A 56613-nucleotide genomic window follows, 5' to 3' on the forward strand; every position below is an offset into this window, starting at 1 on the left:
CCTTGGCCGCCTGCAGACCGGCCCAGGCCGAAGTGTTGAACGACTTGTCGTCGATGCCACCGACGTCGGTCACCATGCAAGCGGTGTACTTCTCGGCCGCGGTGCCGCCTTCGTTGCTCTCGTCCGGAGCCTCGCCACACGCGGCGGCGCCCAGCGCGAGCCCACCCACCGCGAATACCGAAACGATCCGCATCCCACGCACAGAGCGCAAGACGGTCTCCCTTCCCATTGCACACCGCCACCGCGGTGGCAGTCCCAAGCCGGCCTGCGCGTTTGCCGCCGGCGTCCCACGTTACGGACGGGAGCGTACGCCCGCGCCTGTCCACCGGCCGACAATCGTGCCTGACTGTTGAACGCCCGTTACCCTTACGTAACTTCGGGGTGTGCGACATCACTTGTTAACCCGCCCGATGCCCGACGTCGAATCACGAAGCGCCCCGTTTCCACCATTCCGGGCGCTCGCGACGAGCCGGGCGGCGGCGAGCCGCTACGGGCAGCCGGCGAAGGGCGTCAGCGCCAGAAGACCGCGACCGCGGCGTTGGCCAGGGTCAGCACGATGATCCCCATGAAGTGACCACGGTTGACCGACTCCCGCTTGCGGGAGAAGAACACCATCACGAAGATCATTAGACCGATCACGAGTTTGGTGGCGAGCTTGGCCGGCGCCGGTTCGTCGCCGTCGCGCAGCGGCGCGGAGAGCCCGATCCCGGTCAGCACCTGGATGCCGGCGCCCCAGAGCATCAGGGCATTGATCCGCAACCGCCCGGTGACGTACTGGGTGACCGCGCCACCCAGCAGCAGTGCGAACCCGATCAGATGCGCGTAGAGGAGTATCAGCCGCAGAGGTTCCACGGCCGACATCCTGCCCCATCGGCGGCGCGCCGTCGCCCCCGGCCGGGCCGCCACCGCCGGGCCACGGCGACCGACGCTGCTGCCGCCGTGGCCCGGCGAGCGGGGTCAACCGCGGCTGGCGACTACCTCGGCGTTCCCGGCGTCGCTCGCCGTACCGCCGGCCGCCGGCCCGGATCCGGGGCCGGGCAGCCGGGCCCGCCCGACGCTCACCAGGAGCAGACCGGCGACGGCGTAGCCGACGAGGATCAGCAGCGACGTCGCGGATCCGGCGCCGTCGAAGAACGCGGTCGAGCGGAGCAGGGTGCCGCCGGCACCGACCGGTAGCCACTGGCCGACCGTCCCCCACGGCTGGGGCAGCAGTTCCGGTGCCGCGGTGACCGCGGACAGCGGGTTGCCGACCAGGAAGACCAGTACCGCGCCGAGGGCCAGGCCCGCTCGGCCCAGCGCCGCCCCGAGCCCGGTCAGGGTGGCCGCGATGGCCAGTCCGATCAGCCCGATGGCGATCCCGACCGCCACGGGGTCGCCGGGGAGCACGCCGAGCCAGCCCTGCAGCACCGCCGGCCCGGCGAGTCCGGCCAGCAGGCCGAAGCTGACCAGGCCGGCCAGCCGGGCGATCCGGTTGGGGACCAGGAGCGCCAGCAGCACCCCGGCCGCCATGCTGGTCAGCGCCAGCGGCAGGAATCCGCCCGCGAAGCCGCCGCCCCGGGGGTCGTCCGGGTCGGCGGGGACGACGTCGACGACCCGAGGAGGCTGGCCGCCGGCGAGCTGCCCGGCGGACTGGGTGAGCAGCGCCGCCACCGCCGGGCCGGCCCCGCTGGCGATGTGCAGCTCCGGTCCGTCCGGGCCGATCACGAACGCGGCGTACGCGTCGCGGTCGCGTAGCGCCTGGTCGGCCGCCGTACCGTCCGGCAACCGGAGCACCTCGAAGGCGCCGGGTGCGGAGGCGGTCAGTTGTCGGACCAGCGGGTCGGTGGCCGGGGTCGGCCCGGCGACGACGACGGGCAGGTCACGCGGCTCCAGGTTCGCCGCCGGACCGGCGAACAGCGGTACGAGGAGCGATTGCAGCAGCACCACCCCGAGGGCGACCAGTACGGCGACGGCGTACGGCGGGCGGGGGCGCCCGGAGCGGGGTGGCCCCGGTGGGACGGACGGTCGACTCATCTTCCCGACTCCCTCTATAAAACGAATACTCGTTCTCTTAGCCCAGATTCCTCTCCGTCGTTGTCTGCGTCAAGAACGAGCGTTCGTTTTACAATGTGCGGCGTGCCACGTGTCTCCGACGAACACCTCGCCGCCCGACGGCAGCAGATCCTCGACGCCGCCCGCCGCTGCTTCCTGCGCAACGGGTTCCACGCCACATCGATGCAGGACGTGATCGGCGAGGCCGGCCTGTCGGTGGGCGCGGTCTACCGCTACTTCAGAAGCAAGCACGAGCTGGTCACCTCGATCGCCGAATCGGTCCTCGACGGCGCGGACGACCTCTTCGCGGCCATCGACGCCGCGGAGCCCCCGCCGCCGCTGGTCGACGCGGTGGAGCAGGCCCTTGGATTCGTCGAGACCCAGATCGGCCAGGACGGTGTCTTCCCGCTCGCCGTACAGGTCTGGGCCGAGTCGCTCCGCGATCCCGAGCTGGCCGACTTCGTCGCGCGGATGTACGGCGGGTTCCGGTCCCGGCTCGTCACCCTTGCCCGGCGGGCCCAACAGGCCGGTGAGCTGCCCCCGGACGCCGATCCCGAGGCGGTAGGCGCCGTCCTCCTCGGCCTGGTCCAGGGCTTCGCCCTGCAACGACTCCTCGCCGCGGGACCGGACCGCAAGACCTACCTGAGCGGCTTACGGGCGATGCTCGACGCCCGGAGCCGCACCGCCGGCTGACACCGAAGCGACACCCGGAGCGGCGGGAGTCCTGAGTCGAGCCGTCGGCGTGTTGGTCGACGACCCGGGGCGATCTTGTCGTCGCACCGAGCTACCCGCTCTGACCTCGACCGGCCCGCCACGCGCCGAAGCTTCCACGGCTCCGTTCGGGCGGGCTACCATCGGCCAACCCCGTGGCTGACACACCGGTCCCGGGCGCAAAGCCCCGGCTACGCCGCGACCGGCCGGCGGCGGACGGGAGTCACGCAGTGGTGTTGGCCAGGAACGGAAAATCGGGCGACCGTTGGCCCGCCATCGCGCTCGTCGCGCTCGTGGAGTCGGCGGCGGTGGTGCTGGCCATCGGCATCGCCCTCGTGGTGGGCCCGACGGACGAGAAACCGACCGCCCGGCCCGGCCCCGGTCCCACGGGAAGTACGACGACACCCAGCACCGCGCCCAGCCCGGCCGGGCCGACCGTGCCGGTCATCCGCCCCGGCCGACCCGGCGAATCGGCCGACGTGGTCCAGCCGAACCAGCTCACTCCCCAGTCCGGGCCCCGGCACAACGCCGCCGACGTCCTGTTCGTGCGGATGATGGTCCCGCACCACGAGCAGGCCCTGCAGATGGCGGCTCTGGTGCCGAACCGGGCCGGCGGCACCGGGGTCATCTCGGTCGCCGACCGGATCAGGGCCAGTCAGCAGCCCGAGGTCGAGGTGCTGCGGAGCTGGCTGCGGGACCGGAATCTCAGCCCCGACGTGGAGTCCGGCCACGAGCACCACACGATGCACGGCATGCAGAGCCCGGCGGCGATCGCCGCGCTGACCGCGGCGACCGGGACGGCGTTCGACCGGATGTTCATCGAGATGATGAGCGCACACCACCAGGGCGCCATCCAGATGGCCCAGGCCGTGCTCACCGCCGGAGTGGACCCGCAGATCCGGGAGCTGGCCCGGAACATCGCCTTCGAACAGGCCGTCGAGATCAACCGGATGCGCGAGGTGCTCGGCCCCCAGGCACCCTGACCGGAGGCGGTCCCGGCGGACCGACGCACCCGACCAGCGCCGACGGGCCGAATGGACCCGACCGACCGGATACTCAGGACACCCGCCACACCTGGAAGGTGGGACCGTCCCCGGGCAGGGTCAGCCCACCGCCCGGATCCGGGCGGAGGTCGGGCGCCCCGCCGTACAGGTTGACGGCCTCGACACCGCCCGCCTCGGGCGCCGGCCCGACCAGGCGCAGCGGTCCGACGGACGCACGGCGGGCGAGCACCAGCAGCGCGCCGGACGGCCCCTCGCGCAGGAAGACCAGGCTGTCCGCGTCGGCGTACGCCCAGCGCAGGCCGCCGTGCCGCAGCGCCGGCTCGCTCCGGCGCAGTGCGATCAGGGCCCGGTACCGGTCGAACGTGCTCCGGTCCCAGGTCTCCGGCCGCCGCCAGGGCATCGGGGTACGCGAGTCCTCGCCGTTGCGTCCGGTCAGTCCGAGCTCGTCACCGGCGAAGATCATCGGCGTACCCGGCAGGGTGCAGAGCAGCCCGACCGCGACCTCCTGCCGGGCGGCGTCGCCGACCACCGTCCGGATCCGGGCCGAGTCGTGCGACCCGAGCAGCAGCCACGACGCGGTCAGCGCCCGCCAGGAGACCAGCGAGCCGAACGCCCGCATCGTGGCCAGCACCTCCGGCCCGTCCCGCCTCGGCACCCCGTCCGGTACGCCGAGGAAGTCCGGCAGTTCCACCTCGGCACAGCGCAGCCAGTTCCAGACCGGACGGAGGAAGCCGGCGTAGTTCATCGTGCCCTGCCAGCCGTCGGCGTCCAGGTCACCGGTGAAGTCGTGCCCGTGCTCGCCGACGACCAACCCGTCCGGCCGGGCGTCGGTCACCGCCCGGCGCAGCGCCGCCGCCACCTCAACGGTGTACGCGTCCCGCCCGCGTCGACCGGTCATGTTGGCCACGTCCACCCGCCAGCCGTCCAGTCCGTACGGCGGGCGCAGCCAGCGGACCAGCACCGAGTCCGGACCGGTGTGGAACCGTCGCCGCAACTCGGCGCTGCCCCAGTTCAGCTTCGGCAGCGACTTCACGCCGAGCCACGATTCGTAGTCCCCGCCGTCGTCGAAGTAGTACATCTCCCGCTCCGGGGAGCCGACGTCGGAGATCGCGTCGACGAACCACTGGTGGCTGTCGCCGGTGTGGTTGCTGGTGATGTCGCCGAGCAGCCGCCATCCCCGGCCGTGTACGGCGTCGGCGAGCCGGGCCAGCGCGGCGTCGCCGCCGAGCAGCGGATCGACCCGGTCGAAGCCGGCGGCGTCGTACCGGTGGTTGGAGCGGGCCGGGAAGATCGGGGTCAGGTAGACGGTGTTCACCCCGAGCCGGTCCAGGTGGTCCAGCCGCTCGGTGATCCCGTCCAGGTCGCCGCCGTAGAACTGGTACGGCGTCTCGGGGCCACGGCCGATCACCGGCGTCCGGTCCCAGTCGCACGGGATGGCCCAGTCCGGCAGGTCCCGCCCGGCGGCTCCGGCCGAGCGGGCGAACCGGTCCGGGAAGATCTGGTAGACCACCGCGTCCCGGGCCCACTCCGGCGGCGGGTCGTACGCCACCAGCTTGAAGTCGGTGTTGTCCGGTACGTCGTAGGAGAAGACGCCCCGCGCGTTGAGCCACCGCTGCCCGCCGCCGGTCGGCCCGTCCTCGACCAGGAAGCGGTAGTTCGTCACCGGGTTGCGTACCTCGACCTCGGCCCGCCACCACCGGACGCCGCCGGCCTCCCGGTCGAGGACGGCCGTGCCGTACCGGGGTTCGCCGTCGGCGACCGACCGGATCCGGACGGTCCGGACGGACGCCGAGGTACGGACGAACACCGGACACGTCTCGCCCAGCCCGGGAGCCTGGTGGGGGACGTACCGGGCCGAGCCGTCGTGGTGCGGCAGGCCGAGCATGCTCATCCCTTCACCGAACCGGCCGTCAACCCGCTCACGATGTACCGCTGGAGGAACTGGAAGACCAGCACCGTCGGGATCGCGGTGAGCAGCGAGCCGGCGCAGAAGACCCCGAAGTTGACGTTCCGGGACTCCCCGCCGAGCAGCCCGTAGAGCCCGACCGGCAGGGTCTTGGCGTTGGTGTCGGTCAGGAACACGTTGGCCAGGAGGAACTCGTTGATGGTGGCGATGAAGACGAGCAGTCCGGTGACCGCGATGATCGGGACGACCAGGGGCAGGATGATCCGGAAGAACGCCTGGGCGTGTGACGCGCCGTCCATCGTGGCCGACTCGTCGAGTTCCTTCGGCACGGTGTCGAAGAAGCCCTTCATCAGCCAGGTGTTCACCCCGAGCGCACCACCGAGGTAGAGCACGATCAGGCCCCAGGCGGTGTTGAACCCGATCGCCGGCCAGTACTCGGTGATCGTGGTGAACATCAGGTAGATCGTCACGATCGCCAGGAACTGCGGGAACATCTGGATCATCAGCAGGGACAGCAGGCCCACCCGGCGGCCCCGGAACCGCATCCGGCTGAACGCGTACGCGGCCAGCATCGAGATGAACACCGCCGCCCCGGACGCCAGGCCGGCGATGAGCAGCGAGTTGCCGTACCACCGGGCGAAGGCGTGCTTTCCGAACAGGTCGAGGAAGTTCTGCGTGGTGAACCCGGTCGGCAGCAGCTCGCTGGAGGAGAGCGTGCCGAGCGGGTTCAGCGCCGCCGAGACCACGAAGACGATCGGGAAGAGGGAGAAGACGACGGCGCCGACCCCGACCAGATGCCGCCAACCGACATTCTTTACCCAGGTCATGCCGTCACCTCGCGGCGCTCGCTCATGAGTACACCTCTTCCTGGGCGCGGGTGCGGCGGAAGGTGATCGCCGAGATGATCGCGACGATGGTGAAGATGACCACGGAGATGGCGGCGGCGAAGCCGTACTGGGCACCCTGGGCGTCGAAGGCCAGCCGGAACATGTACGTGATCAGCAGGTCCGTTCCGCCGGCACTCGAGTTGTCGGCCGGGAACGGCGCTCCCTCGGTCGTCAGGTAGACGGCGGTGAAGTTGTTGAAGTTGAACGCGAACGACGAGATCAGCAGCGGGGAGAGCGCGACCAGCAGCAGCGGTAGGGTGACGCGGCGGAACCGCTGCCACGGCCCGGCCCCGTCCATCGCGGCGGCCTCGCCCACCTCCTTCGGAATCGCCTGCAACGCTCCGGTGGCGACCAGGAACATGTACGGGTAGCCGAGCCACAGTTGGACCAGGATCACCGCGAGCCGGGCCGACCAGGTGCCGCCGAACCAGTCGACGTCCAGGTCGAGCATCCGGTTGAGCAGTCCGAAGTCGGTGTTGAAGATGTCCCGCCAGATCAGCAGCATCGCGAACGACGGCATCGCGTACGGCAGGATGAGCAGGACCTGGTAGATCCGGCGGCCCCGCAGTCCGGGCGAGTGCAGTGCCAGCGCACAGAGCAGCCCGAGCGCGAACGTGCCGAGGGCCGAGGCGGCCGCGAAGGCGAGGTTCCAGACCAGGATGCCGGCGAACGGGCCGGCGATGGTCGGGTCGGTGACTATCCGGGTGAAGTTGGCGAGCCCGACGTTGACCCGCCACCCCTGGGCGAGCCGCTCCCCCGCCTCGTTCACGAAGGCGCCCTCGGCGTCGTCGGCCCGCCACACCTTGCCGGTGGCGGCTTCCCGTACGCAGTCGCAGCCGGCGTCGTACAACTGCCCGGCCTGGCCCTCGTACGCGCCGGAGATGCCCTGGGCCCGGATCGCGCCGCGATCGGTGGGCACCGTGAACGCGGTGATCTCGGCGCCCCGGGCGGCGGACTGGCCGATGTTGAGCAGGGTGTAGCCCTCGGCGGCGGTGATCCGCCCACCGGCGACGGTCGCCCCGGACAGTGGCCGCAGCCCGTCCGGGTCGCCGACGAAGGTGGCACCGGCGGGGTCGACGAGCAGGAACAGCAGCGGGTCGGTGGCGGGTACGCCCTCGGTCGCGACCGAGAGCGCGTACTCGGTCGAGCCCGGCACCCGGGTCACCGACGACGTCTGGATCGCGACGATGGCCTCGTCCTTGCTGCCCCGGTGCCCGTCGCCGAAGTTGGTGACCGCGGTGCCGACGGTGTAGAGCACCGGCACCACCTGGAAGGCGATCAGCAGCAGGGTGCCGGGGAGCAGGTACTTCAGCGGCACCCGGCGGCGCGACAGGTAGACGTGACAGACCACCGCGACCACGCCGATCTCGATGGCGAGGCCGACCCACATCCGATGCTCGATCAGCGGGATCGCCGCCCACACGGCCAGCGCGATGGTGACCGCGAGCGCCGTTGTCTTTCCGATTTGCCCACCCAGCCCGACCGAACGCGGTGGCCGGGGAGTCTCCTGGGAGACTTCCCGGCCAGCACGATCCTCCGGGAGGGTGGCCGTCTTCTCGGCCACGACCAGACCCTCCGCCGGACTACTTGATTTTGTCTTTGATGGACTTGCCGGCCGCGGTGACCGTGGACGGTACGGCGGCTCCTCCGACGATCGCGGCGGAGGCCTTGCCGAACGGATCCCACACGTTGGCCATTTCCGGGATGGCGGGCATGATCGCGCCGCCCCTGCCGGCGTCCATGATCTTCGCGACGTCCGGGTCGGTCGCCTTGACCTGGTCGAACGCGGCGGTCAGCGCCGGTGGGCGGGGCTCGGCGTCGTAGAGCACCTTGGCCAGTTCCGGCTTGGTCACGTAGTTGGCCACGAACTCCTGGGCGATCGCCTTGTTCTTGCCCTTGGACGCCACGTAGAACGCCTGGACCCCGACGAACGGCTGGGCCGGCTTACCACCCGCGAAGCCGGGGATCGGCTCGATCTCGTAGGAGATGCCCGCCTTCTTCACGTCGCCGATCGACCATGGTCCACTGATCATGAACGGCGCCTTCTTGCCGGTGAACAGCGACAGCGCGTTCTCGTGGCCGATCGAGCGCTTCAGCGCGCCGTCGCCCTTCTCACCGAGCTTCCGGATCTTCTCGAAGGCGGCGATCGACGCGGGGTTGCCCACCCCGACGTCCTTCGGGTCGTAGCCGCCGTCCGGCTTGGTGCCGAACAGGTAGCCGCCGCCCGAGGTGTACAGCGGGTACATGTGGTACGCGTCGCCGACCTGCCCGACCGGCATCGAGAGGATCTCGGTGGCCTTGCCGGACTGCTTGAGCTGCTTGCCGGTGGCGACCAGTTCCTCCAGCGTTGCCGGGGTCTTCGGCGCGAGCTCGGTGTTCCGGAACAGCGCGAGGTTCTCGACCGCGTACGGCACGCCCTGGATCTGGCCGTTGAACGTGACGCCCCGGATGGCGATCTCGGCGAACGCGCCGCGCTGCGCCTCGGTCAACTGGATCGGGTCGATCGTGCCGTTCTGGACCAGGTTGCCGATCCAGTCGTGCGCGCCGATCATGATGTCCGGCGGGTTGCCCGCCTGCGAGGCCGTGACGAACTTCGGCATCAGGTCCTCGGAGACCGCCTGGACCTCGATGGTGACGCCGAGTTCCTGACCGAACTTGGCGACGAGTGGCTTGAGGGCGGCCGTACGCTTGTCGTCGGCCCAGATCATCAGGCTGCCGCCGGCTCCGGCGGTGGCGCTCGGCTCGGCACTGGGCGAATCGCTGCCGCAGCCGGCGCCAGCGAGCGCCAGTCCCATCGCGGCGACCACACCCGCGGTACGGATGCGCATCGGAACTCCTGTCGTCATGGTCGGCCCCGGGGCGGGCTACCCGACCGGCGGGAAAGTGCTACGTCTGTCAACCGGCGCCGGGGGTGCCGCGCCGCCGCTGTCGCTGTCGCTGTCGTGGTTCGCTGTCCTGCGTGCTCGGTGCCGGAGTGTTCGGCGCCGTGTGTCTGCTCGTGTCGTGTCTGCTCGTGTCGGGTCTGCGCGCTGTCGCGGTGTTACCGGTGTCACGTGTTGCCGGGACGTTAGCAAGACGTTGCAGCCAATGGAAGACCTTGCAGCAGGCTACGCAAGAACTTGCTGAATAAGTTAAAGTGCGGCGCATGCGTGCACGACTAGCCGACATCGCCCAACAGGCCGAAGTAAGCGAGGCCACGGTGTCGCGGGTGCTCAACGACCGCCCCGGCGTGGCCCCGGAGACCCGACAGGCCGTGCTGACCGCGCTCGACGTGCTCGGTTACGAGCGGCCCGCCCGACTCCGCAAGCGCAGCGCCGGCCTGGTCGGACTGGTGGTGCCGGAGCTGGAGAACCCGATCTTCCCGGCGTTCGCGCAGGTGATCGAGTCGGGCTTGGCGCAGGCCGGCTACACCTCGGTGCTGTGCACCCAGACTCCGGGCGGGGTCACCGAGGACGAGTACGTCGAGATGCTGCTCGACCGGCAGGTCTCCGGAATCGTCTTCGTCTCCGGCCTGCACGCCGACACCTCCGCCGACTCGGCGCGCTATCGCACCCTGCTCGCCCGTCCACTGCCCATCGTGCTGGTGAACGGCTACGTGCCGGGCATACCCGCCCCCTTCGTCTCCTGCGACGACCGGGAGGCCGGCGAACTGGCGGTGGCCCATCTGGTCGCGCTCGGGCACCGCCGGATCGGCCTGATCACCGGGCCGGGCCGGTTCGTCCCCGTGCAGCGGAAGGTGGCCGGCTACAAGGCCGCGATGAAACGGCTCGTCGGACTTCCCGACGCGGAACTCGACGAGCTGGCCGAGCTGTCGCTGTTCGGGGTGGAGGGTGGCGAGGTCGCCGCCGCCCGACTGCTCGACCGCGGCGTGACCGGCCTGGTCTGCGGCTCGGACCTGATGGCGCTGGGGGCGATCCGGGCGGCCCGGCAACGGGGACTCTCCGTACCCGTGGACCTCTCCGTGGTCGGCTACGACGACTCGCCGCTGATGGCGTTCACCGACCCGCCGCTGACCACGATGCGGCAGCCGGTGCTGGCCATGGCGGTCGCCGCCGTACGCTCGCTGGTCGACGAGATCCACGGGCACGCCGCGCCGCACTCCGAGTACATCTTCCGGCCCGAACTGGTGGTCCGGGGATCCACCGCGGTCGTACCCGGGGCGGCCGACCGGTCCGGGGCCGATCCCCGGTCCTCGTCGGAGCTGGCGCTACCGGTCTGAGCCGCGCCGGCGCGGGCGGGGCCCGGCACCGGGCCGCGCAACGGCGACCGGAAGTTCTTGCGCAAGAATTGCTTGACTCTTGCAGCCTGCCCCCGGCATCCTGCTCTGAGCCCCAGGCCGACCACCCACCCCCTGCCGGCAGCCCGGGAACGCCACTCACGCCCGCGCCCCGATGCCCCTCGCGCCCGCGCCCCGACAAGAACGGAACGCCCCCTCATGACCGTGCACCCCGAACCGCCCCGGCCCGCCGAGGACTGGTGGCAGTCCGCGGTCGTCTACCAGGTCTACGTCCGCAGTTTCGCCGACGCCGACGGTGACGGCATCGGCGACCTGGCCGGCGTCCGAAGTCGACTGCCGTACCTGCGTGACCTCGGCGTGGACGCGCTCTGGCTGACCCCGTTCTACCGGTCCCCGATGATCGACGGTGGCTACGACGTCGCCGACTACCGCGACGTCGACCCGATCTTCGGGACCCTCGCCGACTTCGACGCGATGATCGCCGACGCGCATGCCCTGGACCTGCGGATCATCGTCGACATCGTGCCGAACCACACGTCCAGCGCGCATCCCTGGTTCGTGGCGGCGCTGGCCAGCCCGCCGGGGTCGGCACAACGGGACCGCTACCTGTTCCAGGACGGCCGGGGCCCGGCCGGCGACCTGCCGCCGAACGACTGGGAGTCGATCTTCGGCGGTCCGGCCTGGAGCCGGGTACCCGACGGCCAGTGGTACCTGCATCTGTTCGATCCGACCCAACCCGACCTGAACTGGCGGCACCCCGAGGTCCGGGCCGAGTTCGAGGACATCCTGCGGTTCTGGCTCGATCGCGGTGTCGACGGTTTCCGGATCGACGTGGCACACGGGATGATCAAGGAAGCGGGGCTGCCGGACGTCGGGCGTACCTCGGCCGACGGCCAACGCCAGGTCGAGCTGCTCGGCCGGGGACGGCTGCCCTACTTCGACCAGGACGAGGTGCACGACATCTACCGCGCCTGGCGGCCGATCCTGGACAGCTATCCCGGTGGCCGGATGGCGGTCGCCGAGGCCTGGGCCGAGACCCCGGCACGGCTGGCCCGCTACATCGGGCCGGACGAGCTGCACCAGGCGTTCAACTTCGACTTCCTGGACGCGACCTGGTCGGCCGACTCGTTCCGGAAGGTCGTCGACACCGCGTTGGCCGAGTCGACGATCGTGGGCGCGCCGACCACCTGGGTGCTGTCCAACCACGACAAGCAACGGCACGTCACCCGGTACGGCGACGGCGCACTCGGGCTGCGCCGGGCCCGGGCCGCCGCCCTGCTGATGCTCGCGCTGCCCGGCTGCGTCTACCTCTACCAGGGCGAGGAACTGGGCCTGCCGGAGGTGCTCGACCTCCCCGACGAACTGCGGCAGGACCCTGCCTTCCTGCGTACCGGACAGAGCCGGGACGGCTGCCGGGTGCCGCTGCCGTGGGATGGCGACGTGCCCCCGTACGGCTTCGGTCCGGCCGGCGGCGCACCGTCCTGGCTGCCGGCCCCACCGACCTGGCGGGCCCGCTCGGTGGCCAGCCAGACCGGCGTACCGGGCTCGACCCTGGAGCTCTACCGCTCGGCGCTGCGGCTGCGCCGCGCGCACACCGCGCTGCCGGCGGACCGGTCCGGTTCCGCCGACGCGACCGGGATGACCTGGCTGGACAGCGAGCCGGGCGTGCTCGCCTTCGCCCGGACCGAACCGGCCGGTGGGCACCGGCTGACCTGCGTGGCCAACCTCAGCGGGGCCCCGATCGGGGTACGCGGGTACGGGACTCCGGTCCTCGGCAGCGAGCCGTTGACCGAGCAGGACGGCGAGGTGACGCTGCCGAACGACACGGCAGGGTGGTTCATCCGGCCGGTAACCGGGTAATCCAGAACCGACCTGGTCGTCCGTCGCGCTCCGCGCCGACGGGCGACTGGGGCCGACTACCCCTTTGTGGTGGAGGGGATGGTGGTGCCGGTGCCCCGGAAGTTCGCTTCCGGGGCACCGGCGTGCGTCGGGTCGCCGACCCGCCGCCGGCGGTGGTGGGCTCGGTCCGGCCGGCCCACCACCGCCCCGCTACGCCACGAGTGCCGGCTCGTCGACGGCCCACAGCCATGACCCGTCCGGCTGGCGACGGGCGACCTCGACGCTCACCTCACCGGTGGTCTGGGTGCTCGCGGTCAGTGCCAGGTCGTCGCCCACCAGCGCCGGACGCTGCCTGCCGAGGGCGAACACGGGAGCGGCCGCGACGAGCTGCTCGTACACCTTGCGGATCTCCGCGTGTCCGGTCGCGAGGTTGCCCGGCGGGAACGCCAGTACGGCGTTCGGCTCGTACAACGCCACCAACCCGTCGACGTCGCCCGCGTTGGCGCGCTCGATCCAGTACCTGCCCAGGTCATTCGGCTCGCTGGCCACCATCCTGGTCATGCCGAGTACCCAGCCGCAGGGGTCGGACGAGAACGGTCGACCGCCATGGCGCTTTGGTGGGCAGGCGGTCGGGCGCCGGTGTCTGGTGTTGTGATCATGCCGAAAGCCTGTCAGGAAATCACGACATCCTGTGTCGTGTATTCCTGCGATAGTTTCCGGATGCGAGCTGACCGGTTGGTCGCGCTGGTGCTGCTGCTGCGCCAGCGCGGGCGGCTGTCCGCGGCCACTCTGGCCCGCGAGCTCGAGGTATCCACCCGTACCGTGTTGCGGGACATCGAGGCGCTGTCCGCGGCCGGCGTCCCGGTCTACGCCGAACGCGGCCGGCGCGGCGGTTTCGCGTTGTTGCCCGGTTTCCAGACCGAGCTCATCGGCCTGAACCACGACGAGGCACTTGCCTTGCTGATCGTCGGGTCCCGCCGCGCCGAGCAGGCATTCGGCCTCGGCTCGGCGCTCGCTTCGGCCATGCGCAAGGTGGTCGACGCGCTGCCCGAGAGCCACCGGGAGATCGCGACCGGCGCGGCCCGGCGACTGCTCATCGACCCCGAGACCGACCTGCTGTCACACCGACTGGTCACCGAGGAGGTTCGCGACAGCGTGGTGACCGAGGTCCGGCGCGCGGTGCTCGCCGGACACAAGCTGCGCATCCACTACGCGGCCATGGACCAGGCACCACAGTGGCGCACGGTGGACCCGATCGGGATGGTCACCGTGCGCGACCGGGGCTACCTGCTGGCCACGAGGTCCGGCGCGGACCGCACCTACCGGCTGTCCCGGGTGTTGGCCGCCGAGGAACTTCCCGAACCGGCACAGCGACCACACCAGGTCGATCTGGACCGGGCCTGGCGGGAACGCTGCGCGCGGTTGCTGGCCGGCGGCGACCCGGTCACCGTCCTGGTGCGGGTGAAAGCGGCGCGGCGGGAGGACCTGGTGCGCACCGCGCTCGCCGTCCGTGCCGAGGAACCCGACACGGACGACTGGCTACGGCTGGAGGTGACCTTCAGCGAGGCAGAGCATGCCGAATGGGCGCTGTGGCAGCTCGCCACCAACGCCGAGGCCCTGGCCCCACAGTGGCTGCGCACCGCCCTGCGAGACCGTGCCGCCGCAATGGCCAGCCGCTACGAAGCGTCGTCCGAGAGTGCCGCCTGACCGGGTCAGGACCTAACGGGCGGGCCGGGTGAGCATCGCGGCGATCCGGGCCAGCCCGGCCCGGACCTCGGCCGGGTCCGGCGGCTGCCGTGGCTGCGCCGCCGCGCGACTGCTCTCCCCGATCAATTCCTCGTCGCCGAGGTCCTCGTAGTCGCCGTAGACGGTGGCCTCGTCCAACTCGACCGCCTCGTCCTCGGCCGCGATCTGCGCAGCGGCGATCTCGGCCCGGATCTCGTCGGCGGACACCCGGGGCAGCAGGGGCTCCACCACGGCCATCAGTTCCTCGTCGGCCACCACCGACTCGGCCAGCGCCAGCGCGTGCGGTCGCTCGTACGGCCCGCAGACCACCGGCTCCCACTCCTCGTCGTCGTCGAGCGGGCCGAAGGTGATGATCCACGGCAGGGCGAGGATCGGCGAGTCGTCCGGAAGCTCCAACGTCACTAGTGCGCCCACGCGACCCATCATCGCGGTGATCGACGCGCCATTAGTGGCTTTTGCCCGAATCGCAGCGCTCATCACTTCTACCTCGGCCGGTCACTCTCAGTTCCGTGCTCATCCCGTGCCGGCGGCTCCGGCCGCGCCGGATCAGCATCCGCATCCCCGGGGGCGGCCGGCTCGGAGCCCGCATCCCCGGAGGCGGCCGGTTCGGAATCCGGAGCCTTCGCGGCGGTCGGATCGGGGACCGGGGCTCCACCAGCGGCGAGATCCCGGATCCGTCCGTGCCGGCCCGTCGCCGCGATCGCCGCGCCGAGGAGGAGGAGCTGGTTCAACAGGTAGAGATAGATCAGCAGGCCGACCGCCCCGGCCACCACGGTGTACGCCGGATTACGCTCCCACCGCACCACGTAGTAGCGGCCCACCGAGTTGATCAGAGTGATGCCCACCGCCACGAACAGGACCGGCGGCAGCCAGCGCCGGAAGCTCATCCGCAGGCGGGGCACGGCGAGCAGCAGCGCCGATCCCAGCAGCACGTTGATCAGGAACGCCAGCACCCAGCTACAGATCGACAGCGCGACCGAACGGGCTCCCAGCAGCCAACTCAGCAACGACTCCAACGCGTCCACGGCGCCGACCGATAACCCGAGCAGCAGGAAGATCCCGAGCAGGATCGCCAGGTCGACCAGTTGGCGGAGCACGATGTAGCCCGGATGCTGGTCCAGCCGGTGGATCAACCGTTGGGACGAGCGGATCGACTCGACCCAACCGATCCCGGTGATCGCCAGCAGGATCAGCCCGATGATGCCGGGGCGGCTGCTGCTCTGCCGGATCTGTTCCGGATCGACGAACGGCAGGTTCCGCTGGAGAAACCCGACGATCACCCGGCCGCTCTCGGCGCTGTCCCCGAGCAGCGCGCCCAGGATCGCGTACGCCACCAGGCCGAGGGCGAAGACCGCGAGGAAGCCGTAGTACGCGATCGCGGCGGCCAGTCGCCCGCCGAGCACATCGGTGTACCGTCCGACCGCCCGGGCGAGGTGATCGAACCAGGGCGATCGCCGACGATGCGCGGTCAGCCGGCGGTCGATCCGGGACAACACCCGCTCCAAGGCGTTCACGCCGCCATCCTTGCCCATCGCCACCCCACTCGGGGTCCGGTCAACCCGGCGCGTCGGTTCTGCGGTCAACCCCCGAGTACGAAGTCCCGTCGGGGCTGCCAGCGCATGTCACCGTTGTGCGAGAACAGGGTGAACTTCTCCACCTTGAACAGCGCGGAGAAGTCGGCCAGGTCCGCGTAGACCCGGTCCAGCGCCTCGGGCGCGACGTCCTGGGCCACCGTGACGTGCGGGTGGTACGGAAAGCGGCGCTCCCGGCGCAGTTCGGGCGCCTCGCCGATCGCCGAGGCGAGCAGCTCACACTCGCTGATTCCCGCCGCGACCACCACGAAGACCACCTCGGTGAGCGGCCGGAAGGTGCCGGTACCCCGCAGGTGCAGCAGATACGGCCGGTGCGCGGCGGCCACCTCGGCCAGGTGCCGCTCCACCGCCGGCAGGCTCGCCAGCGAGATGTCGGTCGGCCCGAGCAGCGTCAGATGCGCCGGGACGTACGCGGCCTGCGGGTCACCCGCCTCCGCCCGTCGACGGGTGAGGATCTCGCACCACGGCTCCGGGACGTCCACGGCGATCCCGACCCGGGTCACCGGGGGCTCGGGGTCCTGCGATCCGTCCGTGACAACCACACTCCGCTCCACTTCACCCTCGCACCGGCGCCCCGGACCGACGCGCACATCCCTGGTGACCAGCGGGCTCTCCCGACCGTCACCGCCCTTACCAGAACTAACCGTTCCTCGCCCCCGGCAGGAACCCGACCCGGTCGTACGCCTCGCGCAGGGTGGCCGAGGCGACCGTGCGGGCCTTCTCCGCGCCGAGCGCCAGCAGCTTGTCGAGCTGCGCCGGGTCGTCCAGGAATGCCTGGGTCCGCTGCTGGATCGGCCGGACGAACTCCGTCACCACCTCGGCCAGGTCCTTCTTCAGGTCGCCGTAACCCTTACCCGCGTACGCGTCGACCAGGTCCTCGATGGTCCGGCCGGTGATCGCGGCGTAGATGGTCAGCAGGTTGGCGATCCCCGGCTTCTGCTCCGGATCGAAGATGATCTCCCGGCCGGTGTCGGTGACCGCAGACCTGATCTTCTTGGCCGACCGGGCCGGATCGTCCAGCAGCATGATGATCCCGGCCGGCGACGAGGCCGACTTGGACATCTTCGCCGTGGGGTCCTGCAAGTCGGTGATCTTCGCGGTGTCCCGGACGATGTACGGGGCCGGCACGGTGAAGGTCCGGCCGAACCGGGTGTTGAAGCGCTGCGCCAGGTCCCGGGTCAGCTCCAGGTGCTGGCGCTGGTCCTCGCCGACCGGTACCGCGTCGGCCTGGTAGAGCAGGATGTCGGCGGCCTGCAGGATCGGGTACGTGAAGAGGCCGACGCTGGACCGGTCGGCACCCTGCTTCACGGACTTGTCCTTGAACTGGGTCATCCGGCTCGCCTCGCCGAACCCGGTGATGCAGCTCAGCACCCAGGCGAGCTGCGCGTGCTCCGGCACCTGCGACTGGACGAACAGGGTGCACCGCTCCGGGTCCAGTCCGACGGCGAACAACTGCGCCGCGGCGACCCGGGTCTGGTGCCGCAACGCGACCGGATCATGCCCGGCGGTGATCGCGTGCAGGTCGACGACGCTGTAGAAGGTGTCGTGCGTCTCCTGCATCGCCACCCAGTTACGCACCGCTCCCAGGTAGTTGCCCACGTGGAAGGAGTCGGCGGTCGGCTGGATGCCGGAGAGCACCCGGGGCCGGGCAGGAACGTCGGACATGCCGGCAATTCTGACAGCATCCCTGGGAGCGTGTCCCGACGCCCCTGTGCCAAATCCCGCACCGGCCGCGACCCGGCGGAACCGAGAGGTCGGGTGGTGACTCGTACCCTGAAACCGGAGTCGGTCGGCTTCGCCGCACCCGCGCGCACCGGACGGCCTGGCCGGAGGGGACAGCACTTGGTACGGAATCGGGGCGGACGCGGGACGAGCCGTGGTCGGGCGGCGGTGGACGAGGCGATGGGCGAGCTGTACCACGCCTGTTACCGACGACTGGTCGCGCAGGTCTACGCGTTCACCACGGACCTGACCGAGGCGCAGGACGTGGTGCAGGAGGCGTTCGCCCGGGCGATCGCCCGGCCGCAGGGGCTCGCCGACGTGGACAACCCGGAGGCGTGGCTGCGGACGGTCGCGGTGAACGTGGTCCGGCGGCGATGGCGGCGACGCCAACTGCTGGACACCATCCTGCTGCGGGACCGTCCGGTCGCCCGGCTGGTCGAGCCCGCTCCCGGGCCCGAGCGGACCGATCTGCGGGAGGCACTGGCCGGGCTGCCGGTCGGCTATCGGGAGGTCATCGTGCTGCACTACTTCGCCGACCTGCCGGTCGAGGAGATCGCCGGGCTGCTCGGCGTACCGACCGGCACGGTGAAGTCCCGGCTGTCCCGGGGCCGAGCCGCACTCGCCGCCGAACTCGGCGACTACCAGGGCGGCAGCGCCCCGGCGCCCGCCACCAGAACGGGCACGGCGGTCCGGGCCGCCCAGGCCAGCGGTTCGACCGGGGTGAAGCATGCGTGATCGGGAGAGCTCCGGTGCCGGTCTCGACGTACGGCTGGCACACGGCCGGACGGACCTGCTGGACAGCATCGACCAGCCGCCCCTGTCCCGGATCCGGGACCGGGCGGCGGTGCGACGCCGACGTCGACGCGCGGCCGGCGGCGGCGGCGCGGGCCTGCTCTGCGTGGCGGTCGCGGCGACCCTGCTGCTCCAGCCCTGGACGGGCGACGGCACGGATCCGCTGCCACCGCCGGTGGCCGACGCGCCTCCGGGTGGCCCCGTCTACACCGCGGCCGGGATCACCATCAACGGGCTCACCGAGTCGGCGGTCACCCAGGTTCCCGGGACGATCGGCGACGTCGAGTTCGTCGACCCGGACCACGGCTACCTGGTGGCGAGCTGCCCGGCCAGCGCCCCCTGCCCGGCCAGCCTGGCCCGGACCGAGGACGGCGGCCTGACCTGGCGGCACAGCGAACTGCCCTGGGCCAATGCCGGAGCGGACGGCGCGGACCTGACCGGCTTTCCCGACGGCCAGCTGATGATCACCTCCGGGGCGGATACGTACGTCTCGACGGACCAGGGACGGAACTGGCAGCCCATCGGGGCGGGCAGCGGTGCCGGACGCGTACCGGCGACGGCCGACGACCTGCTCCGGGCCGGGCCGGGCGGCGGCCGGTGCGGGCGCGCCGTTGAGGTCTGGCGGCCGGCGCTGCCCCGGGCCGGCGTCGCCGCGACCGATCCCGACCTCGACGTCTGCTGGGTGGCTCCGGCCGCCACCGCCGACGGTGCCTGGTGGGTCGGCGGCACCCGGGACGGCAACGCCGCGGTGGCGGTGACCCGGGACCGGGGTACGCACTGGCGGACGGTCGAACTGCCTGGTACGGGTGTACCGGCCGGGCCGGTGGAGGTGACCAGCCTCGGCAGTCAGGCGTACGCGACAGTGCTCGACGCCGACCGGAGGGTGCTGGCGCTGTTCCACTCCGGGGACGGCGGGCAGAGCTTCACCCGAACCCGGTCCGGTGGCCCGGCGGCACCGCAGGGGGTGAGCGGTGCACCGGTGCCGCTGCTCGACGGGCGACTGCTGGTGGCCGGCACCGACCGGCACTTCTACGTCAGCGCCGACCAGGGGGCGACCTTCAGCCGGGCCGAGGGCAGCCTCCCGGTCGTCGGCCGGCTGGCCCGGACGGTCGCGGGATACGTCGCCTACGACCTGTTCGGCTCGGGCTGGGCGGCATACTCCGCGGACGGCGCCACCTGGCGCAAACTCCAGATCAACTGACCGGGGCGGCCGGTCCGCCCTCCGGCTCCCCCGCCATCCTGGCGACCGGCACGCTCGTGCGCTGCTCCGGCAGCCGGCCCACCGAGATGCCGACCCGGGCCACCCGCCGGCCCTGTACCGCCAGCACCCGCAGCAGCCATCCACCCTGGGGAAACGGGTCGTCCGGTCCACCACCGGCCCGGAGCGTCCCGGAACCGGTCGGCTCCTCCGCACCGGGCACCGCGACCTCGTCACCCCGGACCGGCAACCGGCCCAGGGCCGCCATCACGAACCCGCCGACCGTCTCGTACGGGCCGGGCGGCAGCGCGAAGCCGGCCCGTTCGGCGAAGTCGGCCAGGTTGAGCCGCCCGTCCACCTCGATCGGGCCACCGGTCAGCACCGGGTCGGGGTCGGTGTCGTACTCGTCGTGGATCTCGCCGACCAGTTCCTCGATCAGATCTTCGAGGGTGACGATCCCGGCCGTGCCGCCGTACTCGTCGACCACGACGGCGAGGTGGTGGCGTTCGCGGCGCATCTCGGTGAGGGCCGCGAGCACCCGCTTGCTGCCGGGCACCTTCTTCACGTCGCGGGTGAGTTCGCCGATCGTGGTGCAGGCGTCGCCGTCCGGTCGGAGCAGTACGTCGCGCAGGTGCACGAAGCCGACCACGTCGTCGTGGGTGCCGTCGACCACCGGGTACCGGGTGTGGGTCTCCGCCCGGACCAGTTGGGCCGCCTCCTTCAGGGTCAGCCCGGCCGCCAGGAAGACCACCTCGGTCCGGGGCATCATCACCTCACGGACCAGGCTCGCGCCGGCCTCCAGGACCTCGTCGATGATGCCCCGCTCCACCGGGTCGAGCCGGGTGTTCACGGCGACCAGGTCGCGTAGCTCGGCCTCGCTGATCTGCTCCCGGCCCGCCGTCGGGCTCGCCCCGAGCAGCGCCGTGACCAGTCGGGTCGCCCCGTCCGCCGCACGTACGACGATTCGGGCCAGGGCCCGGGGGAGCGGGCCCGGATCCCTCCGAGGACGCCCCGGCGATCGTCGCCGGGGCCCGGTACTGCCGGACTCCCGCATGCCAGAAATGGTAGACACCAGAGGCGCCCGACGTGGGCACCCTGGATCCGGTTCATCCTCCCGGCCATGTTCGGCTCTGTGCAGAATTGACAGAACGTGGTGGAATGCTCCGGGCCTAGGTCAACGAAGTCCGATCATCACACCAGTACCGATCCCATCGCACCAGTCAGAAGGGGCACAGGCTTGACTTTCTCTCCGTCCTAGCGGGCGGGGATTCCCTGGGTCACCCCAGAGGTTTCCTGTTTCCCGGCCGATCGCAGAAGGGGGACCCTTGCTGTCTCACATCAGCTCCGCAGGCATCGCCGGGTTCGGTCCCGGCTACGGCTCGACCAGCCGCAAGGATGTTCTTGGCCGCGTTGTGGTCCCGATCGTGTCGAATGCGGCAGCCGCAGCAGGTCCAGGCCCGGACGGACAGGTCCAGCGCGGCGAGCAGGTGCCCGCAGGTCGAGCAGGTCTTGCTGGACGGGTACCAGCGGTCGACGACGACGAGGGTCCGGCCGGCGCGTTCGGCTTTGTATTCGAGTTGGCGTCGGAACTCGCCCCAGCCGCAGTCGGAGATGGCCCTGGCCAGCCGCCGGTTGCGGACCATGTTCTTGACGGCGAGGTCTTCGACGGCGATCAGGTCGGCGGAGCGGACCAGCCTGGTGCTGGTCTTGTGGAGGAAGTCCTGTCGGGCGTTGCGGACCTTGCGGTGCGCGCGGGCGACTTTCGCCCTGGCCTTGCGCCGGTTGGCGGAGCCTTTGCGGCAGCGGGCCAGGCGCCGCTGGTAGCGGGCCAGGTTACGGGCCCTGCGGTCCAGGTGGCGCGGGTTGGCGATCCGGTCGCCGTCGGAGGTCACGGCGAAATCCTTGACACCAAGGTCGACACCGACAGCGTGCCAGGCCGGCTCGGCCGGGATGGGGGCGGGGGTGTCGACGGCGAAGGTGGCGTACCAGCGGCCGTCGGTGTCGCGGGAGATGACCACCATCGTCGGATCCAGGGTGGCCAAGTCCAGGTTCGGCCACGACCAGGCGACCGTCAGGGGGCCATCGGTCTTCGCAACGTACAGTTCGCCGTTCTTGAGCCGGAACGCGGAGCGGGTGTAGTGGGCCGACTGGCGACCGTCGCGGGACTTGAACCGGGGGTAGCGGGCGCGGCCGGCGAAGAAGTTCACGAACGCGGTGTGCTGGTGCCGCAGCGTCTGCTGCAACGGCACGGAGGAGACCTCGGACAGGAACGCCAGTTCGGTGGTCTTCTTCCAGCCGGTCAACGCCGCATCTGTCTGCCGGTACGAGATGCGTTCACCACGCTGCTGGTAGACGGTGCGCCGGTCGGCGAGGGTCCTGTTCCAGACCAGGCGTACGCAGCCGAAGGTGCGGTGGAACACCGCCGCCTGTTCCGGGGTCGGATAGGCGCGACACTTTTATGCCGTACGCATGTTCGAAAGTTTATCCGAGGAGGAACGTTGAGGAACGCGACGCGACGCACGTGGGAGGGACGCGATCCAGGAGCGGGCCGGCTCCGCCGGCCCGCTCCTGCCGGAGTCCAGATTCCTCCCCGGTCTGAAGGCCGGAGCATCCACTGGAGGAACCGGTGAAACTCCTCGTCACCGGGGGCGCCGGTTACATCGGCAGCGTGGTCACCCGGATGCTGCTCGACGCCGGGCACCAGGTGGTGGTCCTCGACGACCTTCGCACCGGGTATCCCGAGGCGGTCGCCCCGGAGGCCACCTTCGTCCAGGCGTCCATCCACGACGCCGCCGAGGTACTCACCCCGGAGGCCGGATTCGACGGCGTGGTGCACCTCGCCGCGCTGATCGCGGCCGGCGAGTCGATGGTCAAGCCGGAGCTCTACTGGGCGAACAACACGGTCGGCTCGCTCGCCCTGCTCGACGCGGCCCGGATCGCGGGCGTACCCCGGTTCGTCTTCTCCTCCACCGCCGCCGTGTACGGCAACCCGACCAGCCTGCCCATCGCGGAGACCGCTCACACGCTGCCGACCAACACGTACGGCGCCACCAAGCTCGCCGTCGACTTCGCGCTCGCCTCGATGGCCACCGCGCACGGACTCGCCGCCGTGTCGCTGCGCTACTTCAACGTCGCCGGGGCGTACCTCCGACCGGGCATCGCCCTGGGCGAACGGCACGAGCCGGAGACGCACCTGATCCCGATCGCCCTCCAGGTGGCCGCCGGCCGGCGCGAGAAGCTGCAACTCTTCGGCGACGACTACCCGACCCTCGACGGGACCTGCGTACGGGACTACATCCACATCGAGGACCTGGCCCGGGCGCACCTGCTCGCGCTGGAGACGGCCCGGCCCGGCGAGCACCGGGTCTTCAACCTCGGCAACGGCAACGGCTTCACCAACCTCCAGGTGGTGGAGGCGGTCCGCGAGGTGACCGGCCATCCGGTGCCGACGGAGACGGCGCCCCGCCGCTCGGGTGACCCGGCCGAGCTGGTCGCCTCGTCCGACCGGGCCCGCACCGAACTGGGCTGGACCCCGGCCAAGCCCGGCCTGCCCGAGATCGTCTCCGACGCCTGGACCTTCTACCAGGCCCGGCTCCAGGACGGCCAGGCGTGACGGGTCTGCCGGACGAGCCGATCACGGAGCGGGCCACCGCCGGCTTCACCAGGGCGTACGGCACCCGGCCCGCCGGGCTCTGGGCGGCGCCCGGCCGGGTCAACCTGATCGGCGAGCACACCGACTACAACGACGGCTTCGTACTGCCGTTCGCACTGCCCCGCCGTACCGTCGTCGCCGCCGCGCCCGATTCCGGCCGGCGCTGGACGGTGTGGTCGGAACAGGCCGGCGAGCAGGTCTCGTTCGGCCGGGCCCAGGCCGCCGAGCCGGGCCGGGTCAGCGGCTGGGCGGCGTACGTGGCCGGGGTCGTCTGGGCCCTCTACGAGGCCGGTTTCGACGTGCCGGTCGCCCGGCTGGCCATCGCCTCCGACGTACCCCTGGGTGCCGGCCTCTCCTCGTCGGCGGCGCTGGAGGCGGCGGTGCTCACCGCGCTGCTCGACCTCGGCGAGCTGGACGTGCCGGTGGCCGACCGCCCCGGGCTGGCCCAGCGGGCCGAGAACGGTTACGCCGGGGTGCCGTGCGGAATCATGGACCAGTCGGCGTCCATCCGCTGCCGGCCCGACCACGCACTCTTCCTGGACTGCCGCAGCCTGGAGGTGGAGCAGGTCCCGTTCGACCTCGGCGCCGCCGGGCTCGCCGTGCTCGTCATCGACAGCCACGCGCCGCACCGGCACGTCGGCGGCGAGTACGCCGCCCGCCGGACCGCCTGTGAGTCGGCCGCCACCGCTCTCGGGGTGCCCGCACTGCGCGACGTCGGCACCGACCAGCTCGACGCCGCACTCAGCCGGCTCGACGACCCGGTGGTACGCCGCCGGGTCCGGCACGTGGTGACCGAGAACCAGCGGGTACGGCAAACCGTGGAACTGCTCCGCGCCGGCCGGCTGGCCGAGATCGGGCCGCTGTTGACCGCCTCCCACCGGTCGATGCGGGACGACTTCGAGATCACCGTGCCGGAGGTGGACACCGCGGTCGAGGCCGCCCTGTCCGCCGGTGCGTACGGCGCCCGGATGACCGGCGGCGGCTTCGGCGGCTGCGTACTCGCCCTGGTCGACCGGGCCGCCGCCGAACCGGTCGCGTCGGCGGTGTCCAAGGCGTACGCCGAGCGCGGCTTCCGGGCTCCGACCAGCTTCACGGCGGCCCCCGGTCCGGGAGCCCAGCGCCTCGGCTGACCGATACCGCAGTCGGTGGTCCCTCTCACCGGGCGACGCCTGAAGCCTGCGGTTCATCCCGTCCTCGGCGGGAACCGACCGCAGTGGACTGTCCTCGGTACCATCGTGCTGTCCGGTCCGCCTTGGTTGTCCCGCCCCTCGACGGGAGGAACAGTGGCCGCTGAACTGCTCGAAGTGATCATGCCGCCGGTCTTCGCCGCCGTCGGCGCGTACGGCCAGAAGGTGCTCTCCACCGCCGAGGACGAGGCGGCCGGCGCGACCGTCCGGCTCGGGCAGCAACTCCTGTCGCGGCTGCGCCGGACGCGGTCGCGTACCGACACCGACACGTCGGGTCTGGACGCCGCGGTCGTCGACGTGGCGGCGAACCCGGACGACGCCGACTTCCAGGGCGCCCTACGCGCCCAGGTCAAGAAGGCTCTCGCGGGCGACGACCCGGAGCTGACCCGGGACCTCCTCGCGCTGTTCGACCGTGCCGGGATCTCCGTTTCCGCGAGCGGTCGAGGCGCGGTGGCCGTACGGCAGAACGACGGCATCGTCTCCACCGGAGAGGGTGCGACCAACACCATCAATCGGAAATAGCCGGGCCATGGCCGAGCGGCTCTGGGTCAACCGCAACGAAGGCATCATCTCCACCGGCCCCTACGCCATCAACACGATCAGCAACGTCAGCCCGCCGCCGATCTCCGAGCCCGAGGACGTGCCCGCCCCGGCAGGGCTGTTCCAGCTGCGCCAGGCGTCCGCCACGGCAGCGCTGTTCGTCGGCCGGGAGGACGAACTCGCCGAGGTGACGGCCACCCTGGAGCACGAACACGGCGTCATCACCCAGGCGATCACCGGGCTCGGCGGGATCGGCAAGTCGACCCTTGCCGAGCGGTACGCCCTGACCCATCGCGAGCGGTACACCCCGATCTGGTGGATAACCGCCGAGGGTGCCGCCCAGATCAACGCGGGCCTCGCGGCCCTCGCCCGGCGCCTGCAACCCGAACTCGGCGCTCACCCCGACACCAGTGCTCACGAGTGGTGCCTCGCCTGGCTCGACGCCCACGACGGCTGGCTTCTCATCCTGGACAACGTCACGCGGCCGGCCGACGTGGCCGAACTGATCGGCAACCACCCACGCGGCCGGTTCCTCGTGACCAGCCGCCAGACCAACGGCTGGACGGGCATCGCAATCCCGACCAAGCTCGACATCCTGTCCGCGGAGCAGGCCAGGGAACTGCTGGGCCGACTGGTCGCCGACGACCGCCTGCTCGACGACGCGGACGAGTTGTGCACGGCGCTCGGCGGGCTGCCGCTGGCGATCGAGATTGCCGCCGCCTACCTCACCCAGAACCGCATCACCGCGCGGGACTACCTCGGTCGGCTGACCCGGCCCGGTGACAACGTCTGGTCCTGGGTGCCGACCGGCGGTGAGCCGCAGCGCACGGTAGGGCGGGTCTGGGAGGTCACGTTCGATCGCATCGCCGACGAGCACGGGCCGCTTCCCGGGCTGCTGCTGCGGGCCCTCGCCTGGTTCGCGTCCGACGACATCCCGCTGAGCCTGCTCAGCTGCGCACTGCCGCCGGATGAGCGCCACACGCCGGAGCCGGTGGACGAGGCGGTGGGCCGGCTGACGGCGTACGGGCTGGTCGTCCGCGACGACGACGGGGTCGCCGTCCACCGGCTGGTCCAGGCCGTCAATCGGACCGACGGACCGGACGCCACCGGCGTGAACGCCGACGGCTGCCGCCGCGCGATCGACGCCCTGCACCTGGCCTGGAAGGACTGCGACGACTGGGAAGAGCGCGAGCGGCTGGGTCCGCATCTCGAGGCGGCCGTCCGCCACGCGGCCCAGTTCCGCCACGAGCCGACAATGCTCGCGCTGCGGACGGGCGTCGCCGACCACCTGGTCGAGCTGGGTCAGCGGGAACGTGACTGGGGGCAGCGCGCCATCGGCCTCCTGGAGGCGATACTGACCGACCAGCGGCAGGTCCTCGACCCCGACCATCCCGACATCCTGAGCACGCGCACCGCACATGCCCTCGCCCACGTCCACGCGCGCGACGCCGAGACCGGTGTCGCGCTGCTCGAAACGATCGTCGCCGACGGGCTGCGGTCGGTCGGTCCCCGGCACCCGCTGACGGTGCTGGCACGCCTTCACCTCGCCTACTCCCACGCGCAGGTCGGCGAATGGCACAAGACCACGACGCTGTTGCGGCGAACCATTCCCGATGCCGAACGCACGGTCGGCCCGGACCACGAGTACACGGTGAGCCTCCGCTACGCCCTGGCCGAGTTCTACGCCGAGGACGTGCGCCGACGCGTTCGCTCCGGCCGGGGCCCGGTACGGGCGATGCGGAACTTTCTCGCCGCGCAGTCTCTCTACTGGAAGGTCGTGGAGAGCCTGGAGCGGATCCAGGGCCCGAACGCCCCTGCCACGCTGCAGATCGTCAACGAGCTTGCCGAATTTTGCCACCTGGCAGGGCGGCCCAGCGAGGCGGCGCGCCTCTACGCACACCTGCACGCGGCATACGAGCAGGAACTGGGCCCGGACGCCCCGGACACCGAGGACGCGCTCAACGCCCTGGCCGAGACGTACAAGCACACCAGGCGGCCCGAGCGGGCGATACCGCTGTACGAGCAGATCGCCACGGCCGTCGAGCAGTGCTTGGGTCCAGGCAGCCCCCGACACCTCGATGCCCTCGACGACCTGGCCGAGGCGTACCTGGCCGCCGACAACGGCGCCGAGGCGGCAGTGGTGTACGAGCGGGCCCTCGCTCTCCGGGAGACACGGACGGGCCCGGACGATCCGAGAACGGTGTCGTACCTGGCAAAGGTCGCCGAGGCCTTCGAGGTCGCAGGGCTCCCGGCGCTGGCGATCGGCTGGTACGAGCGGTTGGTCGCCGCGCGCGACCGCGCCACGCCTGTGGACGAACAGGAGCGGCTGCGGGCCCGCAACAACCTCGCGGTCGTGTACGGCCGGGCCGACAAGCGCGACCTGGCGCTGAACATACTCGACGACATCGTGCCCCGGTACCGGAGTGTCTTCGGCGAAGACGATCCGGAGACCAGAATCGTCGAACGCAACCTCCAGGATATTTCGGAGGTGCCGCGCACCGGCCGCCGGTTCCTCCGCCGCCGGTCGCGATGACCGGCCCGTCCGAGCTGATGTCACCCCTGGCCGGACTCGGCGAGTGCCCGGTGCGGCGACCAGGGTGACGGACCTCAGCCGGCCTCGACGATCATGCCGGCGCCGACGGTGCGGTTCGTCGTCTCGTCGATGACGATGAACCCGCCGGTCGTACGGTTCCGGCGGTACTCGTCGGCGAGCAACGGCACCGTGGTACGCAGCCGTACCCGGCCGATCTCGTTGAGGTTCAGCTCGGTGGCGGACTCGTCCCGGTGCAGCGAGTTGACGTCGAGCCGGTACCGGAGACCGCGGATGACGGCCCGGGCGGACCGGGTGGTGTGCTTGATGGCGTACTTGGCGCCGACCCGCAGCGGCCGGGTCTCGTCCATCCAGCAGATCATCGCCTCGATGTCCTGGGCCACCGCCGGGGCGTTGGTCGGACGGCAGATCAGGTCACCTCGGGAGATGTCGATCTCGTCGGTCAGCCGGACGGTCACCGACATCGGCGGGAACGCCTCCTCGACCGGCCCGTCGGCGGTCTCGATCGCGGCGATCCTGCTGGTGAACCCGGAGGGCAGCACCATCACCTCGTCGCCGGCCTTGAGTACGCCGGAGGCGACCTGTCCGGCGTAGCCCCGGTAGTCGGTGACCGTGGTCGACTGGGGACGGATCACGTACTGCACCGGGAACCGTACGTCGACCAGGTTCCGGTCCGAGGCGATGTGTACGTGTTCGAGGTGGTGCAGCAGCGACGGGCCCTCGTACCAGGGGGTGTTCTCGGAGCGGCTGACGATGTTGTCGCCGCGCAGCGCCGAGATCGGCACCACGGTCAGGTCCGGTGCCTCCAGCTTCGCGGCGAACGCGGTGAACTCGTCGGCGATCCGCTCGAAGATTTCCTGGGACCAGTCGACCAGGTCCATCTTGTTGACGCAGAGCACCAGGTGCGGCACCCGGAGCAGGGAGCAGAGGAAGGCGTGCCGGCGGGACTGCTCGACCAGGCCCTTCCGGGCGTCGACCAGGATCAGCGCCAGGTCGGCGGTGGACGCGCCGGTCACCATGTTCCGGGTGTACTGGGTGTGCCCGGGGGTGTCGGCGATGATGAATTTCCGCCGGGGGGTGGCGAAGTAGCGGTAGGCGACGTCGATCGTGATGCCCTGTTCCCGCTCGGCCCGCAGGCCGTCGGTGAGCAGCGCCAGGTTGGTGTACTCGTCGCCCCGGGCCTGGCTGACCGCCTCGACCGCTTCGAGCTGGTCGGTGAAGAGGGACTTGGTGTCGTAGAGCAGCCGGCCGATCAGGGTGGACTTGCCGTCGTCGACACTGCCGGCGGTGGCGAACCGGAGCAGGTCCATGCCTCGGGTCTCGGTGGGGATCGCGGTGGCCGTCATCAGAAGTAGCCTTCCCGTTTGCGGTCTTCCATGGCCGCCTCGCTGACCCGGTCGTCGCCCCGGGTGGCGCCGCGTTCGGTGATCCGGGTCGCGGCGACCTCCTCGATCACCTTCTCCACGGTGTCCGCCTCGGAGCGGACGGCGGCGGTGCAGGAGGCGTCGCCGACGGTGCGGTACCGGACCTGGGCGGGGAAGGGCTTCTCGGTGCCGCGCGGGGAGATGAACTCGTTGACCGCGTACAGCATGCCGTCGCGCTCGATCACCTCGCGCTGGTGCGCGTAGTAGATCGACGGCAGGGACAGTTTCTCCCGGGCGATGTAGTGCCAGACGTCGAGTTCGGTCCAGTTGGACAGCGGGAAGACCCGGATCGACTCCCCGGGGTGGTGCCGGCCGTTGTACAGCGACCAGAGTTCGGGGCGCTGGTTCTTCGGGTCCCACTGCCCGAAGTCGTCCCGGAAGCTGAACACCCGCTCCTTGGCCCGCGCCTTCTCCTCGTCCCGGCGGGCGCCGCCGAACAGCGCGTCGAAGCGGTACTTCTCCACCGCGTCGAGCAGCACCGGGGTCTGGATCCGGTTGCGCATCCCGTCGGCCGACTCCTGGACCAGCCCGGATTCGAGTGCCTCCGGAACGCTCGCGACGACCAGGTGCAGGCCCATCTCGGCTACCCGCTGATCGCGGTAGTCGAGCACCTCCGCGAAGTTGTGGCCGGTGTCGACGTGCATCACCGGAAACGGGATCCGGGCCGGGGCGAACGCCTTCTCGGCCAGCCGGAGCATGACGATCGAGTCCTTGCCGCCGGAAAAGAGCAGCACCGGCCGCTCCAGCTCGGCCACGACCTCGCGGATGACGAACACGCTCTCGGCTTCGAGGGCGTCCAGATGCGACACCCGGTACGCCGCAGGCTGGCGCATTTCAGACCTTTCCGGTTGGTTAAGTCCAGAGATCTTGCTCAGGGTACCCGGAGATGGTGCTGCAAGGCTGCAAGCAACCGAGGCGCAAGATCCTTACGGCACACCACGAGATCGGGCAGCCGAGGATCGGCCTGGTTGTATTTCAGCGCGGATCCGTCGATTCGGGAAGCGAAAAGTCCGGTGGCCGTCGCCACAGCAACCGGCGCCGCCGAGTCCCACTCGTACTGGCCGCCGGCATGCACGTACCCATCGACCTCGCCGGTTATCACCGCGGCGATCTTCGCACCGGCGGATCCCATCGGCACCAGCTCGGCGCCGAGTTCGTCGGCCAGTTCGGCGAGGAACACCGGGGGGCGGCTGCGGCTCGCCGCGAGCCGGATCTTCCGGCCCGGCCCCACCGGGTCCGCCGTCCCGGCACCACCGGTCGCCGCCAGCAGCGTCATCGGTGGGTACGCCGGCGGTTGGTCGGTGGCGAGCACCCGGTGCTGCGCGGGCAGCCCGATCGCCCCGCCGACCAGCCCGTGCGCGGTGCCTGCCCGGCGGGCCCAGAGCGCGACGTGCACCGCCCAGTCCGTCCGGCCCTCCTCGGAGAACTCCCGGGTGCCGTCCAGGGGATCGATGATCCAGACCCGGTCGGCGTGCAGCCGTGGCGCCGCCCCGGGTTCGGCACCGGCGGCCCAGGCCAGCCGGGAGCCCTCGTCCTCCTCCGACAGCACCGCGTCGGCCGGTCGCCACCGGGCCAGCTCGGTGCGGAGAAGCTCGTGCGACATCTTGTCTCCGGCCGCCTTCAGCGCACCCGGATCCGCGTGCCCCAGCTCCGCGCGAAGGTCCAGCAGGGCCTGGCCGGCACGGCTGGCCAGCCAACGGGCGAACGCCCCGTCGATCACAGGTGGCGCGGCCATCAGCACACCCCCGGGTAGCCGGCGTCGCCGACCGTCGAACAGACCATGATCATGGATTGCCTCCTCATTCGCGGCGAGAAGACTACCGGGCGAGGGTCATCCAACAGGCATATCCACCGATCCGCCACACCGGCCGACCAACCGACCAACCGGCCGACTATCGGCCATCAGCTCCGTGGTACGCGTTCTGCGCCCACTCCAGCCCCCGGATAACGACCGCCTCCGCCACGTCGGCCGCCCGGTCCACCAGGAACTCCAGCTCCTTGCGCTCCACCGCCGAGAAATCGGAGAGCACGTAGTCGGCCGGGTCCTGGCGACCCGGTGGGCGCCCGACACCGAAGCGCACCCGCACGTAGTCCTTGGTGCCCAACGACTTGGACATCGACCGCAGCCCGTTGTGGCCGCCCTCGCCGCCACCGAACTTCACCCGGAGCTGTCCGTACGGAATGTCCAACTCGTCGTGTACGGCGATCACCTGGCCGACCGGCACCTTGTAGAACTGCGCCAGCGCCGCCACCGGACCACCGGAGAGGTTCATGTACGTCAGCGGCTTGGCCAGCACCAGCTTCGGGCCGCCGAACCCGAGCCGCCCCTCGGCGACCTCGGCGTGGGCACGGCGGTGCCGACCGAACTTGGCACCGATCCGCTCGGCAACCAACTCGGCCGCCATGAACCCGACATTGTGCCGGTTCCTGGCGTACTCCTTGCCGGGATTGCCGAGCCCGACCAGCAGCCACGGCTGAAGCTCCTCCGCCACGCCCTTCTCCCTGTACCCGCTGGTGGTCCTGAATGCCCCTACCGTCAGTTCTACCGCTCGCCGCAGCCCGTACGGAAATCGAAAACACGGACCGGGAACCGGGCCGTACGGAAAACAGGCGCCCCCGATCGGTGCGGGGGCGCCTGTTTTACGGGATCGGTCAGGATTCGGTGGAACCCTGGGCCGGCGCGGCCTCGCCCTCCGCCTGCTCTGCCTCGGCACCGGGGCCCTCGGCTCCGGCTTCCTCTTCCTCCGCCTCGGTCGGCTCCTCGCCGGCCTCCGCCGCCATCTGCTCCGCGGACGGTGCCTGGGTGACGAGCGCGAGAAGTTGGTCCCCGTCGGCGACCAACTCGACGCCCTCCGGCAGTCGTACGTCTGCCGCGGTCACCTGCGAGCCAACCTCAAGACCCTCGATCGAGACCTCGAAGCTCTCCGGCAGCCGGGTGGCGTCCGCGCTCACCGAGAGCGTGTTCTGCTCGTGCACGACCAGGGTGTCGCGGGCCGCCTCGCCGGTGAGGTGCACCGGCACGTCGACGGTGACCTTCTCACCCCGCCGGACCAGCAGCAGGTCGATGTGCTCGTAGGTGTCCTTGATCGGATCACGCTGGATGGCCTTCGGCAGCGCGAGCGCCTGCGTACCGTCGGTGATCTCGATCGCGAACAACTGGTTGGCGCCACCGTGCCGGATGGCGGCGGCGAACTCACGCGCGGGCAGCGCGATGTGCTTGGGCTTCTCGCCGTGCCCATACAGCACGGCTGGCACCTTACCGGCCCGGCGGGTACGACGGGCACCACCCTTGCCGAACTCGGTGCGGGGCTCGGCGCTGATCTTTACCTCGGACACGGGAAGACTCCTGATACGGTCACTGCGTCGCTACGTCGGCTGGCGGTTGCGGTGCTAGGGCGAGGGGCTCGCTGGGGCGCTTGCGTCGTGAACACAGCCCGGAGCACCGCGTCGATGACGGTGCGTCCGTGCGGCGCTTGCTCAGCGGCCCGCAGGGCACCCTCGCCGTGGCAACCGCACCAGTCTACCCGAGCCTGGATCCGGAGTTTCGGCGGTCCCCGTCCGGCCAGCCGGGATGCCCACGCACGGTGCTTCCGGGCCGCCGGGCAGACCTCAGCTGAGCCCGCCGAACAGGGTGGTCACGGAACCGTCGTCGAACACCTCGCGGATCGCCCTGGCCAGCAGCGGCGCGATCGACAGCACGGTGAGCTTGTCGAGCTGCTTCTCCGGCGTCAACGGCAGGGTGTTGGTCACCACCACCTCGCTGATCCGGCTGTTCTTCAACCGCTCGGTGGCCGGGTCGGAGAGCAGGGCGTGGGTCGACGCGACCACGACGTCCGCGGCCTTCGACTCGTGCAGGATCTCGGCCGCCTTGCAGATGGTGCCACCCGTGTCGATCATGTCGTCGACGATCAGGCAGACCCGGCCTTCGACGTCCCCGACGACCCGGTTCGCGACCACCTGGTTCGGCTTCATCGGGTCCCGGGTCTTGTGGATGAAGGCCAGCGGACAGCCGCCGAGCCGGTCCGTCCAGCGCTCCGCCACCCGGACCCGACCGGAGTCCGGCGCCACCACCGTCATCGGTCGGCCGGCGTACTTGCGCTGGACGTACTCGGCCAGGATGTCCATCGCGAACAGGTGGTCCACCGGCCCGTCGAAGAAACCCTGGATCTGCGCGGTGTGCAGGTCGACGGTGAGGATCCGGTTGGCACCCGCCGTCTTGAGCAGGTCGGCCACCAGCCGGGCCGAGATCGGCTCCCGGCCCCGGTGCTTCTTGTCCTGCCGGGAGTACGGATAGAACGGCAGGACGACGGTGATCCGCTTGGCCGAACCGCGCTTCAGCGCGTCGACCATGATCAGGGTCTCCATGACCCACTTGTTCACACCGTGCGTGACGGATTGCACCACGAAGGCGTCCGAACCACGCACCGATTCCTTGAAGCGTACGAAGATCTCGCCGTTGGCGAACTCGTACGAGTCGGACGGTGTCGGCGCCACCCCGAGCACCTCACCGATTTCCTTTGCCAGCTCCGGAAACCCACTTCCGGAGAAGAGCATCAGGCTCTTGCGATTTTCGGCGACGATGCTGCCCATCGGCTCGTCTGCTCCCGTTTGTCGGTGTGTCACCCGTAGTTGGGCGGAGAGACTATTCGGTTGCAGTATCCCCCGAGGTCGGGCCACGGCCACCCGCATCGGGCGCCCCGTGGATTGCCTCACCTTCGCTTGCGCCGGCCACCATCCGTCCGGCACGCTCCGCTGCCGCCGCCGACTTCGTACCGGGCCGACGGCGTGCCACCCAGCCCTCGACGTTGCGCTGCTCGGCCCGGGTGACGCCGAGCGCTCCCGGCGGCACGTCCGAGGTGATGGCGCTGCCCGCCGCGACGTACGCGCCCGCGCCCACCTCGACCGGTGCGACCAGGTTGGTGTCACACCCGATGAAGGCCGCCTCCCCGATCGTGGTGTGGTGCTTGTTCACGCCGTCGTAGTTGACGAAGATCGTGGCCGCCCCGATGTTGGCCTGGGCGCCGATGGTGGCGTCGCCGACGTAGCTCAGGTGGGGCACCTTCGCGCCCTCGCCGATCTCGGACTTCTTCACCTCGACGAAGGTGCCGACCTTCGCCCTGTCCCGCAGTTTCGCCTCCGGCCGCAGGTACGCGTACGGTCCGACACTCGCCCCCGCGCCGATGACGGCGCCGACCGCGTGTGCCCGCAGTACGGTGGCTCCGGCCGCGACCGTCGTGTCGATCAGGGTGGTGTCCGGTCCGACCGTCGCGCCCGAGCCGACCGTGGTGGCCCCGCGCAACTGGGTGTTCTGGTCGACGATCGCGTCCCGGTCCAGGGTGACCGTGACGTCGATCCAGGTCGTCGCCGGGTCGAGCAGGGTCACGCCGGTCCGCATCCAGCCCTCGTTGATCCGGTCGCGCAGCAACCGGCGCAGTGTGGCCAACTCGACGCGGTCGTTGCAGCCGAGGGTCTCGGTCGCGTCCGGTGCGACATGCACCGCCACCGTCTCACCGGTCGAGACGAGCAGGCCGAAGACGTCGGTGAGGTACTCCTCGCCCTGGTCGTTGTCGGTGGAGAGTTTGCCCAGCGCGTCCCGCAGCAGTGCCGCGTCGAAGGCGTAGATGCCGGCGTTGATCTCCCGGATCGCGAGTTGGGCGGGGCTGGCGTCCCGCTCCTCCACGATCTGCTCCAGCCCGCCGTTCTCGCTGCGGACGATCCGGCCCAGGCCACTCGGGTCGGTCACCTCGGCCGCCAGCACCGTGGCCGCGGCGCCCGCGGCCTCGTGCGCGGCCACCAGCGCGGTGACCGTCTCCGGTCGGAGCAGCGGCACGTCGCCGTTGAGCACGACCACGGTGCCGGCGGCGTCCGGCGCGCTCTCCAGCGCGATCCGGACCGCGTGTCCGGTCCCGTGCTGCTCGGCCTGGAGCACCGGGTCCGCCTCGGCGGCGACCTCGGCGAGATGGGTGGTCACCTGGTCCGCGCCGTGGCCGACCACGACCAGGGTGCGTTCCGCCGCCAGCGGTGCGGCCGCCGCCAGGACATGGCCCACCAGGGTACGGCCGAGCATCGGGTGTAGCACCTTGGGTATCGCCGACTTCATCCGCTTGCCCTCACCGGCGGCGAGGACGACGACGGTACGGAGGCGGGGCTGGGACACGAGGTAGCTCCCTCAGAACGACCGGCAGTGTGCGGCCTCATGCTAACCAGGCATCAGCCGCGATGGGTGAAGCTCCCGGGAGAGGATTCGAACCCCTACAATCAGGACCAAAACCTGACGTCCTGCCATTAGACGACCCGGGACTACCTAAAAGGGACGTTCCACCCTCCGGCACGAGAGCATCTACACCCTACCGCCCCACGTCTCGATCCTCATCCGTCATCCCCCGGATGATCCCTTCGATCTTCCAGTACAGCCGGCTGGATCGAGGGACCTCGATGACCAGGCAGCCGCGGTAGCCCTCGCCGGTGTTCCTACGGTTGGTCGTCGGCCGGTGCTTCTTGAGCGAGGGTCGTCTGAAGCCTTCCGTCGACACCCCGATCAGGTCGGCCCACCACCCGCTCGCGGCCGCCACGTCGGCCGACTCGTGAATGCTGACCTGAAAGCGCAGCGTCGCTCGCCGCACGCCCAGTGCCTCGAGAAACCGCAGGAACAGCAGGATGAGCCCGGGATCGCTGTTGACGAACTTGATCCGGCAGTCATTCGGGCGCCAGGGCTTGGCCTTGGCACCCTCGCACCAATAGATCGCCGCGCCGACCAGGACCAGCTCACGGTGGCGAAGCGCCTTCACCCAATCCGCCGTACCTTTGACCGTCTCCGCGCGGGCGGCGTCCCGGGCCGCCCGGTGGGGCGCCCAGCGCGCATCGGTCATCCGGCGGGAGTGCTCCTGCCGGCGACGTGCGGCTGCCGCCGGATCGGCGTCGAGCGGCAGATGCCGGACCCACTGGTACGCCGTCGACCGCGCCACCCCCAACTCGACGGCGATGTCCGGGACCGACCAGCCCGTGCCGCGCAACTGGATCGCCCGAGCCCGCAATTCGTCCTTGGCGTTGGGGCGTTTCGTCCACTCCGGCGGGGGAACATCCCGGAGCAGCGCGGCCAACCGGTCCTTGCCGATCCTCAGTCGGCGCTGGATCTCCCGCGTGGAGAGCAGCTCGACGGTGCGCAGGCGACGCGCCTCGGCGGCGAGCGGATCGGTCATGACCAGGAAATTAATACACATGTACGACAGGATCGGTCGGTCCCTGCCAGCGGATTTTCAGGTTCGCGTCCATGGCAGACTACGGCAGCGTAGGTTACGGTGACGTAGGCGTAAGTTACCGATCCTTCCCCTACGCTCCGTGTGAGGTGCCATGTCCTCCGTCCTGCTCGAACCACCGGCCTCCGGCGCGAAGAGTGGACCCAAGCCGCTCACCGACGGCGTCCAGCCCAAGGCCATCCTGTTCGCCCTCTGGGCCTTCGTGACCGTCCCCTTCCTCGGCCTGCTCGCCGCCGTACCGGTGGCCTGGGGAGGCTGGTTGAGCTGGACCGATATCGCAATCGCCGGAGTCTGGTACGTGGTGGCCGGAGTCGGCATCACCGCCGGTTTCCACCGGTACTTCACGCACGGATCGTTCAAGGCGAAGCGCTGGCTGCGGGTGAGCCTGGCGGTCGCCGGTTCCCTGGCGATCCAGGGCGACATCACCCAGTGGGTCGCCGACCACCGTCGCCACCACGCGTTCTCCGACCTCGAGGGCGATCCACACTCGCCGTGGCGGTTCGGCGCCAGCGTCTGGGGGCTGACCAAGGGCCTGTTCTTCGCGCACGTCGGCTGGTTGTTCCACCGGGAGCTGTCCAACCGCGAGCGGTTCGCCCCGGACCTGCTGGCGGACAAGGACATCCGGCGGGTGACCACCCTCTTCCCGGTCCTGGTGGCCGTCTCACTGCTCGGTCCGGCGGCGATCGGCGGCCTGGTCACCTGGTCCTGGCAGGGCGCGCTGACCGCGTTCTTCTGGGCCGGCCTGGTCCGGGTGTCGCTGCTGCACCACATCACCTGGTCGATCAACTCGGTCTGTCACGTCTACGGCGAGCGCCCGTTCGAGGTGCGCCAGGGCGACAAGGCGACGAACTTCTGGCCGCTGGCCATCCTGTCCTTCGGGGAGAGTTGGCACAATCTGCACCACGCCGACCCGACCTGTGCCCGGCACGGTGTGCTGCGGGGTCAGGTCGACATCACGGCCAGGACGATCTGGGTGTTCGAGAAGGTCGGCGCGGCCTACGACGTACGGTGGCCGAAGCCGGAGCGGATCAGCGCGAAACTACTCAAACCGACACCCTCGCAGTGACCAGCGAGATGACCGGGCATCCTGCCAGGTGCGTTTGGCTGGCAGGATGGCCAGGTGACCGAGCGAAGCGGGGGCACCACCGGGAACGGCACGAATCGACGTGGCGGCGCAGCGGGGCAGCGGGATAACGAGGTGACAGACGGCCCGAGCACCACAGGTCGCGGCGCCGCCCGCAGACAGATCCCCGCCCCCACGCCACCGATAGCCAAGCCCGGCTCCCGGGTACGGATGTCCGCGGCACAGCGACGCGAACAACTCATCGCCATCGGCCGGCAGGCCTTTGCCGAGCGCGGGTTCGACGCCGCCTCGATCGAGGACGTCGCGGCCCGCGCCAAGGTCTCCAAGCCGGTCGTCTACGAGCACTTCGGCGGCAAGGAGGGCCTCTACGCGGTCGTCGTCGACCGGGAGGTACGGGCCCTGCTCGACCGGGTCGCCACCGCACTGACCGCCGGGCACCCCCGGGAGTTGCTCGAACAGGCGGCACTGGCCCTGCTCGACTACATCGAGGAGGAGACCGACGGCTTCCGGGTGCTGGTCCGGGAGTCTCCGGTGCTCTCCGCGACCGGCAACTTCAGCAGCGTGATGAACGACGTCGCGCACCAGGTGGAGCACATCCTGGGGGCCGAGTTCAAGAGCCGGGGGTACGACCCGAAGCTCGCGGAACTCTATTCGCAGTCACTGGTCGGCATGGTGGCGCTGAGCGGCCGCTGGTGGCTGGAGGTGCGTAAGCCGCGTAAGGAGACCGTGGCCGCGCACCTGGTCAACCTGGCCTGGAACGGTCTGTCCCACCTGGAGGCCAAGCCGACCCTGCTCACCCGCCGGACCCGCTGAGGTCCACCGGCCTGCGCGCTCGACGGCACCGGGCACGGCGGTGCTCAGCGGCCGGGTCGGGCGGACGAACTGCTCCGCCACTCGTCCTCCTCCTCCGCGTGTTCCGGCGGACCCACCTTGTCGTAGAGGCCGGTGGCCAGGAACACCAGCCCGAACAGCAGCGACACGATGACGGTCGAGATCGAGAAGTTGAGGATGTTGGCCTCGGTCTGTAGCACCGACAGCATCACCAGCCCGACGACCAGGAAGACCACCCCGGCGGTCAGGTTCATCAGGTGCCCGAGATTGCCCCGGTGCACCGCACCGAAGAGGACGATGATCCCGAAGACCACGGAGACCAGCGCGAAGGCCAGGTTGGTCCGCAGCCCCAGCACCCAGTGGCTGTTCCGGCTGAAGAGATCGTCGTCGGCGGTCTCGAAGAGGCCGAAGACGCCGAAGATCAGGATGTAGAGCGCGATGAGCCCGGCGATCACCCGGTAGACCGGCCGCGCCGGATGGTTCACCGGGATATGCGCCATGGGCCCTCCTCCGTACCAGTTGGATGACTTTCCTACCGGATTGTCACCCAGGACGGAGGAGGCTGCCCGGCAAACCGGCAATCACCGGCCGAGGGCGTACCCGCCGCTCAGGCCAGCAGGCGCGCGCTCTCGAAGGCCTTGGAGTCCTCGTCGGAGCCGACCTTGCCGTACATCCCGGCCAACAGCAGCACCTGACCGATGATCATGATCACGATCGTGGTGGCGATCGTGAAGTTGAGGTAGTTGGCGTCGGTACGCAGCACGGCGAGACCGGCGAGGCCGAGGGCCATCAGGGCGTACCCGAGCGGCTTGTTGAGCGCCACGTCGACGTTCCGGCCGATCAGGGTCGCGGCCAGGATGACCAGGCCGAGCACGATGGAGATCACCGAGTTGCCGAGGTTGGTGCCCTGGCCGAGCACCTGGGTGTCGTCCTGGGCGAAGAACTCGCCGCCGCTGGTCTCGACGATGCCGAGCACACCGAAGAGCACCAGGTAGACGCCGGTCAGTCCGCCGATCGCCCGGTAGATCGGCCGCGCGGGGTGGTTGACGGGATTGTGGCCCATGCTCGAAGTCTCCAACGCCGTTCCAGTGGGGGGTCGAAGCCGATTCTCCCGCATGCCGCCCGAGCGACGCCGCACACCCCCGGGCCGCCACGCCGGGATCAGCTCTCGGGCACCTGTTCGGCCAGCGCCAACCACGCCTCCTCGGTCTGCTCCCGCTCGGCCCGGACGGCCCGGAGCTGGGCGTCCAGCTCGGCGACCCGGTTGTAGTCGGTGGAATGCTCGGCAAGCTGGTCGTGCAGCGCCGACTCGCGCTGCTCCAGCTTGCCGACCTGCCGCTCCAGCCGGGTCAGCTCCTTGCGGACCGCGCGGAGTTCGCCTCCGGACAGGCCGTTCTCGGTCCGCTCCGGTGCCGCGCCGGGTGCCGGGCCGGCGGTGCCGAACCCACCGGTCCGGAGCCCACCGGAGGTGGGGACCCGGGCGAGATACTCCTCGATGCCGCCGGGAAGATGGACCAGCCGCCCGTCACCGAACATCCCGTACACCACGTCGGTGACCCGTTCGACCAGGTATCGGTCGTGGCTGGCCACGACCAGGGTGCCCGGCCACGAGTCGAGCAGGTCCTCCAGCGCGGCGAGCGTGTCGGTGTCCAGGTCGTTGGTGGGCTCGTCGAAGAGCAGCACGTTGGGCTCGGCGGCGAGCAGCCGGAGCAGTTGCAGCCGCCGCCGCTCACCGCCGGAGAGGTCGGAGACCGGGGTCCAGAGCCGACGGTCGTCGAAGCCGAACATCTCGGCCAGCTGGGACGCGTTGATCTCGCGGTCCCCGAACACGACCCGGCGGGCCACCTCCTCGACCGCCTCCAGCACCCGCAGCTGGCCGGGCAGTTCCGCCAGCTCCTGGGAGAGGTACGCCGGCTTGACCGTGGAGCCGGTCCGCAGCCGCCCCTCCTCGGGCTCCCGGGTGCCAGCGAGCAGCCGGAGCAGGGTGGTCTTGCCGGCGCCGTTCGCGCCGACGATGGCGATCCGGTCACCCGGGCCGACCTGCCAGGTCAGGTCGTCGAGGATCAGCTTTGTGCCGGCCCGCAGGGTGACGTTCTCCAGGTCGTACACCTGCCTGCCCAGCCGGGCGGTGGCCAGCCGTTGCAGCGACACGCTGTCCCGCGGCGGCGGTACGTCGGCGATCAGCGCGTTCGCCGCCTCGATCCGGAACCTCGGCTTCGAGGTACGGGCCGGCGGACCCCGGCGCAGCCAGGCGATCTCCTTGCGCAGCAGGTTCTGCCGGCGCGCCTCGGTCGTGGCGGCCACCCGCTCCCGTTCCGCCCGAGCCAGCGTCCAGGCGGCGAACCCGCCCTCGTAGGCGCGTACCGCCTGGTCGCCGACCTCCCAGGTACTGGTGCAGACCGCGTCCAGGAACCACCGGTCGTGGGTGACCACCACCAGCGCGCCCCGCTTGCCGATCAGGTGCCGGGCCAGCCAGTCCACCCCGGCCACGTCGAGGTGGTTGGTCGGCTCGTCCAGCACCAGCAGGTCGGCGGTGCGGACCAGCAGCGCGGCCAGGGCCACCCGGCGTCGCTCGCCACCGGACATCGGTCCGACCGGCTGGTCCAGCCCGAGGTACGGCATGCCGAGGCCGTCGAGGACCGCCCGTACGCCCGCGTCACCGGCCCACTCGTGCTCGGCGCCGAACCCCTCGTCCAGCCAGGCGGTACCCAGCACCACGTCCCGGACCCGCGCCTCGGGATCGAGCGTCAGGGTCTGCGGCAACGAGGCGACCCGCAGGTCACGCCGGTGGGTCACCCGCCCGCTGTCCGGATCCTCGATCTTGGTCAGCAGCCGCAGCAGGGTGGACTTGCCGGCGCCGTTCAGCCCGACAACCCCGATCCGGTCCAGGTCGTCGAGGCCGAGCGAGACGTCGGTGAGCAGCTGCCCCGCCGCGCCGTACCCCTTGGAGACCCGATCCAGGTTGACGATATTGGCCATGCTCAGAACCGTAGTCAGGCGATCAGCAGACCCGGGCGCCGGGGACCGGCCCGTGCGCCGTACGTGCCGTCCGACACAGTCCGGACGCCCGCAACTCGGTCGCGATCTCCTCCGCCCGGGTCGCGTCGGCGGCCAGGAACACGCAGGTCGGCCCGGAGCCGGAGACGATACCGGCGAGCGCACCGGCCGCCTCGCCGGCCTTGAGCGTCTCCGACAACGCGGGGCGCAACGTGAGCGCGGCGGCCTGTAGGTCGTTGCCGAGCGCCCGGCCGAGCCGCGCCGGATCCCGGCCGCGCAGCGCGGCGAGCAGCGCGTCGGTGCTACGCAACGGCGGTGGGGCCGCGTACTCGTCCCGGAGCCGGTCGAGTTCCCGGTAGGCGGCCGGGGTGGAGAGGCCGCCGTCGGCGATCGCCACCACCCAGTGCCAGGTGACCGGACGGGCCAGGATCGGGCTGATCGTCTCACCGTGGCCGGTGCCCAGCGCCGTACCGCCGTACACCAGGAAGGGGACGTCGGAGCCGAGCCCGGCGGCGATCCCGGCCAGCTCGTCCCGGGACAGCTCGGTCCCCCAGAGTGCGTCGCAGGCGACGAGCGCGGCGGCGGCATCGGCGCTGCCGCCGGCCAGGCCACCGGCGAGCGGGATCTGCTTGCGCAGGTGCAGCCGGGCGTGCGCCGGCATCCCGGTGTGTTCGGCGAGCGCCCGCGCCGCCCGGATGACCAGGTTGGACTCGTCCAGCGCCAGTTCGCCGGTGCCCTCGCCCTCCATGGTCAGGGTCAGGGTGTCGCCGCGTCTGGCGGTCAGCTCGTCATGGATCGAAATCGCCTGGTAGACGGTGTTCAGCTCGTGGAAGCCGTCCGGACGCAGCGGCCCGACCCCGAGATGGAGGTTCACCTTCGCCGGCACCCGAACCTTCACCGGGCCCGGCAGGCCCCGGCGCGGACGATCGTCTTCGTCGTCCGGTCGCCACGCCTCGGTCACGGAGCGAGGTCCCGAACACGGAGTCGGACCTCGAACGGCTTCGCCAGCACCAGTTCCTCGGCGGAGTCGGCCACCAACTCGTACCGGTCACCGACCAGCTCGTACGCGTGCACGTGCACCGGGTCCTGCTCGATCCGCCAGTAGTGCCGGATGCCCGCCGCCGCATAGTCCGCCGGCTTCTCCAACCGGTCGCGTCGGCGGGTCCCTGGGGACACCACCTCGACCACGAGCACGACGTCCTCGGCGGGTGCGTAGTGGTTTCCGTACCGCAGTGTCTCCGCGCGCAGCAGCAGGACGTCCGGCTCAAGGGTCTGGTTCAGCCCCACCACCACGCCCGTGGCGCCACTCGGCTCGAACTCGCGCGGCGCATGATCCTCGAACCAACGCCACAGTCGGTGGCTGATCTTCTGGTGCCCGAACGACGGGGAGGGAACTACGATGATCACTCCATCACGCAGCTCGACGCGGGGGGCGTCGTCCGGGAGGGTCAGGACGTCTTCGATGGTGTGGTTCGCCAGCCGCTGTCGAAGCGGGTCAGGTGACCACGGCCGCCGGGACGCGGGGTCGACGGGCTGCGCCGTCACGTCGGACACCTCCTGCCACACACGCCGTCAGCCTACTCGGCGGTCGATGCGGTCACCGGGGCCGACGCGGCGATCGCGGCGAACTGCCCGACGGTCAGCGACTCGCCCCGCGCACCGGGGTCGACGCCGGCCGCGACCAGCGCCTCGGCGGCCCGGTCCGGGCCACCGGCCCAGCCGGCCAGGGCGGCCCGCAGGGTCTTGCGCCGCTGCGCGAACGCCGCGTCGATCACCGCGAAGACCCGCTTGCGGGGTACGTCGGTGCGGGGCGGCTCCCGACGGGTGAAGGCGACCAGGCCGGAGTCGACGTTCGGCACCGGCCAGAACACGTTCGGTGGCACCCGACCGGCGCTGCGCGCGTCCGCGTACCAGGCGAGTTTCACCGACGGGATGCCGTACGTCCGGGAGCCGGGGCCGGCGGTGAGCCGGTCGGCAACCTCCTTCTGCACCATCACCAGTCCATGGCGCAGGCTCGGCAGCTCGGCGAGCAGGTGCAGCACCACCGGTACCGCGACGTTGTACGGCAGGTTCGCGACCAGCGCGGTCGGGGCCGGGTCGCCCAGGTCGGCGGCGGTGGTCCGCAGCGCGTCGGCCTGGTGCACGGTCAACCGCCCGGCAGCCGTCCGTCCGGCGTGCCGGGTGACCGTCTCCGGCAGGGCTGCGGCCAGCACCGGGTCGATCTCGACGGCGTGCAGGTGCCCGGCGACCGCCAACAGACCGAGGGTGAGCGAGCCCAACCCCGGGCCGACCTCCAGGCCGACGTCCGCCGTGCCCAGTCCGGCGGCGGCGACGATCCGACGCACCGTGTTGGGATCGTGCACGAAGTTCTGGCCGAGCCGCTTGGTCGGCGCGACGCCCAGCCGGGCGGCGAGTTCCCGGATCTCCGCCGGGCCGAGCAGGTCTGCGGCCATGCTGTGACAGGGTACGGGCCACCAGAGCGGGGACCGACGGCGAACCCGGCCGTATCCAGCCGACGGGTCAGAACGGCGCAAACCACCGGATTCGTCCGTCGGACGGGTCAGGATGGTGATGCCGTGGCCGGAACGGGCGTACCGGCGAAGTGGCAGGCGGCGACGTGCGCGGTCCCGACGCCGCCCGGCGCGGAATCGCTCGGGGCGCCGGTAGGAGCGTCGGGCAGCGCGGAATCGCCCGGGGCGCCGGTCGCAGCGGAATCGCCCGGGGCGTCGGGCGGGGTGTAATCGCCCGGGGAGAGGAGCGCGGGCTGCTCCCTCCGGCAGATGTCCTGGGCGATCGGGCACCGGGTGTGGAACCGGCAGCCCGCTGGCGGGTCGACCGGGCTGGGCGGGTCACCGGCGAGTACCAACCGCTGCCGACCCCGCTCCCGGGGATGGCGTACCGGTACGGAGGAGAGCAGCGCCCGGGTGTAGGGATGGGCCGGCGCCTGGTAGACGGACGCGGCCGGGCCGAGTTCGGCCAGCCGGCCCAGGTACATCACCGCCACCCGGTGCGACACGTGCCGGACCACGCCGAGATCGTGCGCGATGAAGACCAGCGCGATCCCCAGCCGCTGCTGCAACTCGGCGAGCAGGTTGACCACCTGGGCCTGTACGGAGACGTCCAGTGCGGAGACCGGCTCGTCACAGACGACGACCCGGGGCTCGGTGGCCAGGGCACGGGCGATCCCGATCCGCTGCCGCTGCCCGCCGGAGAACTCGTGCGGGAACCGGCGCATCATGTCCGGGGCCAGCCCGACCATCTCCAGCAGTTCGGCGACCCGGTCCCGGCGGGCGGCAGCGCCCCGGACCAGTCGGTGCACGTCGAGCGGTTCGGCGACCACGTCCAGGATCGGCATCCGTGGGTTGAGCGACGTGACCGGATCCTGGAAGACCATCTGCACGGCCTGCCGAAGCTCGCGGCGCCGCGTACCCCGGGCGGTGCCGACGTCGACCCCGGCGTAGCGCACCCGACCGGAGTCGGGCCGTTCCAGCCCGACCAGCAGCCGGGCCAGGGTGGACTTGCCGCAGCCGGACTCGCCGACCACGCCGAGGGTCTCCCCGGCGGAGACGGTCAGGTCCACCCCGTCCACCGCCTGCACCCGGGATCGGCTGCCGAGGCCGCGGCCGGCCCGGTAGTACTTGCGGACCGCCGTGGCCACCAGCAACGGTTCGCCCGGGGCCGACGGGCCGGCGGTCAGCGGGCCGGCGGCGAACGGACGCGCGGAGGCCGACAGCGCGGTCGGCACGCCGACCGTCGCCGGACCGGTCGTCGCCGGACCGGTCGTCGCCGGACCGGTCGTCGCCGGACCGGAACCGGCCGCGTCGGTGTTGGTCGGGTCGGACCCGGCCGGGACGGCGGAGGCTGGGCCGGCCCCGGCCGGGTGGTCAGACGGCGGCATCGACGGCCTCCTGGGCGTGGTGACAGGCGGCGGTCCGGCCGGGGGTGACGAGGGGTCGCCGCTCGGGTCGGTCCGCCAGGCATTCGTCGGTGAACCGGTCGCAGCGCGGATGGAAGGCGCAGCCGGTGGGCAGCGCGAGCAGGTTCGGCGGGCTTCCCGGGATCGGCCGCAGCCGGTCGCCCGGCTGTTCCAGATCGGGTACGGAGCGCAGCAACGCGGCGGTGTACGGATGCGCCGGTCCGTCCAGCACCTCGGTGACGGTGCCGGTCTCCACGATCCGGCCGGCGTACATCACCGCGACCCGGTCGGCGAGTTCGGCGGCGACCCCGAGGTCGTGGGTGATGAGCAGGACGCCCATCCCGAGTTCCCGGCGTAACCGGTCGACGAGTTCGAGGATCTGCGCCTGCACGGTCACGTCGAGCGCGGTGGTGGGCTCGTCGGCGATGAGTAGCCGGGGGCCGAGGGCGACCGCCATCGCGATCAGGATCCGCTGGCGCATCCCGCCGGAGAACTGGTGCGGATAGTCGCGTACCCGGCGTTCCGGTGCGGGAATGCCGACCAGCCGGAGCAGTTCGGCCGCCTCGGCCCGGGCGGCCCGGCGGGACGACCCGCGATGGATCCGGAACACCTCGCCGAGCTGGTCGCCGATGGAGAGCACCGGATTGAGCGCCGAGAGGGCGTCCTGGAAGACGAGGGCCATGGTGTCGCCGCGCAACTTCCGGACCCCGTCCGGCCCGAGTGCGGCGAGGTCGTTGCCGGCGACCCGGATCTCGTCCGAGCCGACGCGTACACCGGGGGTGTCCAGCAGGCCCATCACGGCGCGGGCGGTGACCGACTTGCCGGATCCGGACTCGCCGAGCAGGGCCAGCACCTCGCCGGCGGCGATGTCGAGGTCGACCCCGCGTACCGCCGGAACCTCGCCTCGACGGCCGGTGAAGGTGACGTCGAGTCCTCGGATACGCAGCGCCGCCGGCCGGTCGACATCCGGTGACCGCTGTGGGGTGGCTACGCCGCCGTTCACTACACCTCCCGAATTTCCAGAACGTTTCCTGCCGTAACGATTTCTAGCGCCCAGCCCTCGAATCACGCCGGAGATGGCCACCATATTGACATGCTGCGCCTGATCCTGGCAATCTCTCCACCCACATCGCCGACAATCCACACCCAGGGTCGACCGCGGCGCCGAAATCCACCGCACGCCGTGGCCCTGGAACCGACCGAAGGAGGGAGCCGCGTGCTCGACCCGGCCGCGCGCTACACCGGATACACGTCCTACAGCTACCTGGAGGCAGGCACCGACTACCGCGAGTTCACGCTCGCCCCGGAACTCGGCCGGGTGCCGGCGTACCAGGGCATCTCGCTGTCGGACGGGCAGCGGGACCGGGTCCGCCGGCTGCTCACCGACAACGTCGTCATCTCGCTGCACGACCACCCGTCGGTCTTCCCCGAGGAGATCGGCCAGACCGTCGACTACAACCGCACCGCCCGGCACCACACCGGGTACGCCGGCCTGGCCCGCTCCGGGATGACGGCGGTCTTCGACAACATGATGGACGGCACCTGCTGCGTGACCAGCCAGATGGGCTGGAAGTGGACCGACGTCATCGCCGATCTCGGCATGCGGCTGTCCGACGTGGCCCACCAGGACTACCTGATCCGGGTGGAGCGGCTGGCCGACATCCACCACGCACACGAGACCGGCCGGATGGGCCTGGTGCTGGCCACCGAGGCGGCCACGATGATCGAGAACGAGCTGGACCGGCTCGACATGCTCTACGGCTTCGGCGTCCGGCAGATGGGCATCGCCTACAGCGAGGCGAACACCCTCGGCAGCGGGCTCAAGGAACGCGCCGACGGCGGCCTGACGTACTTCGGCGAGAAGGCCGTACGCCGGATGAACAAGCTCGGCATCGCCATCGACGTCTCGCACTCCGGCGACCGCACCTCGCTGGAGACCATCGCGCACTCGACCAAGCCGATCTTCATCACCCACGCCGGCTCCCGTTCGGTCTGGCCGACCAACCGGATGAAGCCCGACGAGGTCATCCGGGCCTGCGCCGAACGCGGCGGAGTGCTCGGGCTCGAGGCGGCGCCGCACACCACCCTGTCGCCGGCCCATCCCCGACACAGCATCGACTCGGTGATGGACCACTTCGTCCACTGCGTCGAACTGGTCGGCATCGACCACGTGGCGTTCGGGCCGGACACCCTCTTCGGCGACCACGTCGGCCTGCACGACACGTTCGCCGCGCACCTGTCCATCGCCGAGGCACACGGACACGTCGACCACCCACGGGTGCCGTACGTCGACGGTCTGGAGAACCCGGCCGAGTGCTACTGGAACATCGTCTCCTGGCTGGTCGGCCACGACTACTCGGACGACGAGATCGGCAAGGTCCTGGGGGGCAACATTCTGCGCGTCCTTGAGGAGGTCTGGCACTGATGCGTACATTCCGGCGCGCCCTCGCCACGGCGGTGGGCACGCTCTTGATAGGGCTAGCGGCGACCGCCTGCTCGCCCAGCAACCCCGACAGCCAGGCCACCGGTGACGGTGGCCCGGCGGACCGGATCACCATCGGCACCACCGCCGACGTGCTCAACTACAACCCCCTGGTCGGCAACAGCCGTACCGACACCTGGGTCACCAACCTGATGTACCCCCGGCTGATGAGCATGGGAATGGACGGCGTGCGCTCGCCGTACCTGGCCAGCAAGTGGGAGTACACCGACGGCGGGCGCAAGGCCAAGGTCACCCTGCGGGACGACTTCACCTGGAGCGACGGGGAGAAGGTGACCGCCGACGACGTCGCGTTCACCATCGACGCGGTCGCCAAGGAGAAGATCGGCGTCGTCGCCGGGCTCATCTCGTCGTACCAGAAGTCCACCGTGCTCTCCCCGACGGAGATCGAGTTCCAGCTCTCCCAGCCGGACGGGACGTTCCTGGAGAACGTCGGGTTCTGGATGCCGGTCGTTCCGGAGCACGTGTTCAGCAAGGTCGGCAGCGTGCAGAAGTTCGCCAACGACAAGGACTGGGTGTCCGCCGGCCCGTACAAGCTGACCACCGTGGAACGCGGCCAGCGGTACGTGCTGGAGCGGATGGAGAACTTCCCGCTGGTCGAGGGCGGACCGAAGACCAAGGAGGTCGTCTTCCGGGTCTTCCCGGACGTCAACACCGAGGCGCTGGCACTGCGCAACGGCGACGTCGACCTGATCGCGAACGCGCTGCCGCCGCCACTGGCCAAGACCCTCGAAGGCGACAGCAAGCTCAAGCTGGTCAAGGTGCCGTCGCTGGGCTGGGCGCACATGCAGTACAACACCGCGCGCAAGCCACTGGACAAACTGGAGGTACGGCAGGCCCTGGCCGCCGCCGTCGACTACGAGGCGATCCGCCGGGTGGCGTTGCAGGGCAAGGCGGTCTCGTCGAACTCCTCGGTGCTGACCCCCACGCTGAAGCAGTGGCAGGACCCGTCCGCCAAGGAGTACGCACACGACCCGGCGAAGGCGAAGCAGCTGCTCACCGGGGCGGGCTTCAAAGACGGCAACGGCGACGGCCTGTTCGACGGGCTGAGCCTGCGCATGATCTTCGACCAGGCCGACCCGAACATCTCCAAGTGGGCGCAGCTCGTCCGGGACTCCAGCAAGGAGGCCGGGATCGAGATCAAGCTGGAGGGCCTGGAGCGCAACACGTACGTGGAGAAGTACACCGCCCGGGACTACGACATCTACGCCGGCTCGTGGGCGATCATGGAGAACCCGCCGGCGAACCTCGCACTGGCGTTCAAGTGCAAGGGCTTCATCAACTACGCCAACGCCTGTGACCCGGAGCTGGACCGGCTGATCGACCAGGCCCGGTCCCAGTTGGACCAGCCGGCCCAGAAGGCACCGATCCAGCAGGCCGCGAAGATCATTACCGACAAGGTGTACGACAACGTGCTCTACGTCGAGGAGTTCACCATCGCGCACTCGGCGAAGTGGTCCAACTTCCTGGTCCAGCCGAGCGAACTGCTCTCCATCGTCAACCCCGTCTCGCTGGCCCAGGCGAACGCCGGCTGAGCAGTCCGACGGGTGTTAGGAAGGGCCCCTTCTTCTACAAAAAGCGATAACAAGGGGCCCTTCCTTACACAGAAAGGAGAGAGCATGCCTGCCGGTGCCCGGTTCGTCGCCCACCGACTGCTGCGCGGCGTACTGACCATGTGGTTCGCGGTGACCGTGACGTTCTTCCTGCTTCGCCTGCTGCCCGGCGACCCCGCGCTGGCGGTGGCCGATCCGGGCATGACGGAGGAATTGCGAGCCGAACTGCTGCACGACTACGGGCTGGACCGGCCACTGGCGGTCCAGTACTGGGAGTACCTGACCCAACTCGTCCAGGGCAACCTGGGAATCTCGTTCCGGCAGAACCAGCCGGTGCTGGACATCCTGCTGGAGCGGCTGCCCTGGACCCTGCTGCTGGCCGGTACGGCGCTCGCCGTCACCGTCGCGCTGGGCATCCCGCTCGGCGTGGTCGCCGCCACCCGGGCGAAGGGCACGCTGGACCGGCTGATCCAGGTCGGCGGCATCACCGGCCAGTCCCTCTTCATCCCCAGCATCGGGGTGTTCCTGCTGTACGTCTTCGGCGTACAGCTCGGGATCCTGCCGATCGGCGGCGCGATGGACGACGACGTCTACGGGCTGGCGGCGTACGGGAGCATCGCGGCGCACCTCGTACTGCCCTGTCTCTCCCTGGTGCTGGTGCAGCTCGGCTCGTACGTGCTGACCCTGCGCAGCACGCTGATCGACGCGCTCGGCGAGGACTACTGCACGCTGGCCCGGGCCAAGGGCCTGCCGAACCGCAAGGTGGTGTGGCGGCACGCCCTGCGTAACGCGCTGCTTCCCACCACCACGCTGGTGGGCCTGCAACTCGGCTTCCTGGTCGGCGGCGCGGTGCTCACCGAGTCGATCTACGCCTATCCGGGTGTCGGACGGGCCATCTTCGAGGCGGTCGGACAGCTCGACTTCCCGGTGCTCCAGGGCGCGTTCCTGATGCTCGCCTTCGCGGTGATCGCCGCCAACCTGCTCACCGATCTCGCCTACGGACTGCTCGACCCGAGGGTGCGTACCTCATGACGGACGTTCTTTCCAAGCCGGCGGACATGCTGCCGCCGTCGGAGTCGGTGGGCCGGCAGACCTGGCAGGCGTTCCGGCGCAACCCGCTCGGCGTGGTCAGCGGTGGCGTGCTGTTACTGCTCGGCATCGTCGCGCTCGCCGCGCCACTGATCGCCGACTACCCGAGCGGGTACGGCGAGGAGGTGCTCGCCGGCCCCGGCGCGGGGCACTGGTTCGGCACCGACGACCTGGGCCGGGACGTGTTCGCACAGGTGGTCTGGGGCACCCGGGTCAGCATCGTGGTCGGCCTGGCGGCCAGCCTGCTGGCGATCGTGATCGGGGTGCTGGTCGGTGTCGCCGCCGCGTACTTCCGGCCGGCCGACATCGTGCTCGGCATGATCGTCGACGTCTCGCTGTCGCTGCCGGTACTGCCGCTGATGATCCTGGTGGCCGCGCTGGCCGGGCCGAGCGTACCGACCCTGGTCGTGGTGATCGCGGTCTTCAGCTGGCCCGAGGTGGCCCGGGTGGTCCGCTCGCAGGGCCTCGCCGTGGTGCCGATGCCGTACGTCTCCGCGGCACACGTCATCGGCGGGTCACATCTGTGGATCATCCGGAAGCACGTGCTGCCCGGGGTCGCCCCGGTGGTCGCGGTCTCGGTGGTGCTGACCACGTCCCGGGCGGTGCTCTCCGAGGCCGGGCTGTCGTTCCTCGGACTGGGGGATCCGAACAGCTGGTCGTGGGGAACGATCCTGCACCAGGCGCAGCGTTCCGGCTCACTGGCCACCGCCTGGTGGACCACGCTCTTCCCGTCCCTGGCCATCCTGTTGCTGGTGGTGGCCACCACTCTGCTCGCCGTGGCGTACAACGACGCCCGCAACCCCCGGACGAGGTGATCGCCGCCGTGCGACTGGCCGCTTCCTTCTATTCGGCGCTACACGAGCGGGTCCGGGCCGAACTGGACCGGGCCGGGCTCGACGCGCTGCTGCTCGACGACCCGCTCGACGTGGCGTACCTGACGGGGTTCTCGCACTTTCCGAACGAGCGACCGGTGGCGGCGTACCTGCCCCGGGACGGCGCCGTCCTGCTGCTGGTCCCCGACCTGGAACGGGAGTACGCCGCCGACCAGCGCGCCGCCGCCGACCTGGTGGTCTATCCGGAGTTTCCCGGCGAGCGGAGCCCGTTCGCGGTGCTCCGCGACGCGGTGTCGACCGATCCGGTCCGGGCCGGGTACGCGCCGTCCACCTCGGTCGGCCGGGCCGCCGGGATCACCTCGGCGTTTCCGGACACCGCCTGGGTGCCGACGGGGCTGGTCGGTGAGCTGCGGCTGCGCAAGACTCCGGAGGAGATCGCCCTGCACACCGAGGCGGCCCGGATCGCGGACGCGATGCTGGCCGAGGGCGCCCGACTGGTCGGCGCGGCGGTCGGCGGCGCCGGCGACCTGCCGACCGAGACGGAACTGGCCGGGCACGTCACCCGGTACGGCGCGGCGATGATGTACGCCGAGCACGACGACGTCGTGGTGGTGCCGATGCTCACCGGTGGCCTGGTCTACGGCGGTCCCAACTCGGCCCAGCCGCACCGGCTGCCCGGCGGGGACCGGCTGCGCCCCGGGGAGCCGTTCATGCTGTCGCTCGGCTGTGCGGTGGGCGGACGGTTCGTGGAGAGCGAGCGGACCTTCCTGCTCGGCGAGCCGACGGCGCAGCAGCGGCACTACTACGAGGTGGTCCGCGAGGCGCAGCAGGTCGGCACCGAGGCGCTGCGGCCGGGTACCCGGTGTGTGGATGCCAACCGCGCCTGCCTGGACGTGATCCGCCGGGCGGGCCTCGGCGGGTACCTTCGGCACCGGCAGGGGCACGGGATCGGGCTCGGCTTCCACGAGCCGCCCTGGGTGGCCGACGGGGACGACACGGTGCTGGCGCCGGGCATGGTGCTGTCCAGCGAGCCCGGCGTCTACGTACCCGGACACGCCGGCTACCGGATCTCGGACACCGTGCTGGTGACCGACGACGGGCCACGGCGGCTCACCAGTTATCCGCGGGACCTGACCGACATCGTGATCGGAGTATGAACATGTTCGTGGAGATCAACGGCAACCGGCTGCACGTCGAGGTGCTCGGCGACGCGCCGGGCAAGCCCACCATGATCGTGCATCACGGTGCGCCGGGCCTCGGTTCGATGGCCGAGCCCCGCGCCGCCTTCGCGCCGTTCGCCGACGACTACCGGGTGGTGGTCTTCGACGCCCGGGGCTCCGGGGTCAGCGAGGGCAACGAGCCGTTCACCCACGAACAGTGGGCGGCCGACGTCGACGGGCTGCGGGAGTGGGCCGGTGCCGAGCGCATCGTGATGGCCGGCGGCTCGTACGGCGGCTTCATCGCGATGGAGTACGCGATCCGCTATCCCGACCGGGTCAGCGCGCTGGTGCTGCGGGACACCGCCGCCGACAACGCCAACCAGGAGTTGGCGCTGAACAACGCGCTCGCCTCGGCCCGGGTGGAGATCGACCGGGTGAAGCTGGACCGGATCATGTCCGGCACGGTCCGGGACGACGACGACCTCCGGGACTGCTGGGCGGAGATCCTGCCGCTCTACGACCACGACCTGGACTGGGCGAAGGTGCGGCAGCGGGTCGCCGACACCCCGTACCGGTACGGCACGCATAACTTCGCTTTTGCTGTAAATCAGCCGAATTATGACATCAAGTCATTGCTACCCGGCATCTCGTGCCCGACCCTGGTGACCGTGGGCCGACACGACTGGATCACCCCCGTTTCCTGCAGCGAGACCATCGCGGCACTGATCCCGGACGCCCGGCTGGTGGTCTTCGAGCACTCCGGACACTCCCCGCAGATCGAGGAGGCGGAGCGCTTCCAGCGGGTCGTCCGGGACTTCCTGGCCGGCGTACCGGCATCCCGGGCATGACGACGGGCGAGACGTACGACCTCGATCCCACCGATCGGCGTATCGTCGCCGCGCTCCAGGTCAACGGCCGAGCGAGCTGGACGGACATCGCCCAGCTCACCGGCACCTCGGTCACCACGGTCGCGCGCCGGGCCCAGCAACTGCTGGCCGGCGGGCTGGTCAAGGTGGCCGCCGCGCCGCAACCCGGCGGTGGCCCGGCCGACCTGCTGATCGTCCGGATCCGCTGTGCGGCGGGCAGCCAGATCCCGGCCGCCCAGGCGCTGGCCGCGATGCCGGAGATCCGCTTCGTCGCGCTGGTGACCGGGGTCTACGACCTGGTCGCCGAGATACTGGTGCCGAAGGGAACCAGCCTGCACAGTGTGCTGCTCAACGGGCTACAGAAGATTCCCGGCGTCCAGGGCAGCGTCGCCGACCTGGAGCTGCACACCTACAAGTCGACCCACGAGTGGAGCCGGCACCTGCTCGGCACCGAGCCCCAGCTCGTCGCGCCGCCGCCGGTGCACGACTGTCCGCCGACCCACCTCGACGAGCTGGACGAGCGGATCATCACGGCGCTGCGCGAGGACGGCCGGGCAAGCTTCCAGGCGGTGGCGCTGGGCCTGGGGGTCAGCGAGAGCACCGTCCGGCGTCGGTTCGAGTCGCTGTACGGCGCCGGCTGCGTACAGGTGATCACGCTGGTCCCCGCGGCGGCGCTCGGCTTCGAGGCGGAGATCCTGTTCTGGCTCTCCGTCGCGCCGTCCCGACTCGACGCGGTGGCCCGCGAACTGGCCGCGCTGCGCGGCGTGCGGTACGTCGCCGCGACCCTCGGCCAGGAGTCGCTGATGTGCGAGGTGATCCTGCCGACCCACGCGGACGTCTTCGAGTTCACCACCAAGACGCTCGGCGGAATCGACGGAATCCAGGCATGGACGGCCGGGGTGCAACTGCTGACCGTGAAGCGGGGCTTCGTGATCACACCCTGGGCGGCCCGACGGCTCTCCGGCGGGACCGACGACGACACCGCCGCACCGGCGCCGGAGCCGCCCACCGGCCCGACCGGCGGTACCGGACGCACCGCCCGGAGCCGGCGACCCTCTGCCTGACGTCGGCGACCCTCTGCGTCCGGGTCCGGGAGCGCGGGCGGTCACCAGGGGCCGAAGATCCGCTCCCCGTTCGCCGAGATCGCCGCGCAGAGGTCGCCGAGGTCGGCGCCGGTGGTCTCGGCCAGCGACCGGACCGTCAGCGGAATCAGGTACGACGCGTTCGGCCGTCCCCGGTGCGGCATCGGAGTGAGGTAGGGCGCGTCGGTCTCCACCAGGATCTGGTCGAGCGGAGTCACCCGGGCCGCCTCGCGCAGTCCGGCGGCGTTGCCGAAGGTGACCGTGCCGGCGAAGCTCAGCACATATCCGCGCCGGACACACTCGGTGGCGAACTCGGCGTCGCCCGAGAAGCAGTGCAGCACCACCGTCTCCGGCGCGCCCTCGGAGTCCAGGATCCGCAGCACGTCGGCGTGCGCATCCCGGTCGTGGATGACCAGCGGCTTGGCGTACCGCTTGGCGATCGCGACGTGGGCCCGGAAGCTGACCTCCTGGGCCGCCCGACCGTCGTCCCCGGTCCGGAAGAAGTCCATCCCGGTTTCGCCGATGCCGCGTACCCGGTCCTCGGCGGCGAGCGACTCGATCTCCCGCAGCGCCTCGTCGAGTTCGGCCAGCCGGGGCGCCTCGTTCGGGTGCAGGGCCACCGTGGCCACCACCGCCGGCTGCCGCCGGGCCAGTTCGGCGCCCCAGCGCGACGAGGCCACGTCGACCCCGACCTGCACCAGCCGGTCGACTCCGACCTGGGCAGCCACCTCGACCGCCGCCGCCACCGGATCGTCCGACCGGCCGTTGCCCGGCGGGGTGCCGGCCTCGGCGACGGTGATGTCCAGGTGGGTATGACTGTCGATCACCGGCACGGGCAGTCGCTCCGGCGCTGGTGGGAACTCCCCCGCCCGGCGGGCGGCCCGCTGACGGCGGCTCTCGGTTGGCTGACTCATCGCCGCCAGCATCACATATCGGCCGGGCGTCCCGGGCTCGGGCGTACCAGATGGGCGGTACCGGGCCAGCACAAGGCCCGGCGGCGCCACTGACCGCCACCTGACGGCCGAGTCGGCCGAACCGCCGGGTGCGGGCGACCGAACCGGCGCCGGGCCGCCAGCCGAACCGGCAGTTCGCGCTCGGCGTGACCCAGGCAGCCCCGGCCGGTAACCCGACGTTCACCGGGCCGGTGCTGGCCGGTCTTAGCGTCGGCGCGGTGAGCGTGTCCCCGCCGGCCAGTGCGGTGCCCGAGACGCCGGCCGGACTGCGGGTCCGGTACGGCGGTGCCGTGCACCCGGCCGAGGAACTCGCCCGGGGTGCCGCGTACGAGCTGTTCAGCGTCGAATCCGCGCCGGGGTTCGAGCGGGACGGCCGCCCCGACGCGCGCTATCCGTTCCACCGGTACGCCCACGCCAGCGAGGTCGGCGTACTCCCCGACGTCGGCGGGGCGGGCCGCGGTGCCGGTACCGGCGAACGGGCGAACGGGCTCGGGGTCGCGGACACGCCGCTGACGGCGCCGCTGCACCGGGTCTGGGGCTGGTCGGACATCCACGGCCTCAGCCAGAGCCCGGCCGCCGCCGAGGATCCGGTGCTGGTCTCGGTACGCGAGTCGGCGACCGTGCGGCGGGGCAGCCAGATGGTGAAGGCGCTCTCCGCCCAGCAGTTCGCCGGGTTCCTGCTGCGCGGCTGGCTGCCGTACGGCTTCTGCTACCGCGAGTACGACGTGGCCCACCTGCGGACCCCGGCCGACCAGATGCTGCTGCGTACCGACTCCGATGCTGGGCGGGCGGTGCCCGAGGTCGCGTACCTGCTGCGCTGGCGGGCAACCGACCCGGTCGACTACCTCGCGCCGCTGGCCGGCGAGCACCGGGGCCTGATGACGATGCCGCCGCACGACCGGGTCGGGCCACCGGTGCTCGGCACCGGGTTCACCCCGAGCGGGCGCCACCTCATTCCGGAGTTCGTCACCCGGGACTTCGCCGACCTGCCGCTGCCGGCGAACGCCGCCCTGCTGGCGCACACCATGGACGGGGACGAGGTGGTGCTCTACACGTACCAGCCGGAACAGCGCGGCTGGCTACGGATGGCCGGACCGCGCTGGCGACACCTGCTCGCCGCGGTGCCCGGCGTTTCGCCCGACCAGGAGTACGTCTCGACCGGCGACGCGATCCGGTCCACCGTGTTGATCGGCGGTTACCGGGGGCAGGAGTACGAGGCGGTCGCCGACCCGCCCGGCGAGTTCCGGATGCTGGCGATGACCCGGGCGGCGCGCTATCAGGTGGAGACGCTCACCCGCCGGGCCAGGTACGTCCACTGGCGCGACACCCGGTGCCTGGTGCTCCGCGAGGAGGGCGGCTGGCTGCGGGTCCGGCTCTGCCAGCCCGACCCGGACAACGTCGCGGCGCTCGGCGCGCAGTGCTACGAACGTGGTGTCTACGAGTCCTGGGCGCCCGCGGTCGAGGTGACCGACGA

Annotated in this window: 51 protein-coding genes, 1 tRNA gene and 1 pseudogene (2 of these 53 only partly in view); 21 read left to right on the plus strand and 32 right to left on the minus strand. The window is 71.0% G+C overall.

The features are described 5' to 3' along the window. From ACFP2T_RS02260 to ACFP2T_RS02270, 3 genes are all read right to left on the minus strand, one after another. Positions 1–193 carry the 5' portion of a BMP family lipoprotein gene (locus ACFP2T_RS02260; RefSeq protein WP_377417845.1) on the minus strand. It extends 872 nt beyond the left edge of the window, so 193 of the gene's 1065 nt are visible here — the first part of the coding sequence; its start codon is at positions 191–193; the stop codon falls past the left edge of the window. A gap of 317 nt (positions 194–510) precedes the next feature. Continuing rightward, positions 511–852 carry a hypothetical protein gene (locus tag ACFP2T_RS02265; RefSeq protein ID WP_377416687.1) on the minus strand — a complete coding sequence of 114 codons (342 nt, stop codon included), beginning with the start codon at positions 850–852 and terminating at the stop codon, positions 511–513. A 105-nt stretch (positions 853–957) separates the two neighbouring features. Next, complete coding sequence (locus ACFP2T_RS02270; RefSeq protein WP_377416689.1) at positions 958–2013, minus strand: ABC transporter permease; 1056 nt, start codon at positions 2011–2013, stop codon at positions 958–960. A 102-nt stretch (positions 2014–2115) separates the two neighbouring features. Here ACFP2T_RS02270 and ACFP2T_RS02275 point away from each other — a divergent pair, with 102 nt between their 5' ends. Further along, on the plus strand, positions 2116–2724 hold the full coding sequence (locus ACFP2T_RS02275; RefSeq protein WP_377416691.1) for a TetR/AcrR family transcriptional regulator: 609 nt from the start codon (positions 2116–2118) through the stop codon (positions 2722–2724). Positions 2725–2897: 173 nt separating this feature from the next. Then, positions 2898–3725, plus strand: coding sequence for a DUF305 domain-containing protein (locus tag ACFP2T_RS02280; RefSeq protein WP_377416693.1), 828 nt, complete (start codon positions 2898–2900; stop codon positions 3723–3725). Positions 3726–3798: 73 nt separating this feature from the next. Here the strand turns inward: ACFP2T_RS02280 and ACFP2T_RS02285 are convergent, their stop codons facing one another. Genes ACFP2T_RS02285 through ACFP2T_RS02300 form a run of 4 tightly spaced genes read right to left on the minus strand, consistent with a single transcriptional unit; the run spans position 3799 to position 9367 of the window. Next, a complete protein-coding gene (locus ACFP2T_RS02285) occupies positions 3799–5637 on the minus strand; it encodes a glycoside hydrolase family 13 protein (RefSeq protein ID WP_377416695.1) in 1839 nt (612 codons plus the stop codon). Next, positions 5634–6479 carry a sugar ABC transporter permease gene (locus ACFP2T_RS02290; protein ID WP_377416697.1) on the minus strand — a complete coding sequence of 282 codons (846 nt, stop codon included), beginning with the start codon at positions 6477–6479 and terminating at the stop codon, positions 5634–5636. Before ACFP2T_RS02290 ends, ACFP2T_RS02285 begins: the two co-directional genes overlap by 4 nt. Positions 6480–6501: 22 nt before the next feature. Next, entirely contained in the window at positions 6502–8103 is a 1602-nt protein-coding gene (locus tag ACFP2T_RS02295; RefSeq protein WP_377416699.1) for an ABC transporter permease subunit, read from the minus strand. A 19-nt stretch (positions 8104–8122) separates the two neighbouring features. Continuing rightward, positions 8123–9367, minus strand: a complete 1245-nt coding sequence (locus ACFP2T_RS02300; protein ID WP_377416701.1) for a sugar ABC transporter substrate-binding protein — start codon at positions 9365–9367, stop codon at positions 8123–8125. 317 nt (positions 9368–9684) lie between these two features. On the opposite strand from ACFP2T_RS02300, the gene ACFP2T_RS02305 reads away from it, so the two are divergent. Further along, entirely contained in the window at positions 9685–10758 is a 1074-nt protein-coding gene (locus ACFP2T_RS02305; RefSeq protein WP_377416703.1) for a LacI family DNA-binding transcriptional regulator, read from the plus strand. Positions 10759–10974: 216 nt separating this feature from the next. After that, positions 10975–12636, plus strand: coding sequence for a glycoside hydrolase family 13 protein (locus ACFP2T_RS02310; protein ID WP_377416705.1), 1662 nt, complete (start codon positions 10975–10977; stop codon positions 12634–12636). A 189-nt stretch (positions 12637–12825) separates the two neighbouring features. Here ACFP2T_RS02310 and ACFP2T_RS02315 read toward each other — a convergent pair whose 3' ends face one another. After that, entirely contained in the window at positions 12826–13176 is a 351-nt protein-coding gene (locus ACFP2T_RS02315) for a YybH family protein (RefSeq protein ID WP_377416707.1), read from the minus strand. Between the two features lie 159 nt (positions 13177–13335). Here ACFP2T_RS02315 and ACFP2T_RS02320 point away from each other — a divergent pair, with 159 nt between their 5' ends. After that, complete coding sequence (locus tag ACFP2T_RS02320) at positions 13336–14322, plus strand: helix-turn-helix transcriptional regulator (protein ID WP_377416709.1); 987 nt, start codon at positions 13336–13338, stop codon at positions 14320–14322. A gap of 12 nt (positions 14323–14334) precedes the next feature. Here ACFP2T_RS02320 and ACFP2T_RS02325 read toward each other — a convergent pair whose 3' ends face one another. The 4 genes from ACFP2T_RS02325 to trpS form a co-directional block, all read right to left on the minus strand. Next, positions 14335–14775 (minus strand): hypothetical protein, encoded by a 441-nt coding sequence (locus ACFP2T_RS02325; protein ID WP_377416711.1) that lies wholly within the window; start codon positions 14773–14775, stop codon positions 14335–14337. A 68-nt stretch (positions 14776–14843) separates the two neighbouring features. Next, the gene (locus ACFP2T_RS02330; RefSeq protein ID WP_377416713.1) at positions 14844–15875 is read right to left on the minus strand and encodes a YihY/virulence factor BrkB family protein; all 1032 of its coding nucleotides are present in this window, start codon (positions 15873–15875) and stop codon (positions 14844–14846) included. Between the two features lie 65 nt (positions 15876–15940). Further along, complete coding sequence (locus ACFP2T_RS02335; RefSeq protein ID WP_377416715.1) at positions 15941–16495, minus strand: 2'-5' RNA ligase family protein; 555 nt, start codon at positions 16493–16495, stop codon at positions 15941–15943. A 97-nt stretch (positions 16496–16592) separates the two neighbouring features. Continuing rightward, positions 16593–17618, minus strand: coding sequence for a tryptophan--tRNA ligase (trpS, locus tag ACFP2T_RS02340; RefSeq protein ID WP_377416717.1), 1026 nt, complete (start codon positions 17616–17618; stop codon positions 16593–16595). 237 nt (positions 17619–17855) lie between these two features. On the opposite strand from trpS, the gene ACFP2T_RS02345 reads away from it, so the two are divergent. Both ACFP2T_RS02345 and ACFP2T_RS02350 read left to right on the plus strand, forming a co-directional pair. Beyond that, on the plus strand, positions 17856–18410 hold the full coding sequence (locus ACFP2T_RS02345) for an RNA polymerase sigma factor (protein WP_377416719.1): 555 nt from the start codon (positions 17856–17858) through the stop codon (positions 18408–18410). After that, entirely contained in the window at positions 18403–19668 is a 1266-nt protein-coding gene (locus ACFP2T_RS02350) for a WD40/YVTN/BNR-like repeat-containing protein (protein ID WP_377416721.1), read from the plus strand. The genes ACFP2T_RS02345 and ACFP2T_RS02350 overlap by 8 nt, the downstream gene beginning before the upstream one ends. Here ACFP2T_RS02350 and ACFP2T_RS02355 read toward each other — a convergent pair. Next, entirely contained in the window at positions 19661–20719 is a 1059-nt protein-coding gene (locus tag ACFP2T_RS02355; protein ID WP_377416723.1) for a hemolysin family protein, read from the minus strand. The two genes, ACFP2T_RS02350 and ACFP2T_RS02355, sit on opposite strands and share 8 nt — an antisense overlap. Positions 20720–20942: 223 nt before the next feature. Beyond that, positions 20943–22109: pseudogene (locus ACFP2T_RS02360) on the minus strand (RNA-guided endonuclease InsQ/TnpB family protein); the annotation flags it as partial. Between the two features lie 182 nt (positions 22110–22291). On the opposite strand from ACFP2T_RS02360, the gene galE reads away from it, so the two are divergent. The 4 genes from galE (at position 22292) to ACFP2T_RS02380 (ending at position 27577) form a co-directional block, all read left to right on the plus strand. Then, positions 22292–23278 carry a UDP-glucose 4-epimerase GalE gene (gene galE, locus ACFP2T_RS02365; protein WP_377416725.1) on the plus strand — a complete coding sequence of 329 codons (987 nt, stop codon included), beginning with the start codon at positions 22292–22294 and terminating at the stop codon, positions 23276–23278. Further along, complete coding sequence (galK, locus tag ACFP2T_RS02370) at positions 23275–24447, plus strand: galactokinase (protein WP_377416727.1); 1173 nt, start codon at positions 23275–23277, stop codon at positions 24445–24447. Before galE ends, galK begins: the two co-directional genes overlap by 4 nt. A gap of 153 nt (positions 24448–24600) precedes the next feature. Further along, the gene (locus ACFP2T_RS02375; protein ID WP_377416729.1) at positions 24601–25026 is read left to right on the plus strand and encodes a hypothetical protein; all 426 of its coding nucleotides are present in this window, start codon (positions 24601–24603) and stop codon (positions 25024–25026) included. Positions 25027–25033: 7 nt separating this feature from the next. Continuing rightward, entirely contained in the window at positions 25034–27577 is a 2544-nt protein-coding gene (locus ACFP2T_RS02380) for a tetratricopeptide repeat protein (protein ID WP_377416731.1), read from the plus strand. A gap of 74 nt (positions 27578–27651) precedes the next feature. On the opposite strand, the gene cysN is transcribed toward ACFP2T_RS02380, so the two are convergent. The 9 genes from cysN to ACFP2T_RS02425 all read right to left on the minus strand — a co-directional run bounded on the left by cysN (position 27652) and on the right by ACFP2T_RS02425 (position 36239). Beyond that, positions 27652–28941, minus strand: a complete 1290-nt coding sequence (cysN, locus tag ACFP2T_RS02385) for a sulfate adenylyltransferase subunit CysN (protein WP_377416733.1) — start codon at positions 28939–28941, stop codon at positions 27652–27654. After that, on the minus strand, positions 28941–29852 hold the full coding sequence (gene cysD, locus ACFP2T_RS02390; protein ID WP_377416735.1) for a sulfate adenylyltransferase subunit CysD: 912 nt from the start codon (positions 29850–29852) through the stop codon (positions 28941–28943). Before cysD ends, cysN begins: the two co-directional genes overlap by 1 nt. A 38-nt stretch (positions 29853–29890) precedes the next feature. Then, the gene (locus tag ACFP2T_RS02395; protein ID WP_377416737.1) at positions 29891–30754 is read right to left on the minus strand and encodes an inositol monophosphatase family protein; all 864 of its coding nucleotides are present in this window, start codon (positions 30752–30754) and stop codon (positions 29891–29893) included. A gap of 157 nt (positions 30755–30911) precedes the next feature. Beyond that, positions 30912–31511 (minus strand): aminoacyl-tRNA hydrolase, encoded by a 600-nt coding sequence (gene pth, locus ACFP2T_RS02400; protein WP_377416739.1) that lies wholly within the window; start codon positions 31509–31511, stop codon positions 30912–30914. Between the two features lie 160 nt (positions 31512–31671). Further along, positions 31672–32355, minus strand: coding sequence for a 50S ribosomal protein L25/general stress protein Ctc (locus tag ACFP2T_RS02405; protein ID WP_377416741.1), 684 nt, complete (start codon positions 32353–32355; stop codon positions 31672–31674). A gap of 273 nt (positions 32356–32628) precedes the next feature. Continuing rightward, positions 32629–33609: a ribose-phosphate diphosphokinase gene (locus tag ACFP2T_RS02410; protein ID WP_196200882.1), complete on the minus strand. Its 981-nt coding sequence runs from the start codon at positions 33607–33609 to the stop codon at positions 32629–32631. A 52-nt stretch (positions 33610–33661) separates the two neighbouring features. Then, complete coding sequence (gene glmU, locus ACFP2T_RS02415) at positions 33662–35176, minus strand: bifunctional UDP-N-acetylglucosamine diphosphorylase/glucosamine-1-phosphate N-acetyltransferase GlmU (protein WP_377416743.1); 1515 nt, start codon at positions 35174–35176, stop codon at positions 33662–33664. A 72-nt stretch (positions 35177–35248) separates the two neighbouring features. After that, positions 35249–35319, minus strand: a tRNA-Gln gene (locus ACFP2T_RS02420). 47 nt (positions 35320–35366) lie between these two features. Then, complete coding sequence (locus tag ACFP2T_RS02425; RefSeq protein WP_377416745.1) at positions 35367–36239, minus strand: helix-turn-helix domain-containing protein; 873 nt, start codon at positions 36237–36239, stop codon at positions 35367–35369. A gap of 130 nt (positions 36240–36369) precedes the next feature. On the opposite strand from ACFP2T_RS02425, the gene ACFP2T_RS02430 reads away from it, so the two are divergent. Further along, positions 36370–37341, plus strand: a complete 972-nt coding sequence (locus ACFP2T_RS02430; RefSeq protein WP_377416747.1) for an acyl-CoA desaturase — start codon at positions 36370–36372, stop codon at positions 37339–37341. A gap of 228 nt (positions 37342–37569) precedes the next feature. Next, complete coding sequence (locus ACFP2T_RS02435; RefSeq protein ID WP_377417847.1) at positions 37570–38172, plus strand: TetR family transcriptional regulator; 603 nt, start codon at positions 37570–37572, stop codon at positions 38170–38172. Between the two features lie 44 nt (positions 38173–38216). On the opposite strand, the gene ACFP2T_RS02440 is transcribed toward ACFP2T_RS02435, so the two are convergent. The 8 genes from ACFP2T_RS02440 to ACFP2T_RS02475 all read right to left on the minus strand — a co-directional run bounded on the left by ACFP2T_RS02440 (position 38217) and on the right by ACFP2T_RS02475 (position 46190). Then, a complete protein-coding gene (locus tag ACFP2T_RS02440) occupies positions 38217–38690 on the minus strand; it encodes a DUF4383 domain-containing protein (protein ID WP_377416749.1) in 474 nt (157 codons plus the stop codon). Between the two features lie 107 nt (positions 38691–38797). After that, positions 38798–39253 (minus strand): DUF4383 domain-containing protein, encoded by a 456-nt coding sequence (locus tag ACFP2T_RS02445; RefSeq protein ID WP_377416751.1) that lies wholly within the window; start codon positions 39251–39253, stop codon positions 38798–38800. A gap of 98 nt (positions 39254–39351) precedes the next feature. After that, positions 39352–41169: an ABC-F family ATP-binding cassette domain-containing protein gene (locus ACFP2T_RS02450; RefSeq protein WP_377416753.1), complete on the minus strand. Its 1818-nt coding sequence runs from the start codon at positions 41167–41169 to the stop codon at positions 39352–39354. A 22-nt stretch (positions 41170–41191) separates the two neighbouring features. Then, positions 41192–42148, minus strand: a complete 957-nt coding sequence (locus tag ACFP2T_RS02455; protein ID WP_377416755.1) for a 4-(cytidine 5'-diphospho)-2-C-methyl-D-erythritol kinase — start codon at positions 42146–42148, stop codon at positions 41192–41194. Then, on the minus strand, positions 42145–42732 hold the full coding sequence (locus ACFP2T_RS02460; protein WP_377416757.1) for a Uma2 family endonuclease: 588 nt from the start codon (positions 42730–42732) through the stop codon (positions 42145–42147). Before ACFP2T_RS02460 ends, ACFP2T_RS02455 begins: the two co-directional genes overlap by 4 nt. Positions 42733–42764: 32 nt before the next feature. Beyond that, complete coding sequence (gene rsmA, locus ACFP2T_RS02465) at positions 42765–43640, minus strand: 16S rRNA (adenine(1518)-N(6)/adenine(1519)-N(6))-dimethyltransferase RsmA (protein WP_377416759.1); 876 nt, start codon at positions 43638–43640, stop codon at positions 42765–42767. 107 nt (positions 43641–43747) lie between these two features. Further along, positions 43748–45085 (minus strand): ABC transporter ATP-binding protein, encoded by a 1338-nt coding sequence (locus tag ACFP2T_RS02470; protein ID WP_377416761.1) that lies wholly within the window; start codon positions 45083–45085, stop codon positions 43748–43750. Next, positions 45072–46190, minus strand: coding sequence for an ABC transporter ATP-binding protein (locus ACFP2T_RS02475; protein WP_377416763.1), 1119 nt, complete (start codon positions 46188–46190; stop codon positions 45072–45074). The genes ACFP2T_RS02470 and ACFP2T_RS02475 overlap by 14 nt, the downstream gene beginning before the upstream one ends. Before the next feature lie 129 nt (positions 46191–46319). Between ACFP2T_RS02475 and ACFP2T_RS02480 the strand changes: the two genes are divergently transcribed. The 7 genes from ACFP2T_RS02480 to ACFP2T_RS02510 all read left to right on the plus strand — a co-directional run bounded on the left by ACFP2T_RS02480 (position 46320) and on the right by ACFP2T_RS02510 (position 54168). Continuing rightward, entirely contained in the window at positions 46320–47528 is a 1209-nt protein-coding gene (locus ACFP2T_RS02480; protein ID WP_377416765.1) for a dipeptidase, read from the plus strand. Next, a complete protein-coding gene (locus ACFP2T_RS02485) occupies positions 47528–49138 on the plus strand; it encodes an ABC transporter substrate-binding protein (protein ID WP_377416767.1) in 1611 nt (536 codons plus the stop codon). Before ACFP2T_RS02480 ends, ACFP2T_RS02485 begins: the two co-directional genes overlap by 1 nt. Before the next feature lie 84 nt (positions 49139–49222). Beyond that, on the plus strand, positions 49223–50188 hold the full coding sequence (locus ACFP2T_RS02490; RefSeq protein WP_377416769.1) for an ABC transporter permease: 966 nt from the start codon (positions 49223–49225) through the stop codon (positions 50186–50188). Beyond that, complete coding sequence (locus ACFP2T_RS02495) at positions 50185–51060, plus strand: ABC transporter permease (RefSeq protein WP_377416771.1); 876 nt, start codon at positions 50185–50187, stop codon at positions 51058–51060. The genes ACFP2T_RS02490 and ACFP2T_RS02495 overlap by 4 nt, the downstream gene beginning before the upstream one ends. A gap of 8 nt (positions 51061–51068) precedes the next feature. Further along, the gene (locus ACFP2T_RS02500) at positions 51069–52235 is read left to right on the plus strand and encodes a M24 family metallopeptidase (RefSeq protein WP_377416773.1); all 1167 of its coding nucleotides are present in this window, start codon (positions 51069–51071) and stop codon (positions 52233–52235) included. Then, positions 52232–53086: an alpha/beta fold hydrolase gene (locus tag ACFP2T_RS02505; RefSeq protein WP_377416775.1), complete on the plus strand. Its 855-nt coding sequence runs from the start codon at positions 52232–52234 to the stop codon at positions 53084–53086. The genes ACFP2T_RS02500 and ACFP2T_RS02505 overlap by 4 nt, the downstream gene beginning before the upstream one ends. Further along, the gene (locus tag ACFP2T_RS02510) at positions 53083–54168 is read left to right on the plus strand and encodes an Lrp/AsnC family transcriptional regulator (protein WP_377416777.1); all 1086 of its coding nucleotides are present in this window, start codon (positions 53083–53085) and stop codon (positions 54166–54168) included. Before ACFP2T_RS02505 ends, ACFP2T_RS02510 begins: the two co-directional genes overlap by 4 nt. 41 nt (positions 54169–54209) lie before the next feature. Here the strand turns inward: ACFP2T_RS02510 and ACFP2T_RS02515 are convergent, their stop codons facing one another. Next, entirely contained in the window at positions 54210–55112 is a 903-nt protein-coding gene (locus tag ACFP2T_RS02515; RefSeq protein WP_377417849.1) for a TatD family hydrolase, read from the minus strand. 245 nt (positions 55113–55357) lie between these two features. Here ACFP2T_RS02515 and ACFP2T_RS02520 point away from each other — a divergent pair, with 245 nt between their 5' ends. Continuing rightward, positions 55358–56613, plus strand: the 5' portion of a protein-coding gene (locus tag ACFP2T_RS02520) for a hypothetical protein (protein ID WP_377417851.1). It continues 31 nt past the right edge of the window; 1256 of the gene's 1287 nt are visible here — the first part of the coding sequence; the start codon lies at positions 55358–55360; its stop codon lies beyond the right edge, outside the window.

Origin of the sequence: Plantactinospora solaniradicis, from assembly GCF_042658085.1 — a bacterium.
GTDB classification, from domain to species: Bacteria; Actinomycetota; Actinomycetes; order Mycobacteriales; family Micromonosporaceae; genus Plantactinospora; species Plantactinospora solaniradicis.

Excerpts from the sequence above, each read along its gene's own strand:
- ACFP2T_RS02270 (WP_377416689.1), bottom strand. The coding sequence starts at position 2,013 with ATGAGTCGACCGTCCGTCCCACCGGGGCCACCCCGCTCCGGGCGCCCC.
- ACFP2T_RS02285 (WP_377416695.1), bottom strand. The coding sequence starts at position 5,637 with ATGAGCATGCTCGGCCTGCCGCACCACGACGGCTCGGCCCGGTACGTC.
- ACFP2T_RS02290 (WP_377416697.1), bottom strand. The coding sequence starts at position 6,479 with ATGACCTGGGTAAAGAATGTCGGTTGGCGGCATCTGGTCGGGGTCGGC.
- ACFP2T_RS02300 (WP_377416701.1), bottom strand. The coding sequence starts at position 9,367 with ATGCGCATCCGTACCGCGGGTGTGGTCGCCGCGATGGGACTGGCGCTC.
- ACFP2T_RS02305 (WP_377416703.1), top strand. The coding sequence starts at position 9,685 with ATGCGTGCACGACTAGCCGACATCGCCCAACAGGCCGAAGTAAGCGAG.
- ACFP2T_RS02310 (WP_377416705.1), top strand. The coding sequence starts at position 10,975 with ATGACCGTGCACCCCGAACCGCCCCGGCCCGCCGAGGACTGGTGGCAG.
- ACFP2T_RS02315 (WP_377416707.1), bottom strand. The coding sequence starts at position 13,176 with ATGACCAGGATGGTGGCCAGCGAGCCGAATGACCTGGGCAGGTACTGG.
- ACFP2T_RS02320 (WP_377416709.1), top strand. The coding sequence starts at position 13,336 with ATGCGAGCTGACCGGTTGGTCGCGCTGGTGCTGCTGCTGCGCCAGCGC.
- trpS (WP_377416717.1), bottom strand. The coding sequence starts at position 17,618 with ATGTCCGACGTTCCTGCCCGGCCCCGGGTGCTCTCCGGCATCCAGCCG.
- ACFP2T_RS02345 (WP_377416719.1), top strand. The coding sequence starts at position 17,856 with ATGGGCGAGCTGTACCACGCCTGTTACCGACGACTGGTCGCGCAGGTC.
- ACFP2T_RS02350 (WP_377416721.1), top strand. The coding sequence starts at position 18,403 with ATGCGTGATCGGGAGAGCTCCGGTGCCGGTCTCGACGTACGGCTGGCA.
- ACFP2T_RS02355 (WP_377416723.1), bottom strand. The coding sequence starts at position 20,719 with ATGCGGGAGTCCGGCAGTACCGGGCCCCGGCGACGATCGCCGGGGCGT.
- ACFP2T_RS02380 (WP_377416731.1), top strand. The coding sequence starts at position 25,034 with ATGGCCGAGCGGCTCTGGGTCAACCGCAACGAAGGCATCATCTCCACC.
- cysN (WP_377416733.1), bottom strand. The coding sequence starts at position 28,941 with ATGACGGCCACCGCGATCCCCACCGAGACCCGAGGCATGGACCTGCTC.
- cysD (WP_377416735.1), bottom strand. The coding sequence starts at position 29,852 with ATGCGCCAGCCTGCGGCGTACCGGGTGTCGCATCTGGACGCCCTCGAA.
- ACFP2T_RS02395 (WP_377416737.1), bottom strand. The coding sequence starts at position 30,754 with ATGGCCGCGCCACCTGTGATCGACGGGGCGTTCGCCCGTTGGCTGGCC.
- ACFP2T_RS02410 (WP_196200882.1), bottom strand. The coding sequence starts at position 33,609 with ATGGGCAGCATCGTCGCCGAAAATCGCAAGAGCCTGATGCTCTTCTCC.
- ACFP2T_RS02425 (WP_377416745.1), bottom strand. The coding sequence starts at position 36,239 with ATGTGTATTAATTTCCTGGTCATGACCGATCCGCTCGCCGCCGAGGCG.
- ACFP2T_RS02430 (WP_377416747.1), top strand. The coding sequence starts at position 36,370 with ATGTCCTCCGTCCTGCTCGAACCACCGGCCTCCGGCGCGAAGAGTGGA.
- ACFP2T_RS02435 (WP_377417847.1), top strand. The coding sequence starts at position 37,570 with ATGTCCGCGGCACAGCGACGCGAACAACTCATCGCCATCGGCCGGCAG.
- ACFP2T_RS02440 (WP_377416749.1), bottom strand. The coding sequence starts at position 38,690 with ATGGCGCATATCCCGGTGAACCATCCGGCGCGGCCGGTCTACCGGGTG.
- ACFP2T_RS02445 (WP_377416751.1), bottom strand. The coding sequence starts at position 39,253 with ATGGGCCACAATCCCGTCAACCACCCCGCGCGGCCGATCTACCGGGCG.
- ACFP2T_RS02450 (WP_377416753.1), bottom strand. The coding sequence starts at position 41,169 with ATGGCCAATATCGTCAACCTGGATCGGGTCTCCAAGGGGTACGGCGCG.
- rsmA (WP_377416759.1), bottom strand. The coding sequence starts at position 43,640 with ATGGCCGCAGACCTGCTCGGCCCGGCGGAGATCCGGGAACTCGCCGCC.
- ACFP2T_RS02470 (WP_377416761.1), bottom strand. The coding sequence starts at position 45,085 with ATGCCGCCGTCTGACCACCCGGCCGGGGCCGGCCCAGCCTCCGCCGTC.
- ACFP2T_RS02475 (WP_377416763.1), bottom strand. The coding sequence starts at position 46,190 with ATGGTGGCCATCTCCGGCGTGATTCGAGGGCTGGGCGCTAGAAATCGT.
- ACFP2T_RS02485 (WP_377416767.1), top strand. The coding sequence starts at position 47,528 with ATGCGTACATTCCGGCGCGCCCTCGCCACGGCGGTGGGCACGCTCTTG.
- ACFP2T_RS02490 (WP_377416769.1), top strand. The coding sequence starts at position 49,223 with ATGCCTGCCGGTGCCCGGTTCGTCGCCCACCGACTGCTGCGCGGCGTA.
- ACFP2T_RS02495 (WP_377416771.1), top strand. The coding sequence starts at position 50,185 with ATGACGGACGTTCTTTCCAAGCCGGCGGACATGCTGCCGCCGTCGGAG.
- ACFP2T_RS02505 (WP_377416775.1), top strand. The coding sequence starts at position 52,232 with ATGAACATGTTCGTGGAGATCAACGGCAACCGGCTGCACGTCGAGGTG.
- ACFP2T_RS02510 (WP_377416777.1), top strand. The coding sequence starts at position 53,083 with ATGACGACGGGCGAGACGTACGACCTCGATCCCACCGATCGGCGTATC.
- ACFP2T_RS02515 (WP_377417849.1), bottom strand. The coding sequence starts at position 55,112 with ATGCTGGCGGCGATGAGTCAGCCAACCGAGAGCCGCCGTCAGCGGGCC.